Annotated in this window: 54 protein-coding genes (2 of these 54 cut by a window edge); 34 read left to right on the top strand and 20 right to left on the bottom strand. The window is 55.4% G+C overall.

Features of this window, described 5'->3' with window-relative positions:
• The 20 genes from QMG27_RS06945 to QMG27_RS06850 all read left to right on the top strand — a co-directional run.
• A protein-coding gene (locus QMG27_RS06945) for a pseudouridine synthase (protein ID WP_281810341.1) crosses the window boundary here: on the top strand, positions 1–1,101 show its 3' portion. It extends 210 nt beyond the left edge of the window; only the last 1,101 of its 1,311 coding nucleotides appear in the window; its start codon lies beyond the left edge, outside the window; the stop codon is at positions 1,099–1,101.
• A gap of 125 nt (positions 1,102–1,226) precedes the next feature.
• Positions 1,227–1,649, top strand: coding sequence for a nucleoside-diphosphate kinase (gene ndk, locus QMG27_RS06940; RefSeq protein WP_281810340.1), 423 nt, complete (start codon positions 1,227–1,229; stop codon positions 1,647–1,649).
• 44 nt (positions 1,650–1,693) lie between these two features.
• Positions 1,694–2,824, top strand: a complete 1,131-nt coding sequence (rlmN, locus tag QMG27_RS06935; RefSeq protein WP_281810339.1) for a 23S rRNA (adenine(2503)-C(2))-methyltransferase RlmN — start codon at positions 1,694–1,696, stop codon at positions 2,822–2,824.
• Positions 2,821–3,357, top strand: a complete 537-nt coding sequence (locus QMG27_RS06930; protein WP_281810338.1) for a hypothetical protein — start codon at positions 2,821–2,823, stop codon at positions 3,355–3,357. The genes rlmN and QMG27_RS06930 overlap by 4 nt, the downstream gene beginning before the upstream one ends.
• A 21-nt stretch (positions 3,358–3,378) precedes the next feature.
• A complete protein-coding gene (locus QMG27_RS06925) occupies positions 3,379–4,050 on the top strand; it encodes a helix-turn-helix domain-containing protein (RefSeq protein ID WP_281810337.1) in 672 nt (223 codons plus the stop codon).
• Positions 4,040–5,299 (top strand): flavodoxin-dependent (E)-4-hydroxy-3-methylbut-2-enyl-diphosphate synthase, encoded by a 1,260-nt coding sequence (gene ispG, locus QMG27_RS06920; protein WP_281810336.1) that lies wholly within the window; start codon positions 4,040–4,042, stop codon positions 5,297–5,299. Before QMG27_RS06925 ends, ispG begins: the two co-directional genes overlap by 11 nt.
• Positions 5,300–5,380: 81 nt before the next feature.
• On the top strand, positions 5,381–6,652 hold the full coding sequence (gene hisS / locus QMG27_RS06915; RefSeq protein ID WP_281814551.1) for a histidine--tRNA ligase: 1,272 nt from the start codon (positions 5,381–5,383) through the stop codon (positions 6,650–6,652).
• Between the two features lie 60 nt (positions 6,653–6,712).
• Complete coding sequence (locus QMG27_RS06910; protein WP_281810335.1) at positions 6,713–7,384, top strand: tetratricopeptide repeat protein; 672 nt, start codon at positions 6,713–6,715, stop codon at positions 7,382–7,384.
• On the top strand, positions 7,381–8,517 hold the full coding sequence (gene bamB, locus QMG27_RS06905; RefSeq protein ID WP_281810334.1) for an outer membrane protein assembly factor BamB: 1,137 nt from the start codon (positions 7,381–7,383) through the stop codon (positions 8,515–8,517). The genes QMG27_RS06910 and bamB overlap by 4 nt, the downstream gene beginning before the upstream one ends.
• 23 nt (positions 8,518–8,540) lie before the next feature.
• Positions 8,541–9,881, top strand: coding sequence for a ribosome biogenesis GTPase Der (der, locus tag QMG27_RS06900; RefSeq protein ID WP_281810333.1), 1,341 nt, complete (start codon positions 8,541–8,543; stop codon positions 9,879–9,881).
• Between the two features lie 67 nt (positions 9,882–9,948).
• Positions 9,949–10,215 (top strand): RNA chaperone Hfq, encoded by a 267-nt coding sequence (hfq, locus tag QMG27_RS06895; protein ID WP_281810332.1) that lies wholly within the window; start codon positions 9,949–9,951, stop codon positions 10,213–10,215.
• Positions 10,216–10,280: 65 nt separating this feature from the next.
• On the top strand, positions 10,281–11,444 hold the full coding sequence (gene hflX / locus QMG27_RS06890; protein ID WP_281810331.1) for a GTPase HflX: 1,164 nt from the start codon (positions 10,281–10,283) through the stop codon (positions 11,442–11,444).
• A 53-nt stretch (positions 11,445–11,497) separates the two neighbouring features.
• Positions 11,498–12,823, top strand: coding sequence for an FtsH protease activity modulator HflK (gene hflK / locus QMG27_RS06885; protein WP_281810330.1), 1,326 nt, complete (start codon positions 11,498–11,500; stop codon positions 12,821–12,823).
• A 14-nt stretch (positions 12,824–12,837) separates the two neighbouring features.
• Positions 12,838–13,746 (top strand): protease modulator HflC, encoded by a 909-nt coding sequence (gene hflC / locus QMG27_RS06880; protein ID WP_281810329.1) that lies wholly within the window; start codon positions 12,838–12,840, stop codon positions 13,744–13,746.
• Positions 13,747–13,758: 12 nt separating this feature from the next.
• Positions 13,759–13,953, top strand: coding sequence for a DUF2065 domain-containing protein (locus tag QMG27_RS06875; protein ID WP_281810328.1), 195 nt, complete (start codon positions 13,759–13,761; stop codon positions 13,951–13,953).
• Between the two features lie 49 nt (positions 13,954–14,002).
• A complete protein-coding gene (locus tag QMG27_RS06870) occupies positions 14,003–15,151 on the top strand; it encodes an ATP phosphoribosyltransferase regulatory subunit (protein WP_281810326.1) in 1,149 nt (382 codons plus the stop codon).
• A gap of 22 nt (positions 15,152–15,173) precedes the next feature.
• Positions 15,174–16,526: an adenylosuccinate synthase gene (locus QMG27_RS06865; RefSeq protein ID WP_281810325.1), complete on the top strand. Its 1,353-nt coding sequence runs from the start codon at positions 15,174–15,176 to the stop codon at positions 16,524–16,526.
• 18 nt (positions 16,527–16,544) lie between these two features.
• Complete coding sequence (locus tag QMG27_RS06860; RefSeq protein ID WP_281810324.1) at positions 16,545–17,069, top strand: phosphoribosyltransferase; 525 nt, start codon at positions 16,545–16,547, stop codon at positions 17,067–17,069.
• A 190-nt stretch (positions 17,070–17,259) separates the two neighbouring features.
• Positions 17,260–18,477 carry a PLP-dependent transferase gene (locus QMG27_RS06855; protein ID WP_281810323.1) on the top strand — a complete coding sequence of 406 codons (1,218 nt, stop codon included), beginning with the start codon at positions 17,260–17,262 and terminating at the stop codon, positions 18,475–18,477.
• 21 nt (positions 18,478–18,498) lie between these two features.
• Positions 18,499–19,287: a DUF2189 domain-containing protein gene (locus QMG27_RS06850; protein ID WP_281810322.1), complete on the top strand. Its 789-nt coding sequence runs from the start codon at positions 18,499–18,501 to the stop codon at positions 19,285–19,287.
• A 3-nt stretch (positions 19,288–19,290) separates the two neighbouring features.
• Here QMG27_RS06850 and mnmH read toward each other — a convergent pair whose 3' ends face one another.
• Positions 19,291–20,376 (bottom strand): tRNA 2-selenouridine(34) synthase MnmH, encoded by a 1,086-nt coding sequence (mnmH, locus tag QMG27_RS06845; RefSeq protein ID WP_281810321.1) that lies wholly within the window; start codon positions 20,374–20,376, stop codon positions 19,291–19,293.
• A gap of 3 nt (positions 20,377–20,379) precedes the next feature.
• Positions 20,380–21,165: an arylesterase gene (locus QMG27_RS06840; RefSeq protein ID WP_348773614.1), complete on the bottom strand. Its 786-nt coding sequence runs from the start codon at positions 21,163–21,165 to the stop codon at positions 20,380–20,382.
• Between QMG27_RS06840 and QMG27_RS06835 the strand changes: the two genes are divergently transcribed.
• A complete protein-coding gene (locus tag QMG27_RS06835) occupies positions 21,164–21,862 on the top strand; it encodes an ABC transporter ATP-binding protein (RefSeq protein WP_281810320.1) in 699 nt (232 codons plus the stop codon). The genes QMG27_RS06840 and QMG27_RS06835 overlap by 2 nt on opposite strands.
• 20 nt (positions 21,863–21,882) lie before the next feature.
• The gene (gene rlmB, locus QMG27_RS06830) at positions 21,883–22,632 is read left to right on the top strand and encodes a 23S rRNA (guanosine(2251)-2'-O)-methyltransferase RlmB (RefSeq protein ID WP_281810319.1); all 750 of its coding nucleotides are present in this window, start codon (positions 21,883–21,885) and stop codon (positions 22,630–22,632) included.
• Between the two features lie 114 nt (positions 22,633–22,746).
• Here rlmB and QMG27_RS06825 read toward each other — a convergent pair whose 3' ends face one another.
• Genes QMG27_RS06825 through fabG form a run of 3 tightly spaced genes read right to left on the bottom strand, consistent with a single transcriptional unit; the run spans position 22,747 to position 24,691 of the window.
• Complete coding sequence (locus QMG27_RS06825) at positions 22,747–23,340, bottom strand: chromate transporter (protein ID WP_281810318.1); 594 nt, start codon at positions 23,338–23,340, stop codon at positions 22,747–22,749.
• The gene (locus QMG27_RS06820) at positions 23,340–23,927 is read right to left on the bottom strand and encodes a chromate transporter (protein WP_281810317.1); all 588 of its coding nucleotides are present in this window, start codon (positions 23,925–23,927) and stop codon (positions 23,340–23,342) included. Before QMG27_RS06820 ends, QMG27_RS06825 begins: the two co-directional genes overlap by 1 nt.
• Positions 23,924–24,691, bottom strand: a complete 768-nt coding sequence (gene fabG / locus QMG27_RS06815) for a 3-oxoacyl-ACP reductase FabG (protein ID WP_281810316.1) — start codon at positions 24,689–24,691, stop codon at positions 23,924–23,926. Before fabG ends, QMG27_RS06820 begins: the two co-directional genes overlap by 4 nt.
• A 130-nt stretch (positions 24,692–24,821) precedes the next feature.
• Here fabG and QMG27_RS06810 point away from each other — a divergent pair, with 130 nt between their 5' ends.
• The 4 genes from QMG27_RS06810 to QMG27_RS06795 all read left to right on the top strand — a co-directional run bounded on the left by QMG27_RS06810 (position 24,822) and on the right by QMG27_RS06795 (position 28,970).
• Positions 24,822–26,069, top strand: a complete 1,248-nt coding sequence (locus tag QMG27_RS06810; protein ID WP_281810315.1) for an ABC transporter substrate-binding protein — start codon at positions 24,822–24,824, stop codon at positions 26,067–26,069.
• Positions 26,070–26,156: 87 nt separating this feature from the next.
• Positions 26,157–27,038: a sugar ABC transporter permease gene (locus QMG27_RS06805; RefSeq protein ID WP_281810314.1), complete on the top strand. Its 882-nt coding sequence runs from the start codon at positions 26,157–26,159 to the stop codon at positions 27,036–27,038.
• On the top strand, positions 27,028–27,897 hold the full coding sequence (locus QMG27_RS06800) for a carbohydrate ABC transporter permease (protein WP_281810313.1): 870 nt from the start codon (positions 27,028–27,030) through the stop codon (positions 27,895–27,897). The genes QMG27_RS06805 and QMG27_RS06800 overlap by 11 nt, the downstream gene beginning before the upstream one ends.
• 11 nt (positions 27,898–27,908) lie before the next feature.
• Positions 27,909–28,970 (top strand): ABC transporter ATP-binding protein, encoded by a 1,062-nt coding sequence (locus QMG27_RS06795; RefSeq protein WP_281810312.1) that lies wholly within the window; start codon positions 27,909–27,911, stop codon positions 28,968–28,970.
• 3 nt (positions 28,971–28,973) lie between these two features.
• Here QMG27_RS06795 and QMG27_RS06790 read toward each other — a convergent pair whose 3' ends face one another.
• Positions 28,974–29,999 carry a LacI family DNA-binding transcriptional regulator gene (locus QMG27_RS06790; RefSeq protein WP_281810311.1) on the bottom strand — a complete coding sequence of 342 codons (1,026 nt, stop codon included), beginning with the start codon at positions 29,997–29,999 and terminating at the stop codon, positions 28,974–28,976.
• 139 nt (positions 30,000–30,138) lie between these two features.
• On the opposite strand from QMG27_RS06790, the gene QMG27_RS06785 reads away from it, so the two are divergent.
• The 4 genes from QMG27_RS06785 to QMG27_RS06770 are packed head-to-tail and all read left to right on the top strand — an operon-like array spanning position 30,139 to position 33,481.
• On the top strand, positions 30,139–30,642 hold the full coding sequence (locus QMG27_RS06785; RefSeq protein WP_281810310.1) for a gluconokinase: 504 nt from the start codon (positions 30,139–30,141) through the stop codon (positions 30,640–30,642).
• Positions 30,639–31,139, top strand: a complete 501-nt coding sequence (locus tag QMG27_RS06780; RefSeq protein ID WP_281810309.1) for a TRAP transporter small permease subunit — start codon at positions 30,639–30,641, stop codon at positions 31,137–31,139. Before QMG27_RS06785 ends, QMG27_RS06780 begins: the two co-directional genes overlap by 4 nt.
• Positions 31,140–31,144: 5 nt before the next feature.
• Positions 31,145–32,437, top strand: coding sequence for a TRAP transporter large permease subunit (locus QMG27_RS06775; RefSeq protein ID WP_281810308.1), 1,293 nt, complete (start codon positions 31,145–31,147; stop codon positions 32,435–32,437).
• A 24-nt stretch (positions 32,438–32,461) separates the two neighbouring features.
• A complete protein-coding gene (locus QMG27_RS06770) occupies positions 32,462–33,481 on the top strand; it encodes a TRAP transporter substrate-binding protein (protein ID WP_281789978.1) in 1,020 nt (339 codons plus the stop codon).
• Positions 33,482–33,542: 61 nt separating this feature from the next.
• On the opposite strand, the gene ppc is transcribed toward QMG27_RS06770, so the two are convergent.
• The 10 genes from ppc to QMG27_RS06720 all read right to left on the bottom strand — a co-directional run bounded on the left by ppc (position 33,543) and on the right by QMG27_RS06720 (position 46,728).
• Positions 33,543–36,428, bottom strand: coding sequence for a phosphoenolpyruvate carboxylase (ppc, locus tag QMG27_RS06765; RefSeq protein WP_281810307.1), 2,886 nt, complete (start codon positions 36,426–36,428; stop codon positions 33,543–33,545).
• 334 nt (positions 36,429–36,762) lie between these two features.
• Positions 36,763–37,773 (bottom strand): glucokinase, encoded by a 1,011-nt coding sequence (locus tag QMG27_RS06760; protein WP_281810306.1) that lies wholly within the window; start codon positions 37,771–37,773, stop codon positions 36,763–36,765.
• Between the two features lie 3 nt (positions 37,774–37,776).
• Positions 37,777–39,384 carry a glucose-6-phosphate isomerase gene (gene pgi, locus QMG27_RS06755; protein ID WP_281810305.1) on the bottom strand — a complete coding sequence of 536 codons (1,608 nt, stop codon included), beginning with the start codon at positions 39,382–39,384 and terminating at the stop codon, positions 37,777–37,779.
• Positions 39,385–39,459: 75 nt separating this feature from the next.
• Entirely contained in the window at positions 39,460–40,101 is a 642-nt protein-coding gene (eda, locus tag QMG27_RS06750; RefSeq protein ID WP_281810304.1) for a bifunctional 4-hydroxy-2-oxoglutarate aldolase/2-dehydro-3-deoxy-phosphogluconate aldolase, read from the bottom strand.
• 10 nt (positions 40,102–40,111) lie between these two features.
• Positions 40,112–41,950 (bottom strand): phosphogluconate dehydratase, encoded by a 1,839-nt coding sequence (gene edd / locus QMG27_RS06745; RefSeq protein ID WP_281810303.1) that lies wholly within the window; start codon positions 41,948–41,950, stop codon positions 40,112–40,114.
• 6 nt (positions 41,951–41,956) lie between these two features.
• Positions 41,957–42,700: a 6-phosphogluconolactonase gene (pgl, locus tag QMG27_RS06740; protein WP_281810302.1), complete on the bottom strand. Its 744-nt coding sequence runs from the start codon at positions 42,698–42,700 to the stop codon at positions 41,957–41,959.
• The gene (zwf, locus tag QMG27_RS06735; RefSeq protein WP_281810301.1) at positions 42,700–44,166 is read right to left on the bottom strand and encodes a glucose-6-phosphate dehydrogenase; all 1,467 of its coding nucleotides are present in this window, start codon (positions 44,164–44,166) and stop codon (positions 42,700–42,702) included. Before zwf ends, pgl begins: the two co-directional genes overlap by 1 nt.
• Complete coding sequence (locus QMG27_RS06730; RefSeq protein ID WP_281814547.1) at positions 44,163–45,011, bottom strand: SIS domain-containing protein; 849 nt, start codon at positions 45,009–45,011, stop codon at positions 44,163–44,165. The genes zwf and QMG27_RS06730 overlap by 4 nt, the downstream gene beginning before the upstream one ends.
• Positions 45,012–45,076: 65 nt before the next feature.
• On the bottom strand, positions 45,077–46,291 hold the full coding sequence (locus QMG27_RS06725) for an ROK family transcriptional regulator (protein WP_281810300.1): 1,215 nt from the start codon (positions 46,289–46,291) through the stop codon (positions 45,077–45,079).
• Entirely contained in the window at positions 46,288–46,728 is a 441-nt protein-coding gene (locus QMG27_RS06720; protein ID WP_281810299.1) for an RbsD/FucU domain-containing protein, read from the bottom strand. Before QMG27_RS06720 ends, QMG27_RS06725 begins: the two co-directional genes overlap by 4 nt.
• A 177-nt stretch (positions 46,729–46,905) precedes the next feature.
• Here QMG27_RS06720 and QMG27_RS06715 point away from each other — a divergent pair, with 177 nt between their 5' ends.
• The 4 genes from QMG27_RS06715 to QMG27_RS06700 all read left to right on the top strand — a co-directional run bounded on the left by QMG27_RS06715 (position 46,906) and on the right by QMG27_RS06700 (position 50,678).
• A complete protein-coding gene (locus tag QMG27_RS06715; RefSeq protein WP_281810298.1) occupies positions 46,906–47,904 on the top strand; it encodes a sugar ABC transporter substrate-binding protein in 999 nt (332 codons plus the stop codon).
• Positions 47,905–47,971: 67 nt separating this feature from the next.
• Entirely contained in the window at positions 47,972–48,931 is a 960-nt protein-coding gene (locus tag QMG27_RS06710; RefSeq protein WP_281810297.1) for an ABC transporter permease, read from the top strand.
• 2 nt (positions 48,932–48,933) lie between these two features.
• Positions 48,934–49,728 (top strand): ATP-binding cassette domain-containing protein, encoded by a 795-nt coding sequence (locus QMG27_RS06705; protein ID WP_281810296.1) that lies wholly within the window; start codon positions 48,934–48,936, stop codon positions 49,726–49,728.
• On the top strand, positions 49,725–50,678 hold the full coding sequence (locus tag QMG27_RS06700; RefSeq protein WP_281810295.1) for a PfkB family carbohydrate kinase: 954 nt from the start codon (positions 49,725–49,727) through the stop codon (positions 50,676–50,678). Before QMG27_RS06705 ends, QMG27_RS06700 begins: the two co-directional genes overlap by 4 nt.
• Here QMG27_RS06700 and QMG27_RS06695 read toward each other — a convergent pair.
• The 4 genes from QMG27_RS06695 to QMG27_RS06680 all read right to left on the bottom strand — a co-directional run.
• Positions 50,665–51,669 (bottom strand): PfkB family carbohydrate kinase, encoded by a 1,005-nt coding sequence (locus QMG27_RS06695; RefSeq protein WP_281810294.1) that lies wholly within the window; start codon positions 51,667–51,669, stop codon positions 50,665–50,667. The genes QMG27_RS06700 and QMG27_RS06695 overlap by 14 nt on opposite strands.
• Complete coding sequence (locus QMG27_RS06690) at positions 51,662–52,966, bottom strand: MFS transporter (protein WP_281810293.1); 1,305 nt, start codon at positions 52,964–52,966, stop codon at positions 51,662–51,664. Before QMG27_RS06690 ends, QMG27_RS06695 begins: the two co-directional genes overlap by 8 nt.
• On the bottom strand, positions 52,963–54,888 hold the full coding sequence (locus tag QMG27_RS06685) for an alpha-amylase family glycosyl hydrolase (protein ID WP_281810292.1): 1,926 nt from the start codon (positions 54,886–54,888) through the stop codon (positions 52,963–52,965). The genes QMG27_RS06690 and QMG27_RS06685 overlap by 4 nt, the downstream gene beginning before the upstream one ends.
• 97 nt (positions 54,889–54,985) lie before the next feature.
• Positions 54,986–56,657, bottom strand: the 3' portion of a protein-coding gene (locus QMG27_RS06680; RefSeq protein WP_281810291.1) for a TonB-dependent receptor. It continues 575 nt past the right edge of the window; 1,672 of the gene's 2,247 nt are visible here — the last part of the coding sequence; its start codon lies off the right edge, out of view; its stop codon occupies positions 54,986–54,988.

Genomic DNA, 56,657 nt, shown 5'->3' with positions numbered 1-56,657 from the left:
GGCTTGGGCTCACGCATTGAGATGGAGCGCCTGATTGCCGAAGGCCATGTGTCAGTCAACAACGAAGTGGCCCACGTCGGCCAACGCGTGCAGTTTGGTGACCAAATCAAGGTCAATGGCCGCCAGCTCAAGGTGCGCATTGCGCCGCCGCCACCGCGTGTGATCGCGTACCACAAGCCTGCGGGCGAAGTGGTCACCACCGACGATCCGCAAAACCGTCCCACCGTGTTCCGTCGTTTGCCACGCCTGTACCAAGGCAAATGGCAATCGGTGGGCCGTTTGGACTTGAACACCGAAGGCTTGTTGTTGTTCACCAGCTCTGGCGAACTGGCCAACCAACTCATGCACCCCCGCTTTGGCCTGCAACGCGAATACGCCGTTCGCTCGCTGGGCAAACTCAGCAAAGACCAAAAAGAACAACTCATCACCGGCATTCAACTCGACGATGGCCCAGCCCAATTTGGTTCGATCGAAGAGGGTGGTGGTGAAGGGTCTAACTGCTGGTACCGCGTCACGATCTCCGAAGGCCGTAACCGCGAAGTGCGCCGCATGTTCGAGGCTGTCGGTCACGCTGTGAGTCGTTTGATTCGTATCCGTTACGGCGCCATGGTGTTGCCGCGCGGCTTGAAGCGCGGTGCGTTTGTCGAGCTCGGCGAGCGCGACATCCGTGCCTTGATGGAAGCCGCCGGTGCTGAAGCGCCGTTGCAAAGCGGCCCTTCACGTCATGACCGTAATGAACGCGCCAACAGCCGCCGCCGCGGTAACAGCGTGGGCCCACGCCCATCGACCCCGCGTGCCCCCGAAGAGCGCAGCGGACCTGAGCGTTTGGTGCGCACAGAGCGTCGTCGTGGTGGCAAACCGCAAGAGCGCACGCAGCAGCCTGACCCGATGCAAACCTCGGTGGGCTACATCGGTGCCGATAGTTACGCCATCGAACGTCAACGCAAAAAAGACGGCCAAAAAGCCTTCAAAGCTGGCCTCGTCGGTGGTCCACGCCCCTCTAACGGCGCACCACGTCGAGGCGGTTCAGCCGGCGGCAGCTTTGGTGGTGGCCGCTCAGGTGGTGGCAATCGTGGCCAGGGCGGCCGAGGTGGCCGATAAATCGCAGCGAAGATGCACCAAAAACGGTGGGTGTTTCAAGGGAAATCCCTTGAAACGGTTAAAATAGCGGGCTTCGCGCCTCGCGTATAAAAGTTTCAATCACAGTCAATACAGGGAAAAACCAAATGACCGAACGTACTCTCTCCATCATCAAGCCAGACGCAGTTGCCAAGAACGTCATCGGCCAAATCTACGCTCGCTTCGAAGCTGCTGGCTTGAAAGTTGTGGCTGCTCGCATGGCTCACCTGTCACGCGGCGAAGCCGAGCAGTTCTACGCTGTGCACAAAGCACGTCCTTTCTTCAAAGATTTGGTTGACTTCATGGTCTCTGGCCCTGTCATGATCCAAGTGCTCGAAGGCGAAGGCGCTATCTTGAAAAACCGTGACCTGATGGGCGCAACCAACCCCAAAGAAGCCGCTCCTGGCACCATCCGCGCTGACTTCGCTGACAGCATCGATGCCAACGCTGTGCACGGTTCTGATGGCCCAGAGACAGCAGCTGCTGAAATCAGCTTCTTCTTCGCTGGCATGAACGTTTACGGTCACTAATAGCCAATTGACGCGGTGGGTCACCATCGCGTTGGCGAATAAAAATGACGGCCAACCTGCTTGATTTTGATCTCGACGGTTTGGCCGTTTTTTGTGAGCGCTTGGGCGAAAAACGCTTTCGCGCCACACAGCTGTTCCGTTGGATCCACCAAAAAGGCGCACAAGACTTTGATCAGATGTCTGATCTCGCCAAGTCGCTGCGCGAAAAGCTGAAGACCTGCGCGCAGGTTCAGCCACTCACCCCCATTTCCAGACACGACTCCGCCGACGGCACCATCAAGTGGTTGTTTGACGTGGGTGACGGCAATGCCGTCGAAACCGTGTTTATTCCTGAAGACGACCGAGGTACCTTGTGCGTCTCATCACAAGCGGGTTGCGCCGTGGGCTGCCGCTTTTGCTCCACGGGTCATCAAGGTTTTAGCCGCAACCTCACCACCGGCGAAATTTTGTCGCAACTCTGGTTTGCCGAGCACACGCTGCGCAAGCAGTTCAACACGACCGAGCGTGTCATCTCCAACGTGGTGATGATGGGCATGGGCGAGCCGCTGCAAAACTACAGCGCCTTGGTGCCCGCGCTGCGCTCGATGTTGGACGACCATGGCTACGGTTTGTCACGTCGTCGTGTGACGGTGTCCACCTCGGGCGTGGTGCCCATGATGGATCGCTTGGGCGAAGATTGCCCCGTGGCTTTGGCCGTGTCGCTGCATGCGCCCAATGATGCGCTGCGTGACAACTTGGTGCCGCTCAACCGCAAATATCCCCTGCACGAGTTGATGGACGCTTGCCGCCGCTACTTGGCGCACGCGCCGCGTGACTTCATCACGTTTGAATACTGCATGTTGGATGGCGTGAATGACCAACCCGAGCATGCGCAAGCCTTGATTGACTTGGTCAAACCCAAGCGTGGGCTTGGCGAGGGCGTGCCTTGTAAGTTCAATCTGATTCCGTTCAACCCATTTCCTGCTTCGGGCCTCACGCGTTCCAACGCGGCCACGGTCAAAGCCTTTGCGGCTCAACTCAGCGAAGCAGGCATCATCACCACGGTGCGAAAGACGCGCGGTGACGACATTGATGCCGCTTGCGGCCAACTCGCGGGCGACGTCAAAGATCGCACGCGCGTGGACGAGCGCATTGCCAAACAACGCATCATTACGCTCACACAGGTGTCGTCATGAGTAGCAGGCGTTGGCATTTTTCAGTCTGCATCGCCGCTTTGTGTGTTTTAAGCGCATGCGGCTCAGCAACTTTTCAGCTAGACGCGCTCACACACTCTGAGCCCAGTGCCATACGCGAACGCGCCATGCGTCGCTTGAGCTTGGCCACTGCGTATTACGAACACAACCAAACCGATGTGGCGCAGCAAGAAGTGCGTGCCGCGTTGCAAATCGACCCGCAATTTGCCGAAGCTTACGGGTTGCTTGGTTTGATTCACCAGCGCGGCAACGCGCCTAAATTGGCGCAGCAAAGTTTTGAGCAAGCGCTGCAACTCGCGTCGATGCCACCTGTGCGTTCTGCCGAGTTGGCGGCCATTCAACACAACTACGGTTGGTTCTTGTGCGAACAAAACCAATTCACCGAGGCCCAAGCCCAGTTTGCCAACGCCTTGTCGCAGCCAAGCTATCGATACGCTGACAAAACCACAAAAGCTGTGGTGATGTGTCAGCAACGTGCATCGGCACAGGCCGCAGCCCCCAGTCGCAACCATTGACATCTCATCTCCTGACCACGAATGACTGAAGACACAATCCCATCGACCAGCCCTAGCACCACAGCCGGTGCATTGCTGCGCCAATACCGCGAAGATCAAGGCTTCAAGCTCGATGTGTTGGCACAAGCCCTGCGAGTGTCGCCAGCGAAACTTCAAGCATTGGAAGATGATCGACTCGACGATTTGCCAGATGCGATGTTTGCTCGTGCTTTGACTTTGGCGGTTTGTCGTCAACTCAAGAGCGACGCTGCGCCTGTGTTGGCCTTGTTGCCAGGACACGATGTCTCGCGGTTAGCTGCCAAAAATGAACGCGGTTTGGATTTTCCCTTGGACCGTCCTTCTTTCTTGCCGCAATCCAGCTTTGTGGTGGTGGTTCGTTTGTTCACGCCCATGCGCTGGGCAGCCATGATGATCCTGGCTATCGCCTTGGTCATTGGCTTTTGGCCAGAGCTTCACAGTTTGTTGGTGTTCAAAGATGAGCCAAGTTCTGGCGAGGTGGTGATACCCGTGGAATCGTCGGCTGTCGCGTTGCCTTCTACCGAAGCGCCGGCCTCAGCCATTGAAAACGTGTCTGGCAACATGGTGGTCACCACTGTGCAGTCAGCTGCGGTCGCCGCACAAGCAGCACAAGCGACAAATGGCCAAGCACCTGGGCCTGCTGCCAGTGCTTCGGGAGCCCCGGATGGCAAATAACATTCAGTCCCAAGGCATTGCCTTGTCACAGCCTTCGGCGCGTCGCAGCTTGCAAGCGCGCGTGGCGTGGGGTAGTCATGTGGTCACCGTCGGTGGCGATGCCCCAGTGCGTGTGCAGTCCATGACGAATACCGATACGGTGGACGCGATTGGCACGGCGATTCAAATCAAAGAGTTGGCTTTGGCGGGTTCTGAACTCGTGCGCATCACGGTCAACACACCCGAAGCCGCTGCTGCTGTGCCGCATGTGCGCGAACAGCTCGACAAGATGGGCATCAACGTCCCTTTGATTGGTGACTTTCACTACAACGGCCACCGCTTGCTCACTGAGTTTCCCGATTGCGCGCAAGCTTTGTCGAAGTACCGCATCAACCCCGGCAACGTGGGCAAGGGCGACAAGCACGACAAACAATTTGGCCAAATGATTGAAGCCGCGATGCGCTACGACAAAGCCGTGCGCATCGGCGTGAACTGGGGCAGCCTTGACCAAGAGTTGCTCGCCAAGTTGATGGACGAAAACGCCAAGCGTGCGCAGCCCTTCGACGCCAAGCAAGTGATGTACGAAGCACTCATCACCTCGGCCATCGACTCCGCCAAGTTGGCACAAAGCATGGGCATGCCTGCGCATCAGATTTTGCTCAGCTGCAAAGTCAGCGGCGTGCAAGACCTGATCGCGGTGTACCGCGAGCTGGCCCAGCGTTGCAACTACCCGCTGCATTTGGGCCTGACCGAAGCTGGCATGGGCACCAAAGGCACGGTGGCTTCGACCACGGCTTTGTCTATTCTTTTGCAAGAAGGCATTGGCGACACCATTCGCGTTTCGCTCACACCGCAGCCCGGCGAAGCACGCACACAAGAGGTGGTGGTGGCCTCTGAAATTTTGCAAGCCCTGGGCCTGCGCACTTTTGTACCCAGCGTGACCGCATGCCCCGGCTGTGGTCGCACCACCAGCACCACCTTCCAAGAACTCGCCAAAGATATTGACGACTTCTTGCGCGCCCAAATGCCCGTGTGGCGCAACCAATACCCTGGGGTGGAAAACCTCAAGGTCGCGGTGATGGGCTGCATCGTCAACGGCCCCGGCGAGAGCAAGCATGCCGATATCGGCATCAGCCTGCCTGGCAGCGGCGAAGCGCCTGCGGCGCCCGTGTTCATTGACGGCGAAAAAGCCATGACCTTGCGCGGCGACAACATCGCGCAAGAGTTCCACCAAATTGTTGAAAACTACATTGAAAAGCGCTTTGGCTAAAGCCAGCGCAGCCTGACCGTGACGACAGACCACAAAACAACCAAGCCCTCCAAAGCCCAAGCTCTGACCGCCGTCAAAGGCATGAACGACTTGCTGCCGCCTCAGTCGGCGCATTGGGAATGGCTCGAAGACAAAGTGCGCAACTTGATGGCGCGTCACGCCTATCGCAATCTGCGCACGCCCATCGTCGAACCCACTGCCTTGTTTGTGCGTGGCTTGGGCGAGGTGACCGACATTGTGGAAAAGGAGATGTACTCCTTTGAAGACCGCTTGAACGGCGAGCAACTCACGCTGCGCCCCGAAGCCACCGCCGGTGTTGTGCGCGCCGTGGTCGAGCACAACATGCTCTACAACGGTGGGCAGCGTCTGTACTACATGGGGCCCATGTTCCGCCACGAGCGTCCCCAGCGTGGCCGCTACCGTCAGTTCCACCAAATCGGCGCGGAGGCCTTGGGTTTTCCAGGCGCAGAGGTGGATGCCGAGTTGATTTTGTTGGCCCATACCTTGTGGCAAGAGCTGGGCATCCAAGATGTGCGCCTAGAGCTCAACAGCTTGGGTCAGCCCAACGAACGTGCCGCCCACCGTGCCGCACTCATCGCGCACTTGGAAGCGCACATGGATGTGCTGGACGAAGAAGCCAAGCGCCGTTTGCACAGCAACCCTTTACGCATCTTGGACACCAAAAACCCCGTCATGCAAGCCGTGGTCGAAGCTGCGCCGAAGTTGATCGACTTTTTGGGCGAAGCCTCGCTGGCCCACTTCAACGCGGTCAAAGCCATTTTGGATGCGAGTGGCGTTGCCTACCGCATCAACCCACGTTTGGTGCGTGGCATGGACTACTACAACCTCACCGTGTTCGAGTTCGTCACAGAAAGCCTCGGCTCGCAAGGCACGATTTGCGGTGGCGGTCGTTACGACTACCTGATTGAGCAAGTGGGCGGCAAGCCCGCACCCGCCGTGGGCTGGGCCTTAGGCGTGGAGCGTGTGCTCGAATTGCTCAAAGAGCAGGGCACCTTGCCCGAACCCAAGGGGCCTGATGTGTACGCCATCGTGCCCGATGCTGCGGCTTTGCCTGTGGTGTTCAAAACCGTACAGGCTTTGCGTGCGCATGGTGTGTCGGTGCAAATGCACGCAGGGGCAGGCGAGGGCATGGGCAGCATGAAATCGCAGTTTAAAAAAGCCGATGGCAGCGGTGCGCAGCTAGGCCTCATTTTTGGTGGCGACGAATTGGCCCGTGGCGAAGTGACCCTCAAAGCCTTGCGCGATGGCGCGGGTGCGCAAGAGGCTGTGCCTTTGGCGGACGTGACCGCCCGTGTGCAAGCCAAGCTCGATCAGTCGCCTGTTGCGGCTTGAATGCCAAGCAGCAAGCAGCCCCCTACAATCCGCTAAATTTTTAGTCAAAGTATCCAGACCATGGCATCGCACCTCGACCTCGAAGAACAAGAACAACTTGACGAACTCAAGCACTTTTGGAAGCGCTGGGGCGACCTCATCACCTGGGTGTTGATCGTTGTCTTGGGTGGCTACGCCGCGTGGATGGGCTGGCAGTCGTACCAAAGCAAACAAGCGGCACAAGCGGCTGCGTTGTATGACACGGTAGAGCGCGCTGCCCTCAGCAAAGACTCGGCTTTGTTGGATCGTTCGGTCTCTGACATCAAAGATAAATTTGCCTCCACCACCTACGCGCAGCAAGCTGCCTTGTTGGCAGCACGCGTGTATCAAGACACCGATCGCAAAACGGACGCGAAGAGCCAGTTGACATGGGTCATCGACAAAGCCAGCGATGAAGGCTACCAAGCATTGGCTCGGTTGCGTTTGGCGTCAATTTTGGTGGAAGACAAAGCCTACGATGACGCTCGCAAACTGCTCACTGCCAAAACTCCAGACGCCTTCGCACCTTTGATGGCTGACCGCTTGGGTGATTTGGCCATGTTGCAAGCACAGCCAGCAGAAGCAAGTCAACACTACAAAAATGCCTGGAAAAGCTTTGAACCCAACGCGGAGTACCGTCGTTTGGTGGCCGTTAAATTGGCCGCTTTGGGCGCTGATCCAGAAGATGCACCTGCTGTGGAGGGTAAAAAGTGAACATCACCTCGTCTCGTTGGATCACGCTGACGCGCCTCAGTTGGGTGGGCGTGTGCATGGCTCTGGCGGCCTGTTCAGGCCCATCACGCCCCAAGCCTACGGAAATTCAGGGCGTGCCTGTGCTGCAAGATGTTCGCATCAGCTGGCAAGCAAATCTTGGTCAAGTTGACTTTCCTTTGGTGGTCTCGGCTCGAGGTGACCGCGTTGCCTTGGCCAGCGGTCAGGGTGTGGTTGCTGTCTTAGATGCAGCATCCGGCAAAGAGGTGTGGCGCTTGAAACTCGATCAGCCCTTGTCTGCTGGCGTGGGTAGCGATGGTCAACAGTTGGCCGTGGTGACGCGCAACAACGAGTTGGTCACTTTGCAAGATGGCAAAGTGCAATGGCGTAAAAGTTTGCCCGCACAATCCTTCACAGCGCCATTGGTTGCTGGGGCTCGCGTCTTTGTGCTCACAGCGGATCGATCGGTTCTGGCGTTTGATGGCGCGACCGGTCGTCAGCTTTGGACGCAACAGCGTCCTGGTGAGCCTCTGGTTTTGAAGCAAGCAGGTGTCATGCTTGCAGTGAAAAATACCCTAGTGGTGGGTTTGTCTGGGCGTTTGGCTGGTTTAGACCCAAGCACAGGGGTGATTCGTTGGGAGTCGGCTGTTGCCACACCTCGTGGAACGAATGACATTGAGCGCTTGGTCGACTTAACCGCACCGTTTGATCGTGTGGGTGACGTTGTGTGCGTGCGCGCGTTTCAGGCCTCTGTGGGGTGTGTGAATGCAGAGCGTGGGCAGGGCGTCTGGACCCGTCCATCCGTGGGTGAAAATGGGGTCAGCGGTAACGAGACCCTGGTGGTCGCTGCCTTGTCCAACGGCGTGGTGCAAGCCTTTAACCGAAGCAATGGCGAACGTCTATGGGACACAGAACGCTTGAAATACCGTGTCTTGAGTGCGCCTTTGGTCACGCCTCGTGGTGTGCTCTTGGCGGACAACGGCGGTTGGCTGTACTTGCTGTCACTGACCGATGGCGCGTTGCTTAACCGCATCAAGCTTGAAGGTGAAGCGTTGGCGACTGCTCCTGTGTTTGCTGGTGGTCGTTATGTGGTGGTCACACGCGAAGGTCGCGTGACGGGCCTCCAAATCCCGTGATCGGGAAGTTAAAGGATTAAGTTTTGAAACCCGTATTGGCTCTGGTGGGCCGTCCCAACGTTGGCAAGTCCACGTTGTTCAACCGTTTGACCAAATCGCGTGATGCGATCGTGGCCGACTTCGCGGGTCTGACGCGTGACCGTCACTACGGCAACGCCCGTTTTGAAAAGCACGAATTCATCGTCATTGACACGGGCGGTTTCGAGCCCACGGCCGACCACGGCATCTACAAAGAGATGGCCCGTCAAACCCAGCAAGCGGTGGCCGAAGCTGATGTGGTGGTGTTTGTGGTGGACGCCCGTGGTGGCATTTCGGCCCAAGACCACGACATCGCCAACTACTTGCGTCGCTTGGGCAAGCCCACCATTTTGGTGGCCAACAAAGCCGAGGGCATGAAAGAGGGCGCTCAGTTGGTCGAGTTCTACGAACTGGGTCTTGGCGAGGTGTTGCCTGTATCGGCCTCTCATGGTCAAGGCATTCGCACCATGATGGCCAATGCCTTGGCTCCGTTGAACTTGGCAGATCCAGATGACGATGCCGACAAGCAAGACGATGGCACCATCAAGCTCGCCGTGGCGGGCCGTCCCAACGTGGGCAAATCGACCCTCATCAACACCTGGTTGGGTGAAGAACGTTTGGTTGCATTTGACATGCCAGGGACCACGCGTGATGCCATCAGCGTGCCGTTCGAGCGCAACGGCCAGATGTTTGAACTCATTGACACGGCAGGCTTGCGACGCAAAGGCAAGGTGTTTGAAGCCATCGAGAAGTTCTCTGTGGTCAAAACCTTGCAAGCCATCGAGTCGGCCAACGTGGTGTTGCTGTTGCTTGACGCGACCCAAGGTGTGACCGACCAAGACGCACACATTGCTGGCTACATCTTGGAAAGTGGTCGCGCTGTGGTGGTGGCCGTGAACAAATGGGATGCCGTGGATTCGTACCAGCGCGAATTGCTGATGCGCTCTATTGAAACTCGCTTGCCGTTCTTGAAGTTTGCGGCCATGCATTTCATTTCGGCCAAGAAGCGCCAAGGCTTGGGGCCTTTATGGGGTGCCATTGCCCAGGCGCACCGTGCTGCCATGTGCAAAATGCCGACGCCGGTACTCACCCGTTTGTTGCTTGAGGCTGTGCAGTTCCAGTCGCCGCAGCGTGGTGGCATGTACCGCCCCAAGCTGCGCTATGCACACCAAGGCGGCATGAACCCGCCCATCATCGTGATTCACGGCAACTCTTTGGAGCATGTGACCGACGCCTACAAGCGGTTCTTAGAAGGGCGCTTTCGCAAGGCCTTCAATTTGGAGGGGACCCCCTTGCGGATTGAGATGAAGACCTCAAGTAACCCTTACGCCGATAAAGACGACTGATCGCATCAGCTTTATCGCAATGTGGTAACGTGGGTTTTCTTTCAACTACACAGACACGGAGAATATCGTGAACACCGACAACTCAAAGAACAAAGGCCAACTGTTGCAAGACCCATTCCTCAATATCCTGCGCCGCGAGCATGTGCCCGTGTCCATTTATTTGGTCAACGGCATCAAGCTGCAAGGCCAAATCGAATCATTTGACCAATACGTGGTGTTGTTGCGCAACACCGTGACACAAATGGTTTACAAGCACGCTATCTCGACCATCGTGCCGGGCCGCGCTGTGAACTTCAACCCCACCGATGGCACAGGCAGCTCGCCCGAAGCCTGAGCTTGAGGGCTCTGCAAAAAGGGCTGTTTAGCCCTTTTTTTACGCCTTATTTTTAGATTGACCGCTTGAACGAGACCCCTCCAAAAACTGTTGGTGCCACCATTTTGGTGGGCGTCGATTTTGGCTTGCCGCATTTCGATGGTGAGCTAGAAGAACTTGGGCTTTTGGCCGAAACAGCCGGCTTAAAGCCCGTGGCGCGCATCACCTGCAAACGCAAAGCGCCTGATGCCGCTCTGTTTGTGGGCAGCGGTAAAGCTGATGAAATCAAAGAGCTGGCCCTCATGCACGGCGCCACCGAGATTTTGTTTGACCAGTCGCTCAGCCCAGCGCAGCAGCGCAACCTCGAGCGCCACATGGGCGTGGCGGTGAACGATCGCACTTTGTTGATCTTGGAAATTTTTGCCCAACGCGCCCGTAGCCACGAAGGCAAGTTACAAGTCGAGTTGGCCAAGCTGCAATACCTCAGCACGCGCTTGGTGCGCCGCTGGTCGCACTTGGAGCGCCAAAGCGGCGGTATCGGTATGCGCGGTGGCCCCGGCGAGACCCAGATTGAGCTGGACCGCCGCATGATCAACGACGCCATCAAGCGCACCAAAGAGCGGCTGGAGAAAGTCAAAAAGCAGCGCAGTACGCAACGCCGCCAGCGCAACCGCCGTGACGCTTTCACGATTTCGTTGGTGGGCTACACCAACGCAGGCAAATCCACGTTGTTCAACGCCTTGGTCAAAGCTCGCGCTTATGCAGCCGACCAGCTGTTTGCCACGCTAGACACCACCACACGTCAGTTGTATCTGGGCCATGCGGATGGCACAGGTCGATCGGTGTCGCTGTCTGACACGGTGGGTTTCATTCGTGATTTACCGCACGGCTTGATTGATGCCTTCCAAGCCACCTTGCAAGAGGCGGCTGATGCCACGCTGCTCATGCATGTGGTGGATGCCTCAAATCCCAATTACCCTGAGCAAATGGACGAGGTGCAGAAGGTGTTGGCTGAAATTGGCGCGGCCGATGTACCGCAGGTGTTGGTCTTCAACAAGCTCGATGCCATGAGCCCTGAATCACGTCCACACCAACTGCACGACCACTACGAGGTGGATGGGTACAACGTGCCACGCTTTTTTGTGAGCGCTCAAACAGGCGAGGGTTTAGGTGCTTTGCGGGAGTTCTTGGCCAACGAGGCCGTGGTCGATCTGCCCGAAGACCATGCAAATTCGCAGGAATTGGAATGAGGCCTGAATCCTTAGGCACAATCGAAGACTTCAGAGAAAAAACAACGATGCGCATGAACACGTTCAACCTCAACGACAGCCGCTGGGGCCGCGACAAAGACGGCAACCCCACGTTTGACCCGAATGCGGGCCAGCAGCCCCCTGCGTCCAGCGACGAGAAAAAGCCGCAAGAGCCATCACGCCCGCCTGCAGGTGCTGGTGGCCCGCCCGATTTGGATGAGTTGTGGCGTGATTTCAATGCCAAGCTTGGCGGCTTGTTTGGCGGCAAAAACGGAGGTGAACCTCCCAACAACAATGGTGGCTCGAACGGCTCCAAAGGTCCTGATTTCAAAGCGGCACGTTTGGGTGTGGGCGTGATTGGCGCTGTGGTGTTGGCCATTTGGATGAGCACTGGGTTCTTCATCGTGCAAGAAGGCCAGCAGGCGGTCATTACCCAGTTTGGTCGTTACAGCTCCACCGTGGGGGCCGGTTTTAATTGGCGTTTGCCTTATCCGTTCCAGCGCCATGAGTTGGTGCAGGTCACGCAAATTCGCTCGGTCGATGTGGGGCGCGACAACATCGTCAAAGCTACGGGGCTGCGCGAGTCGGCCATGCTGACCGAAGACGAAAACATCCTCGAAATCAAATTTGCTGTGCAATACCGTTTGACCGATGCACGTGCTTATTTGTTTGAGACCAAGAACCCGACCGAAACCGTGGTGCAAGCTGCTGAAACTGCGGTGCGCGAGGTGGTGGGCAAGATGAAGATGGATGCGGCCATGTCCGAAGAGCGTGACCAAATTGGTCCACGCATTCGCACGATCATGCAAGCCATTCTCGACCAATACAAAGTGGGTGTGGAAGTGGTGGGCATCAACTTGCAACAAGGGGGTGTGCGTCCACCCGAGCAAGTGCAAGCTGCGTTTGACGATGTGCTCAAAGCCGGTCAAGAACGCGAGCGCGCCAAAAACGAAGCCGAAGCCTATGCCAACGACGTGGTACCCCGAGCCGTGGGCGCGGCCTCGCGCTTGAAGCAAGAGGCCGATGGCTACAAAGCGCGTATCGTGGCGCAAGCCGAGGGTGATGCCCAACGCTTCAAGTCGCTCGTGGGCGAATACCAGAAAGCGCCGCAAGTCATGCGCGACCGTTTGTACATCGACGCCATGCAGCAGATTTACAGCAACACCACCAAGGTGTTGGTGGACACCAAGCAAGGCTCTAACTTGTTGTATTTGCCCTTGGACAAAATCATTCAGCAAACCCAAGCGACAGGTGCTGCCCCCGTTGCTGCTCCTGCAGACGCGGCACATAACGGTGCCAACGCACCTGTAACCCCAAGCACACCAGCGACTGACGCACGTGCCCGTGATGGCCGCTCACGCGACCGAGACAGCCGTTGAACGGGGAGATGAACATGCAACAAAACAAAATTGGTTTTTACATTTCTTCGGCTTTCGTGGCATTGGCGCTCTTGAGCTCCACGCTGTTTGTGGTAGACCAGCGCCAATTTGGCGTGGTGTATTCGTTTGGGCAAATCAAGAACGTCATCACCGAACCCGGCCTCAATATCAAGTTGCCACCGCCGTTCCAAAACGTGAGCTACATCGACAAGCGTTTGCTCACGCTTGATAACGCTGACACCGAGCCCATGCTCACGGCTGAAAAGCAACGCGTGGTGATCGATTGGTATGCCCGTTGGCGCATCACCGACCCCTCGCAATACATTCGTAACGTGGGTTTGGATGAAAACGCGGGTTCGATTCAACTCGCACGCGTGGTGCGCAACGCGTTCCAAGAAGAAATCAACAAACGCACCGTGAAAGAGTTGCTCTCGCTCAAGCGCGATGAACTGCTGGCAGATGTCAAGCGTGAAGTGCTCGCCGCGGTGAAAGGTGCCAAGCCCTGGGGTGTGGATGTGATTGACGTGCGCATCACCCGTGCCGACTACGTGGACACCATCACCGAATCGGTCTACCGCCGCATGGAAGCCGAGCGCAAGCGCGTGGCCAACGAGTTGCGCTCCATGGGCGCTGCTGAAGGCGAAAAAATCCGTGCCGATGCCGACCGTCAACGTGAAGTGACCGTGGCCAACGCTTACCGCGAAGCGCAAAAAATCAAAGGTGAGGGCGATGCTGAAGCCGCGCGTTTGTATGCCGACTCGTTTGGCCGCGATGCCAACTTTGCCCAGTTCTACCGCAGCTTAGAAGCCTATAAAACCACGTTCAGCAAAAAGAGCGACGTGATGGTGGTTGATCCATCGAGCGACTTCTTCAAAGCCCTGCGTGGCAGCGGTGGCGGCAGCGCCCCAGCGCCTAAGAAGTAAAAGGCCCCTCGTATGAGCTTAGACAGCGACACGCTGTGGGCCGCGTTTGGGCTGATGCTGATTTTTGAAGGCATCATGCCCTTTGCGTCCCCCCAAGGTTGGCGCGACAAAATGGCGCAACTGCTGGTGTTGCAAGACGGTCAGATTCGATTTTTCGGCTTGGTTTGCGTGCTGGCTGGCGTTTTGATGCTGTGGTGGCTCGGTTGAGGCCGAGAACCCCTGTAAAATCACGTTTTTAACAGCCTCCCTTAATTTCATGTCTGCTTGGGTTCTGCCGGATCACATCGCCGATGTTCTGCCTTCTGAGGCCCGGCACATTGAAGAGCTGCGTCGCCTCTACCTCGACACAGCCAGAGGCTACGGCTACGAGCTGGTCATGCCGCCGCTGCTCGAATACCTCGAATCCTTGCTGTCTGGCACAGGCCGCGCACTCGATTTACAAACCTTCAAACTGGTTGACCAACTCTCAGGTCGTACCTTGGGCTTGCGTGCTGATACCACGCCGCAAGTGGCCCGCATCGACGCCCATTTGCTCAACCGCGCAGGCGTGACGCGCCTGTGCTATTGCGGCCCCGTGCTGCATACCCGCCCAGACCGTCCGTTTGCCACCCGCGAACCGTTGCAGTTTGGTGCTGAAATCTACGGCCATGCGGGCATCGAGGCGGACCTCGAAGTACTGCATTTGGCTTTGGACAGCTTGAAAGCTGTGTCCATCCAACAGTTCACGGTGGACTTGAGCGATGCGCGCATCGTGCCGGCCCTGTTGGCAGGTGTGAGCTTGACCTCAGAGGTCCGCGATGCCTTGCACAGCGCCTTGGCCGCCAAAGACACCTCGGGTGTTCAAGCCCTTACGCAAAACCTACCGGCCAATGTGCGAACCGCCTTGGTGGCTTTGGTCGGCATGTATGGTGACGTATCTGTGTTGGCTCAAGCCGAAAAAGCCTTTGCTGCGTGGCCAGTGGTCCTACAAGCCTTGGCTGAATTGCGACAAATTGCGACTGACTTGAGCGGTGTTGCTGTCACGTTTGACTTGGCCGATTTGCGCGGCTATGCCTACTACAGCGGTGTGCGCTTTGCCATCTTTGTGCCAGGTGCCAGCGATGCCTTGGTGCGCGGTGGCCGCTATGACGAAGTGGGCGCGGTGTTTGGACGTAAGCGTCCTGCAGTAGGCTTTAGCTTGGACCTCAAGGAGCTGGTGCAAGTGGTGCCCGAGCGCGCCCTCAAAGCCGCTATTCGTGCGCCTTGGGGCACCGCCAAAGGTTTGCGCGAAGCCATTGCCACCTTGCGTGCCAATGGCGAAACTGTGGTCTGCGTGTTGCCGGGCCATGAGAGCGAAGTGGATGAATTCAATTGCGATCGTGAACTGATCGAAGTCGCCGGCCAGTGGGCTGTGCAAGCCCTTTAATCTTTTAAATCATCGAGTAGATATGAGCACTACCCAAGGACAAACCGTGGCCGCTACCAAAGGCCGTAACGTCGTCGTCGTCGGCACCCAATGGGGTGACGAAGGCAAAGGTAAATTGGTTGACTGGCTGACCGAAACCGCCACGGGTGTGGTGCGTTTTCAAGGTGGCCACAACGCAGGCCATACCCTGGTCATCAACGGCGTGAAAACCGCCTTGCATTTGATCCCCAGCGGCATCATGCGCCCCGGCGTCAAGTGCTACATCGGCAACGGCGTGGTGTTGTCTGCACCGAAGTTGCTCGAAGAAATTGCAGGTCTTGAAAAAGCGGGGGTGGAAGTGCGTTCACGCTTGCGTATCAGCGAAGCTTGCCCACTCATCCTGCCTTACCACGCTGCCATCGACGTGGCCCGTGAAGCCGCCAAAGAGAAGGCCGGTACTGCCAAGATTGGCACCACAGGCCGCGGCATTGGCCCCGCCTACGAAGACAAAATTGCACGCCGTGCTTTGCGCGTGCAAGATTTGAAGCACCCAGAGCGCTTCGCTACCAAACTGCGCGAGAACCTTGAGCTGCACAACCATGTGTTGGTCGATATCTTGCACGCACCCGCTGTGGACTTCGATACTGTGTACAACGAAGCCATGGCTTATGCCAAAGAAATCTTGCCGATGGTGGCTGACGTGTCACGCGAGTTGAACGAAGCCAACAAGGCCGGCGCTAACCTGTTGTTTGAAGGCGCACAAGGCACCTTGCTCGACGTGGACCACGGCACCTATCCCTTCGTGACCTCTAGCAACTGTGTGGCCGGCAACGCCGCTGCAGGCGCTGGCGTTGGCCCTGGCATGCTGCACTACATCTTGGGCATCACCAAGGCCTACTGCACACGCGTAGGCGGTGGCCCATTCCCTACCGAACTCGATTGGGAAAAAGAAGGCACTCCTGGGTATCACATGTCGATCGTCGGGGCAGAGAAGGGCACGACCACTGGCCGCTCACGCCGCTGCGGTTGGTTCGATGCCGCGTTGCTCAAGCGCAGCGCTCAGGTGAACGGCCTCACAGGTTTGTGCATCACCAAGCTCGACGTGCTCGACGGCTTGACCGAATTGCTCTTGTGCGTGGGCTACGAATTGGACGGCGAAAAAATCGACATCTTGCCCATGGGCGCTGACGAGATTGCTCGTTGTAAACCCATCTACGAAACCATCCCTGGCTGGACTGACAGCACTGTGGGCGTGACCGATTACGCCAAGCTGCCCAAGGCCGCTCAGCACTACTTGAACCGCATTGCCGAAACCACTGGCGTGCCTATCCACATGGTGTCGACCAGCCCAGACCGTGACCACACAATTTTGTTGACCCACCCCTACATCGCTTAATTTTTAAAGGATCAAACCATGTTGACTGAAGACGGCAAACACCTGTACGTGTCTTACGACGAGTACCACAACCTGATTGAAAAACTCGCCATCAAGATTCATCAATCAGGCTGGGAATTTGACACCATTCTGTGCTTGGCCCGTGGCGGCATGCGCCCAGGCGACATCTTGTCTCGCATCTTTGACAAGCCTTTGGCCATCATGTCCACCAGCTCGTACCGCGCCGATGCCGGTACCGTGCAAGGTCACTTAGACATCGCCCGTTTCATCACGACACCCAAAGGTGAAATTGCTGGCAAGGTGTTGTTGGTCGATGACTTGGCTGACACAGGCCACACTTTGAAGGCTGTGGTGGACCAACTCAAGAACAACTACAAGCCCATCACCGAGTTGCGTACGGCTGTGATTTGGACCAAAGGCGTGTCGTCTTTCAAGCCTGACTACTCCGTGGACTACTTGCCAACCAACCCTTGGATTCACCAACCCTTTGAGCCCTATGACAGCATGCGTCCTGCGGCTTTGATGGAGAAGTGGAAGGTTTAATAGGTAGAGTTCCGCTTGGGCGAGCTGTGTTCGCTCCGTCAAGCGGTAAAGCCTGTGCGCGCTGTGGCTCATCAGTCGCTGCGCGCCAGAAAATCGCCACATCGCACACAGACTTCACCGCTTGACTGCGGGTTGTCGATCTGAACTCCGCTTCGGCGGAGTTTTTTTTTGCCTGTCGTAATATGCGCTTATGACCCGCAGCACCGACCTCATTCACCACGCCTACCAACCCCCCGCCGAATTTGAAGCGCCGCAAGTCGGTGTGTTCAAAGCCTCGACAGTGATCTTTCCCAATGTGGCCGCCATGCGCACGCGTGAGTGGATGGACAAGTCGGCTTACACCTACGGCTTGCATGGCACGCCCACGACTTTCACGCTCGAAGAACGCTTGGCCACGTTAGAGGGCGGCAAGCATTGCATCCTCACGCCCAGTGGTTTAGCGGCGATCGCGCATGTGGATTTTGCGTTGCTCAAAACGGGTGACGAGGTGCTGATTCCAGACAACGCTTATGCACCCAACAAGTCCTTGGCCGAGGGGGAGTTGGCACGGTTTGGCGTCACGCACCAGGTGTACGACCCACTGGATGTGAAGGATTTGGCCGCACGCATCACACCGCGCACACGCTTGGTGTGGCTCGAAGCAGCGGGTTCGGTGACGATGGAGTTTCCAGATTTGGTGGCCTTGGTGCAGCTGTGCAAAGCACGTGACGTGATGTGCGCGCTCGACAACACCTGGGGGGCAGGCCTCGCGTTCAACGCGTTTGACCTCACACCAGGGCAGGGCGAGCTAGGTGTGGACTTGACCATCCACGCACTCACCAAATACCCCAGTGGCGGTGGTGATGTGTTGATGGGCAGCATCGTCACGCGCAGCGATGAGTTGGCGCGTGTGTTGAAGCTCAGCCACATGCGTTTGGGCACTGGCGTGGGGGCTAACGATGCTGAGATGGTGTTGCGCTCTTTGGCGTCTATGCCCTTGCGTTACAAGGCGCAAGACACTGCTGCACGCAGCTTGGCCACATGGTGCGCATCGCAAGCAGCGTTTAGCCAAGTGCTACATCCGGCGCTCAGTGCTTCACCTGGGCACAACCATTGGCAGCAGCTGTGTGTGACGCCGCAAAACCCACAAGGCCTAGCTGCTGGCATTTTCAGTGTGGTGATGGATGCGCGTTTCCCCGCTCACCAAGTGGATGCGTTTTGCGATAGCCTGCAACTGTTCAAGATCGGTTACAGCTGGGGTGGCCCCATGAGTTTGGTGATGCCTTACAACATGGCCTCAAGCCGACAACGATCGACGGAACATTTGCAGCGTGGACGGGTTGTGCGTTTTTGCATTGGCTTAGAAGACGTGAGCGATTTACAACGAGACATCTTGCAGGCTTTGAACAAGGCGGGCTTGCCAAGCTAAACACCTTCGAGAGGGAGCCTGATGCAGCCACAAGATACCCCGCAACCTCGTGAACGCATCGAGATTCATCCCATAGGTTTGCTCGCCCCCTTGCAATGGCTGTGGCATGGTTTGTGTGACTTGCGCGCCCAACCTTGGATTGCCTTGTTTTACGGTGCATGTTTTTGGGCGATGGCCTTGGTAGTGTCAGCCGTTTTTAAAAGCAGTCCCGAGTACACCTTGTCGGCCATTTCGGGCAGTTTGTTGCTCGGCCCATTTTTAGCGATGGGTTTGTATGACGTGAGCATGCATCTTGAGCGTGGTGAGCGCCCCAGTTTTCGCAGCTCGCTCACATGTTGGAAATCGCACATGGGCAGCATGAGCATGTTGGTGTTGGTTGTGTTGCTGCTTGAGCTGTTGTGGGGCCGTGCGTCGTTGGTCGTGTTTGCGGTGTTCTTCAACACCGGCGGATTGCCCAGTACGGCCACTGCGCTGGACGCTGTTCTCAATCCTCAAAACTGGGAGTTCGTGGCTGCTTATGTGTGCGTGGGTGGCTTCTTCGCAGGCTTGGTGTTTGCCACCATGATGGTGTCAATCCCCATGATTTTGGACCGTGACACCGATGCCATTACAGCAGGCATTACCAGCCTGCGGGTGTTCTTTGATCGCACCGCTGTAGCTATGTGGTGGGGTGCGCTCATCACGCTGCTGGTGGGTTTGGCCATGTGGCCTTCGGCTGCAGGCTTGCTGGTGGTTGGTCCTTGGCTGGGCTTTGCCAGTTGGCATGCCTATCGGGGCTCGGTGATGGTCATTGAAGCCGAACAGGCTTGAGCATCACGCGTTGACACGTTCGCACAGTTGTCGAGCAACTTCACGTAAAGCCTCGGGACTTCGGTTGGCAGCCACGCAAGCTGTGGCTTTGTCGTTTTGGGTGAAGTTGCGCACCATCGACGAAGCGTAGGTAGGGTCGTAGTGCAGGGTTAGCAACTCGCGCACCACTTGGTCAATGTGTCCTGTATGAGCCAGCGATTTCCAAGCTTCAACCACTGCTTTGCCACGAATGGCCACCAGCGCATCAAGTCGATGACAAAACAATTCAACATCGTTCACAAAGAAGGGGTAGTCCTCCATCAGCAGTGCCACCCGCTCATCTAAGCTGAGCTGCAACTCAAAGCAAGGGCTGTCGCGCATGGCCAGCATCAACGACTCGGGAATCGACAAGTTGCCGACCTTGCGGCTTTCAGATTCCACAAACACAGGGCGTGCAGGATCAAAGCCGCGCAAGGCTTGCCAAACCAGCGTGTCAAAGCGTTTTTGGCTGGGCTGTGGTTGGCCAGGAATATGGCCCAACACCGAGCTGCGGTGACTGGCCAAGTCTTCTAGGTCGAGCACTTGCGCGCCTTCTGCAGCCAAAGCATGTAACAACCGAGTTTTGCCCGAGCCCGTGGGGCCAGAGATGACTTTGAATTGCAGCGGGGCCACGCGCTTTGGAATGTCCTCCACCATGGCTGCACGAAACGCTTTGTAGCCGCCTTCGATCAAGTTCACCTTGAAGCCAATTTGCCCTAGCACCAACGACAGCGAACCACTGCGCTTGCCGCCACGCCAACAGTAAATGAGGGGCTGCCAGTTCTTGGGCAGTTCCAACACTTCGCGTTGGATGTGGCGCGCAATGTTGGCGGCCACCATCGCTGCGCCATGCTTTTGCGCCTCGAACGCGCCTACTTGCTTGTACATCGTGCCCACGAAGATACGTTCTTCGTTGTTGAGCGAGGGCCAGTTGACGGCATGGGGCAGGTGGTCGAGTGCGAATTCGCCCTCGCTGCGTGCGTCGATGATGGTGCTGAAGCCGCCGGGTGCACCCAGTGGAATCGCCATGCGGCTAAGCGCATCTTGCGCTGAAATAAAGGTCACGCTCACGGTTTATAAATTCTTTTTGATTTCGGGCCACACATTGGCCAGCATGCGGGGGTGCGCTTCGGCTTTGGGGTGAATGCGGTCGGGTTGGAACTGCGCGGTGGCGTCGGGCGCATCGGCAATGCCTTTGAGGAAAAACGGCACAAGGCCAGTGCGGTATTTCTTGGCGAGGTTGGCAAACATCACTGAAAACTTGGCGCTGTAATCAGGCCCATAGTTGGGTGGGATTTGCATGCCCACCAACACCACGCGTGCGTTCACGGCGCGGCAGGCTTGAATCATGGCTTCGAGGTTGTTTTGGGTGCTGTCGAGGTCGAGGCCGCGCAGCGCGTCATTGCCACCTAACTCAATCACGACTTGTATGGGGCGCACTTGGTCGAGCATGGCGGGCAAGCGAGAGCGGCCACCGGCGGTGGTATCGCCACTGATGCTGGCGTTGACCACGCGTACATCGGGGCGCTCGGCTTGCAGCTTGTCGGCCAATAAGGCCACCCAGCCTTTGCCGCGTGGAATGCCGTATTCGGCGCTGAGTGAGTCGCCCAACACCAAAATCGTAGCGGCAGGTACTGTGCCTGGTGGAGGTGCAGAGCCGGGTGGTGGCACTTGGCTTGGGTAGGGCTGGCCACGACGGCGGTGTGGGCCTGTGGAAGTGATGTCGCCTTCCATGCCTTGGCCGGTGGATGTGATGATGCTTTGTTGCGCCGAAGCTGTGCCGAGGCCAAATGTCCCCAGCAAAGTAGCGCCCAGTGCGCCCAAGTTAAAGTCACGTCTCAACAACCCATTGCGCTTCATGACCCAGCCTTCATTTGAAAATTCATCGACATCGCCTTTGATGGTGGTCTCGCACTTATCGAAATCGGTGCAAGACGCCAGCGGCACACTGCACATTCTCCGCGATATCGACTTTCAGCTTTCGCCGCAACAGTCTTTGGCCATCGTGGGCGCATCGGGTTCGGGCAAAAGCACCTTGCTGTCCATCATGGCGGGCTTGGATACACCCACGCAAGGCACGGTGTATTTGGGCGGCGTGGACATGTTTGCAATGGACGAAGACGCACGCGCCGCCTTGCGTGCGCGCCAAGTCGGCTTTGTGTTTCAAAGCTTTCAGCTCTTGGGTAATATGACCGCACTTGAAAACGTCATGCTTCCGTTGGAACTGGCCGGTGTGCCCAACCCACGCGTCGCGGCTAAAGACATGTTGGCGCGTGTGGGACTTGGCGAACGCTTGGGCCACTACCCCAAAGTCCTCTCGGGTGGCGAGCAACAGCGCGTCGCCTTGGCCCGTGCCTTCGTGGTCAAACCCGCGCTGCTGCTGGCTGACGAGCCCACAGGCAGTTTGGACCACGCCAGCGGCGAACGCATCATGGATTTGATGTTTGAGTTGAACAAAGAACTGGGCACCACGCTCGTGTTGGTAACGCATGATTTGAAACTCGCGGCGAAGTGCGATCAGGCCATCACGATTGAGGCGGGGCAGATCAAACGGTAGGCAAGGGATAATCAAGCCCTATGTCTTCAGCCCCAAAAGTTCTCTTCGGTTTTCATGCCGTTGGCGTGCGCGTCAAAACAGCGCCGCAATCCATCATTGAAATTTACTTTGACCCCACGCGTCGCGATGCGCGCATGCGTCAATTCATCGAGCGCGCGACCGAAGCAGGTGTGCGTTTGATTGAGGCTGACGGCCCACGTTTGGCCAAGCTCTCAGGTGGTCACGGCCACCAAGGTGTGGCGGCGCGTGTGAATGAAATCAAGCAAGTGCATTCGTTGGATGAATTGCTCGAAGGCATTGAAAAAGTCGAAGCCCCGTTGATTTTGGTGCTTGACGGCGTGACCGATCCGCACAACCTTGGCGCGTGTTTGCGTTGCGCCGATGGCGCAGGTGCGCATGCGGTGATCGCGCCCAAAGACCATGCGGTGGGCATCAATGCCACCGTGGCCAAAGTGGCCAGTGGCGCGGCTGAGACAGTGCCGTATTTCATGGTGACCAATTTGGCCCGTACTTTGAATGAGCTGAAAGAACGCAATATCTGGATCATCGGCACCAGCGATGATGCCCCCAAAACGCTGTACCAAGTCGACCTCAAAGGTCCAACGGCTTTGGTGTTGGGTGCTGAAGGTGATGGCATGCGACAGCTCACGCGCAAGACGTGTGACGAGCTCATCAGCATTCCGATGTGTGGCGGTGTGGAGAGCTTGAACGTGTCAGTCGCCAGTGGCGTGTGCTTGTATGAGGCACGTCGTCAACGCACGGTCGGTTGATTTTTTTTGCTGGGCTTGCTTCGGTTATTCGGTATGGGCCGAGACCTCATGCTGGGGTACCAGAAATCTGTCTCGGCCCATACCGAATAGCCGAAGACTACGGCCTGCGTTTTTTTAGATCCAGCCTAGCGCGCCTAGTAATGCGCCAGCACCTAAGAGCCACAACAGGTGCGTTTTTGTTTTCCAAACAACCAAAGTGCTGATGGCTGAGACAGCCCACATCGGCCAGTCTTGTGCGGGGTTTTCGTGTTTGCCTGTGAGCAACCAGCCGGTGGCAATGAGCAGCGCAATGACGAGTGGTGCCATGCCGGCTTTGAAGGCTTTGACAGCTAGCATCTCGCGGTTTTGATGTGCCCAGCGCGTAGCCACAAAGGTGAGGGTGCAAGAAGGAATCAAGATGCCGATCATGGTGACGCACACGCCCCACAGAGCCAGTGCCACAGCAGACCAGCCCGCGCCTAAGCCACCTGCGGCGTTGAGGCCGACGTTCCAGCCCATGAGGGCGATGAACATCACGTTGGGTCCAGGTGCACCTTGTGCGAGTGCGATGGAGGATGTGAACTGCTCATCGCTTAACCAATGCGTTTCATCCACCAAGTAGCGGTGAATATCAGGCGCGGTGGTGATGGCTCCGCCCACGGCCAAGAGCGAGAGTGACATGAAGTGGGTGAAAAGCGAAAGCCAATCGGCCAAAGACAGATCGAGCATCAGGCAGTACCTCGCTGTTTGATGCAATGCGCCGCCCACACGCTGGCCAAAGGTCCAAGGCTGAGTAACACCCAAGCCAAAGGCAATCGCAGCAAGCCAATGGCGATGAAGGTGAGGGCACCAATGGCAATGCAGGTCATCATGCCCATCGGGTTGTTCTTGAGTGCGCCCATCAGCTTGATGCCCACGGCTGCAATCAGCCCCGCCGACACTGCGCCCATGCCACGCAACATGCCTTGTGCTGTGGCGGTGTCTGCAAAACCAGCCACGGCAGCTGCGAGTAACAGCACGACGATGGTGGGAGCTAACAGCAAACCAGCCAACGCAGCCAGCGCGCCCGACAAACCAAAGCAACGTCCTCCAATCATGAGGGAGAGGTTCACCACATTGGGGCCTGGCATGATTTGGGCGACGGCCCAGTCTTCAACAAACTCATCTAAAGTGAGCCACTGTTTTTTGTCTACCAACTCGCGTTGAACGACAGCCAAGACACCACCAAAACCTTGCAGCGCAAGGAAGGTGAACGACCAGAATAAATCTGATTTGCTTTTTGGGGTGTTGGGTGCGGCGCTGTGTGAGGCGGTCATATGGTCAATCCGCCAGCAACTTCAATCACCGTGCCGTTGATGTAAGAAGCTTCATCGCTGGCCAAGAAGGCATACACATTGGCAATGTCTTCGGGTTGACCCAAGCGTTTCAAAGGCACGCGCTCTTGCATCTCATGAATCACTTTCTCTGGGATCGTATTCAGGATGGGTGTTGCAATAAAACCGGGTGCTACCGCATTCACGCGAATGCCTTTAGGGCCGAGTTCGCGGCTCCATGTTTTGGTGAAACCAATCACACCAAACTTGGTGGCTGCGTAGTTGGTTTGACCAAAGTTGCCGTAGATGCCTACAACGGATGAGGCATTCAAAATCACGCCACTGCCTTGCGCCACCATGGCGTCGGTCACGGCTTGTGCGCAATGAAATACGCCGCGCAAGTTGACATCGATCACGCGGTCAAACTGCTCCAGCGTCATTTTTTGCAAACGTGCATCTTGGGTGATGCCTGCGTTATTCACCAATACATCGATGCGACCAAATTTTTCGAGCACGGTTTTGACGGTGGCATCCACCATGTCGCGCTGCGTCACATCCACCACAAAACCCACAGCCTGAGCGCCTGTCGCAAGGCATTGTTTGACAGCTTCATCGACGGCGGCTTGCTTCACGTCACACACGATGACGATGGCGCCTTCTTTCGCGAATTTGAAGGCTGTTGCTAAGCCGATACCTTGTGCTGCGCCTGTGATGAGGCTGACCTTATTTAAAAGTCGGTTGGCGTGTGAGTTATTGCGTGTATTCATGAGATAAGTTTAATCATGATGTTGAAACCTAGGGATAAACCTAATAAATCAATTTAATTGATTAAGTAAGAATTGATCAGCTTGAATGGTCAATTCAAGTATCAACACATTTTTAGAGCGAGACATTCTTATGAAATTGAATCAACTGTTTTTAGCCTGTGCGGCAGCTTTCTCGATGTCCGCTGCAGTTGCGGGTGAGGTAGAAGTTCTGCATTACTGGACATCGGGTGGTGAGGCTAAATCTGCTGCAGAGCTGAAAAAAATCATGTCAACCAAAGGTCATGCTTGGAAGGATTTCGCTGTAGCAGGTGGCGGCGGCGACAACGCGATGACTGTGTTGAAGAGCCGCGTCGTTGCGGGCAATCCGCCTTCTGCGGCACAGATCAAAGGCCCAGCGATTCAAGAGTGGGCACAAGAAGGCGTGTTGGCCAACTTGGATAGCGTTGCTCAAGCTGAGAAGTGGGACAGCTTGTTGCCACAAGTCGTGGCCAATGTCATGAAATACAAAGGCAACTATGTTGCAGCACCTGTCAACGTGCATCGTGTCAACTGGGTATGGGCTAACCCCGATGTGCTTAAAAAAGCTGGTGTTTCTGCCATGCCAAGCAACTATGACGAATTCTTCGTTGCGGCCGACAAGATCAAAAAAGCGGGTTTCATCGCCGTCGCACATGGTGGCCAAAACTGGCAAGACTTCACGACATTTGAATCCGTGGTGTTGGGTGTGGGTGGTGCCAAGTTTTATCAAGATGCCTTGGTAAAGCTTGATCCCAAAGCGCTGAATAGCCCGACCATGAAAAAGTCGCTGGAGACATTCCGCAAGATCAAGGGCTACACAGACGCAGCTGCTCCTGGCCGCGATTGGAACTTGGCCACTGCGATGGTCATGCAAGGCAAAGCAGGCTTTCAGTTCATGGGTGACTGGGCCAAAGGGGAGTTTGTCGCTGCAGGCAAAAAACCAGGCAAGGACTTCTTGTGTGCGGCAGCACCAGGTACTGCCAAGTCTTACACCTTCAACGTTGATTCATTTGCGATGTTCAAGCTCAAAGATGCAGGCGCACAAAAAGCACAGGGCGATTTGGCTGCATCCATCATGAGCACGGACTTCCAAGAAGTGTTCAACCTCAACAAGGGATCCATCCCCGTGCGTTTGAACATGTCGATGGCCAAGTTTGACGACTGCGCAAAGCTCTCAAGCAAAGACTTTGTGGATACCGCTAAGACCGGTGGCTTGGTTCCCTCTGTGGCCCACGGCATGGCCATTTCACCAGCCACGGAAGGTGCGATCAAAGATATGGTCAGCCAGTTCTGGAATGATGACAAGATCAGCGTTGACGAAGGCCAAAAGCGTCTCGTGGCTGCTGCCGCCACCAAGTAAAAATTTTTATCGTTTAGAAGTTTTTATCAGCGGCCGGGAAAGGGGTAACCCTTTCCCTTTTTTGTTGCATAAATAAAGGGCATTCAGATGCAAAAGCATCGCATAGAAGCGTTGATACCCAAATTGGTGGTCGCCCCGGGCTTGGTGCTTGGTTTTGCGTTCATCTATGGATTCATGATTTGGAACGGCGTGTTGTCCGTCACTGCGTCGCGCATGTTGCCCAATTACGAATTGGTGGGCTTGGCGCAATACGCCAAGCTTTGGGAGATGGACCGCTGGTGGGTGGCCCTGAAAAATCTCGCTATTTTTGGCATTGGTTATGTCGGCGGTGCAATGGCCCTTGGTGTCTTACTCGCTGTGCTGTTGGATCAGAAAGTGCGTGCAGAAGGTTTCATTCGCACGGTGTATCTCTACCCAATGGCCTTGTCATTTGTGGTGACGGGTACGGCTTGGAAATGGTTGCTTAACCCCAGCATGGGCCTAGAAAAACTCATGCACGACTGGGGCTGGGAAAGCTTCAGTTTTGGTTGGCTGGTCGATAGCGAAATGGCGATTTACTGCGTGGTTATTGCTGGCATTTGGCAGTCGGCTGGTTTTGCCATGGCTTTGTTTTTGGCGGGCTTGCGCGGGATTGATGACAGCATCATCAAAGCGGCGCAGATCGATGGGGCATCGCTACCGCGTATTTATTGGCGCATTGTGTTGCCTGCGTTGCGACCCGTATTTTTTTCAACCTTGATGGTGCTTTCTCATCTCGCCATCAAGAGCTTTGACTTGATCATGGCCTTGACCTCGGGTGGCCCAGGTTACGCCACAGACGTACCAGCGACCTTCATGTATGCCATGAGCTTTACGCGTGGGCAAATTGGTTTGGGCGCTGCCAGTGCCACCATGATGTTGGCTACGGTGGCTGCTTTGGTGGTGCCTTATCTGTACAGCGAGTTGCGAGGTAAATCACATGAGCACTAAGTTTTTTTCGATGCAGATGATCTCGCGCGCATTGCTGTACGGCACATTGCTGATCGGTGCTGCATTTTTCTTAGCGCCTTTGTATGTGATGGTTGTGACTTCACTCAAAGATGCAGACGAGATTCGCCAAAACAGCTTGGTCAGTTTGCCAGGTGGGATAAATTTTGATGCGTGGCGCTTGGCCTGGGACTCCGCTTGCACCGGTGCGCAATGCTCTGGTCTAGAACCCTTCTTTTGGAACTCGGTGTGGATGACCATTCCTGCGGTGTTGATTTCCACCACTTGGGGGGCGCTGAATGGCTATGTGCTGAGCCTCTGGAAATTTCGCGGCAGCGAAACGCTGTTTGCATTTTTGCTCTTTGGTGTGTTTATGCCATTTCAAGTGGTGTTGCTGCCCATGAGTCAAGTGCTAGGTTGGCTCGGTATGTCTAGCTCGATCGCAGGGTTGATCTTGGTTCACTTACTGGCAGGTTTGCCAAGCACCACCTTGTTCTTTCGCAACTACTACGCCGCTGTGCCCAAAGATTTACTGAATGCAGCGCGTATGGATGGCGCAGGTTTTTGGATGATCTTTTTACGCATCATCGTGCCCATGTCCACGCCCATCGTGATGGTCACTTTGATTTGGCAGTTCACCCAAATTTGGAACGACTTCTTGTTTGGCGTGGCCTTTAGTGGGGCGGATTCCAAACCCATCACCGTGGGGTTGAACAACTTGGCCAACACCACCAGCAGCGTCAAGGCCTACAACGTGGACATGGCCGCTGCATTGATTGCGGGCCTGCCCACCATGTTGGTGTACGTGGTGGCCGGACGATATTTTGTGCGTGGCCTGACCGCCGGCGCTGTGAAAGGTTAAGAGGAATAGACATGTCTTCAGCATTGAAAATCAGTGGCATTCGTAAATGCTTTGGCAAGGGTGACAACGCGGTGGAGGTACTCAAACGCATCGACATCGATGTAGCGCCCGGTGAATTTTTGATTTTGGTCGGGCCTTCGGGCTGCGGTAAATCCACCTTGCTCAACATCATTGCGGGCTTGGAAGAACCGACGGAAGGCAGCATCTCGATTGGAGACCGTAATGTGGTGGGTGTCCCACCCGCGCAGCGCGACATTGCGATGGTGTTTCAAAGCTATGCGCTGTACCCCACGATGAGCGTGGCTGAGAACATTGGCTTTGCTTTGGAGATTCGCAAAGTGCCCAAAGCCGAACGTCAAGCGCGCATTGCCGAAGTGGCTGCCATGCTGCAGATTGAGCATTTACTAGACCGCCGTCCCTCGCAGCTCTCAGGCGGTCAACGCCAGCGCGTGGCGATGGGGCGTGCTTTGGCACGTAACCCGCAGCTGTTTTTGTTTGATGAGCCGTTGTCCAACCTCGATGCCAAGTTGCGTGTGGAGATGCGTGCCGAGATCAAACGCTTGCACCAGCTCAGCGGCATCACCAGCGTGTATGTCACACACGATCAAGTCGAGGCCATGACCCTGGGCAGCCGTATCGCCGTGATGAAAGGTGGTGTGTTGCAGCAACTGGGCACGCCCGATGACATCTACAACCGACCTGCCAACACCTATGTGGCGACGTTCATTGGTTCACCCACGATGAACTTGATCGAGGGGCAGTCTGCCGCTGGAGAGTTCACCATTGCAGGTGCAAAGTTGGCTTTGGCTTCACCCGACAATGCGAGCAAACCAACCCTGCTTGGTTTGCGACCCGAGCACATCCGTTTGAGTGATACCGCTGCATGGCGTGGTGCGGTGAGTTTGGTCGAGCCTACAGGTGCTGATACTTATGTGGTGGTTGATACGCCCGCAGGCAAAGTGACTGTGCGTGCCACGCCACAAACACAGGTGCGTCCAGGTGACACAGTGGGCTTAGAGATTCAAGCTGACCATGTGACTTGGTTTGACCAAAATTCTGGCTTGCGTTTGTAACGCTCAGGTACTTCCACGCACCATCAGTTCGTAGCCCACGTCCACGCTGGACATGGGCACATCCTCTTCGCGCATCAAACTCAGCAGCATCTGGGCCGCTGCTTCACCAATAGCAGCGCGTGGTGTGCGGATGGTGGTCAGACCAGGGCCGATCAAGTCACTGCCCGTGAGGTCGTTGAAGCCTGCAATGGCCAACTGCTGCGGCACTTTGATTTTCAAACGCTGTGCGGCCAGCAGTGCGCCTTGCGCCAAGTCATCGTTGCAGAAAAAGATGGCATCAATGCTGGGGTCGTTCGCAAGGATGTGCTCCAGCATTTCGCCACCCAAGGCCATGGAGGACGCTGACTTGTTGGTGTAGCTCAGCGTCTTGTCATACAGCTTGGCTGTTTTCAAGGCTTTGCGCCATCCGTCTAAGCGCTGCATGGTGCGCGGATCGAGCTGTGCGGCGGCAAAGGCGATGCGTTGGCGGCCACGTTGCAGCAGATGCTCTGTCAAGGCAATCGCGGCTTCTGTTTGTGAAAAACCCACACTGTGCACATTGGGTGTTTGAGAGAGCTCCATCATGTGCACACAGGGAATGCCACTTTTTTCAATCAATGTGCGTGCCGCATCGCTGCGATCTAAACCCGTGACCAAGATGCCAGCAGGGCGGTGCTGTAACTGCTCTCGCAAGAGTTGCTCTTCTTCTTGGGTGTTGTAGTGGGTAATACCAATCAAGCTTTGGTACCCCGCTTGGCGCAGTGTTTTTTGGATCGACTCCAACACGTCCACAAACAAGTTGTTCGACAGCATCGGAATCAACACCGCCACGTGGTCGCTGTGGCGAGAGGCAAGGGCGCGTGCGGCTGGGTCAGGCGTGTAGCCCAGCTTCACAGCAGCGGCTTTGACTCGCTCGGTCAAATCGCTAGCCACGGCACGTTCACCACGTAACGCACGCGATACCGTGATGGGGCTCACTTTTGCCAAAGCCGCGACATCGGCCAGTGTGACGCGGCCTGTGGCACGTGAACGTGGATTTTTCGACTTCATGGTGCTACGGGTTTTTGCTAGGTTGCGCAGGATTTGTTTTGTATATGATAGCGCTATCCAAGAGCGGCTGGTGTGATGGTTATCACTCAGAACGCTCTCCTTTTTAATCTTTTGGGATAGCGCTATCCGGAATTCGAAAATGAATGGTCCTGTTGTCATCATGGGTGTGGCCGGTTGCGGTAAGTCCAGTTTTGCAGCGGCGTTGACGCAAGCATTAGGCTGGGAGTTGATTGAAGGGGATGAGTTCCATCCGCTTGAAAACGTCAACAAAATGCGTGCTGGCATTGCACTGACAGACGAAGACCGCGCGGGTTGGTTGAATGTGTTGGCCGATGAGCTTGTTCAACGAGGCCCACATGCGGTGCTGACCTGTTCCGCACTCAAGAAAGCCTACCGCGATCGCTTGCGCCAAAGTGTGCCAGCCTTGCGTTTTGTGCACTTGGATCTCACGCGTGATCAATCCATCGCCCGTGTCGCGCAACGACCTGGTCACTACTTTCAACCCACGTTGGTGGACAGCCAATTCGCGGCCTTAGAAAAGCCCGTGAACGAAGCAGGCGTGTTGACAGTCGATGCCACGCAAAGCATTGAAACGATCCAAGCGAAGGTATGCGCTTGGTTACAAGAGAAGGAGTTGGTATGAGTTCGAATCAAACCACCTCACGCAGCCAATCATTTGCACACATGCTGATGGCTGCGTGTTTGGGCGTCATGGCGGTCGCCGTGTTTTTCAATGTGGTGCTGCGCTACGGCTTTGGCAGCGGCATTGCGGCGAGTGAAGAACTCTCGCGTTTGTTGTTTGTGTGGATGGTGTTCATTGGTGCTACCGCTGCGTACCCAGCGGGTGAGCACATGGCTTTCACCAGCTTCGTGGCTGGTTTACGCCATCACCCCAAAACGCTACAGGCCTTGACGATGCTCATTCGTGCTTTGGTGATCGTGAGTTGTGTGATGTTGGGCCGTGGTGCATGGCAGCAGGTGGAAGTTGGCCTCAGCAGCAATTCGGTGGTGTTGGGTTACCCCAATTGGTTGCTGCCATTGCCCGTGTTGTTGTCTTCATTGGCGATTGGCTTGATGGCATTCAAAGAATTGATGCAAAACAAAGCTATGGATTTCGACCACGGCGTGGACGTGGAGTAAACAGCATGACAGCAGAAGCACAAGCATTCATTGTTTTTTCGGCGGGCATGTTGTTGCTCATGGGCATTGGCCTGAACATGGCATTTGCCTTGGTTCTCACGGGTGCAGGCATGGCGTGGGTGCTCGACTTTTGGGACACCCAGTTGCTCGCGCAAAACTTGGTCGCGGGCGTGGACAGTTTTCCGTTGTTGGCTGTGCCTTTTTTCATCTTGGCTGGTGAGTTGATGAACTCAGGTGGCATCAGCCGTCGCATCATCGATATGGCGCAAGCTTGGGTGGGGCACATCCGCGGTGGTTTGGGGTTTGTGGCGATTGGTGCTGCGGTGCTCATGGCCAGCATGAGTGGTTCAGCCTTGGCCGACACCGCTGCATTGGCCACCATTTTGTTGCCGATGATGAAGCGTCAGGGCTATCCCATGCACACCTCGGCGGGTTTGATTGCGTCGGGCGGCATCATCGCTCCCATCATTCCGCCATCCATGCCCTTTGTGATTTATGGCGTGACCACCAACACCTCCATCTCTTCTTTGTTTTTGTCTGGCATCGTGCCCGGACTGATCATGGGCATTGGTTTGATCGTGGCGTGGAAGGTTCAACTGCGTGACATGGATTTGCCTCAAGGTGAAAAGCTGCCATTGATCGAGCGTTTGCACGCCACACGCAAAGCCTTCTGGGCCATGCTCATGCCACTCATCATCATTGGTGGCATGAAGACGGGTATCTTCACGCCCACCGAGGCGGCGGTGGTCGCGGCGTTCTACGCCTTGGTCGTCGCGTTGGTGATTCACCGCGAGATGAAGTTGATCGAGATTCACGAGGTTTTGGTGCGTGCAGCCAAAACCACGGCGGTGGTGATGTTCTTGTGCGCAGGCGCACAAGTGGCGAGTTACATGATCACCTTGGCTGATTTGCCCACGGTGCTCACCGGTTGGTTGGGCCCACTGGTGGAAAGCCCCCGTGTGTTGATGGCGGTGATGATGGTCACACTGGTGCTGATTGGCACGGCGTTGGACCTCACACCCACGATTTTGATTTTTGCGCCCGTGATGTTGCCCATCGCTGTGAAGGCTGGCATTGACCCCGTGTATTTCGGTTTGATGTTTGTGCTCAATGGTGCGATTGGTTTGATCACACCGCCTGTGGGCACGGTGCTCAATGTGGTGGCTGGTGTGGGGCGTTTGTCCATGCACCAAGTCATCAAAGGGGTGAACCCGTTTTTGGTGACTTACCTCATCATCTTGACTGCGTTTGTTTTGTTCCCACAAATCGTGACCGCCCCTGTGGCGTGGATGCGATAAGTTTTTAACCCAAGGAGACTTCCCATGACTTTTCTTCGTCGAACCCTGATTGCTGCAGCCACCGTGGCCGTGGCCAGCGCCTCGTTTTCTGCCTTTGCGCAAGACATCAAGCCACGCTTGATTCGCTTTGGCTACGGCTTGAACGAGCAAAGCAACCAAGGCCGTGCAGCCAAGGTGTTTGCTGAGCAAGTGGAAAAAGCCTCTGGCGGCAAAATGAAAGTGCGTGCCATTGGTGCTGCCGCTTTGGGCCCCGACACGCAAATGCAACAAGCCTTGATTGGCGGTGCACAAGAGATGATGGTGGGCTCCACCGCCACTTTGGTGGGCATCACCAAAGAGATGGCGTTGTGGGACACCCCGTTCTTGTTCAACAACGTCAAAGAAGCCGATGCTGTGTTGGACGGCCCTATCGGCCAAAAGGTGATGGACAAGCTGCAAGACAAAGGTTTAGTAGGTTTGGCGTATTGGGAAAACGGTTTTCGTAACTTGACCAACAGCAAGCGTCCTGTGACCAAGCTGGAAGACTTGAACGACGTCAAGCTGCGCGTGATGCAAAACAACGTGTACCTTGATAGCTTCAAGCTCTTGGGCGCCAACGCCGTGCCCATGCCTTTCTCAGAGTTGTTCAGCGCCCTGGAAACCAAAACGGTGGACGGCCAAGAGAACCCCTACAACACCATTTTGTCGAGCAAGTTCTACGAAGTGCAAAAGTACTTGAGCGTGACCAACCACGTTTACAGCCCTTGGATCGTGACGGTGAGCAAAAAGTGGTGGGATGGCTTGAGCAAGACCGAACAAAAAATCTTGCTCGACGCCGCACGCGTGAGCCGCGACTTTGAACGCAAAGACACCCGTGACGAAGCTGCCAAAGCTTTGGGTGATTTGAAAGCCAAAGGCATGCAAATCAACGAGTTGTCGGTGGCTGAAGTTAACCGCATGCGTGACAAGCTGACGCATGTCAACGCAGGCATTGCCACCAACGTGGGCATGGACTTGTGGAATGACACACAGAAAGAACTGACACGTTTGCGCGCCAAGAAGTAATTTCTAACACCGCATGAGAAAAGCCACCCGAGGGTGGCTTTTCTTTTGTCTGTCGCGTGGTTTAGCCGGTATTGCGCAATCCCGCTGCAATGCCGTTGATCGAGATGTGAATGCCGCGTTGGGCTTTCTCATCACGATCTTGCGGACGCTTGCCTTCGCGGTAGCGGCGAATCAACTCGACTTGCAAATGGTGCAGTGGGTCGATGTAGGGGAAGCGATGGCGCATCGAGCGTTCCAGTGCAGCGTTGTTGACCAAACGTTGTTTGTCGCCCGTGACGAGCTTCAAAGCATCTGATGTGCGATGCCATTCGGCTTCAATCAAACCAAAAATCTTTTTGCGCAAACGGCTGTCGCTCACCAACTCGGCGTAGCGCGAGGCCAGGCCTAAATCGCTCTTGGACAACACCATGTCGAGGTTGGACAAGAGCGAGCGGAAGAACGGCCATTGGCGCTGCATTTTTTGTAGCAAGGCCAGCGCATCTTTGGGTTTGAGTGTGGGGTGTTGGTGGATGAACTGGTCCACCGCCGCACCAAAGCCCAACCAACCGGGTAAGGTCAAACGGCATTGGCCCCAGCTGAAACCCCATGGAATCGCACGCAAGTCTTCGATGCGTGGTTGCGCGTTGCCATTTTTAGGACGTGCAGCAGGGCGCGAGCCAATGTTGAGCTCTGCAATTTCACGCAAGGGCGTGGAGGCAAAGAAGTAGTCGGTGAAGCCTGGTGTCTCGTACACCAAACCACGGTACGCGGCCATGCTGGCGTTGGACAACCATTGCGCGGCATCCAAAAACGCTTGCGGCGCAGGTTTGGTGGTTTGCAGCATCGTGGCTTCGAGCGTTGCAGCTACCAATGTTTCCAAATTGCGACGGCCAATTTCGGGGTTGGCGTATTTCGAGCCAATCACTTCGCCTTGTTCGGTGAGGCGAATCTGCCCGCGCACAGTGCCTGGGGGCTGCGCCAAAATCGCTTGGTAGCTCGGGCCGCCGCCACGACCCACGGTGCCGCCACGGCCATGGAACATGCGCAGGGTGATGTCGTGCTGTTTGAACAAGCCATCAAATAAGGTGACCAATGCAATCTCGGCGCGGTACAGCTCCCAGTTGCTGGTGAAGATGCCGCCGTCTTTGTTGCTATCCGAGTAGCCGAGCATGATGTCTTGCTCAGCGCCGCTGCGTTTGACCAGCTGTGCCACACCATCGATGGCATAGAAACCGCCCATGATGTCGGCGGCACGGCGCAGGTCGTCGATGGTTTCAAACAAGGGCACCACGATCAAATCGCAGGTCGATGTTTTGCTGCCCAAGGTGCCGCGCATGAGGCCGGTTTCTTTTTGCAGCAACAACACTTCCAGTAAGTCGCTCACGGTTTCGGTGTGGCTGATGATGTAGTGGCGAATGGCGTCTTTGCCAAAGGTCTCCAGCATCTCGCGAGCAGTTTCAAAAATCGCCAGCTCTTTGAGCGCCAATTCTGAATATTGAGCCCCCATCACACGCAAGGGGCGGGCGTCGTGCAGCAGTTGGGTCAGCACGTCAATACGTTGCTGTTCATTCAGCTTGGCGTAGTGTTTTTCCACACCTGCAGTGGTGAGCAACTCGGCCACCACCAACTCGTGTTGGTCGGAGCTTTGGCGTAAGTCCACGGTGGCGAGGTGAAAACCAAACACCTCGACTGCACGCATGAGCGGGGTGAGGCGTTGAGCCATCAACGCGCTGCCGTGTTGATGTTCTAACGAGCTGGCAATCACGCGCAAATCGGCCAACAATTCTTGGGCTGACAGATAAGGGTTTTGTGGCGCGACCGCATGACGTGCAGCATCACCGCCGGTCAGCTCTTTGAGCGTGGCGGCCAAGCGTGCGTACATGCCGGTGAGGGCTCGGCGATAAGGTTCGTCTTGGCGGTGGGCGTTGGTGTCGGGCGAACGGTCTGCCAAAGCATGCATCTCTGGCGTGACATCGACCAACATGGCCGACATGGACAACTCGCTGCCGAGGTAATGCAGCTCGGTCAGGTAGTGGCGCAAGGCCACATCGCATTGGCGGCGCAGGGCAAAGCGCAGTGTGTCGGCGTTGACGTTGGGGTTGCCATCGCGGTCACCACCAATCCATTGACCCATGCGCAAAAAGCTGTGCACATGGGCGTGGCCCAACTCCGCTTCGAGGTCGGCATAGAGTTTGGGGATTTCGCTCAAGAACGTGGACTCGTAATAGCTCAGCGCGTTTTCAATTTCATCGGACACGGTGAGCTTGGTGAAACGCAGTAAACGTGTTTGCCACAGCTGCAACACGCGTGCGCGAATTTGCATGTCGTTGGCTGCGAGTTCACGTGCCGCTAAGGCGTCTGGCGTTTTGCTGGATGCATGCAGGGCAGAGCGCGATTTGATGTCGTCACGCAAGGCCAAGAGCTGGGCAATGCCACGCTCTGCATCCAAGATGCTTTTGCGTTGCACTTCGGTGGGGTGGGCCGTGAGCACGGGGGACACATGGCTGTGCGCCAGAGTTTGCACAATGCTGCGCGGTGCGATGCCAGCATTTTTCAAGCGACTCAGGGCCATTTGCAAGCTGCCTTCTTGCGTGTCACCCGCACGCTCGTGCACAGCACGGCGGCGAATGTGGTGACGGTCTTCGGCGAGGTTGGCTAAGTGACTGAAGTAGGTGAAGGCGCGAATCACGCTCACGGTGGACTCGGCACTGAGCGAGGCCAGGAGTTTTTTCAGGGCCTTGTCAGCGTTGGCATCGGCATCGCGGCGAAACGCGACGGAGAGTTTGCGCACTTGCTCGACCAACTCATAGGCTTCTTTGCCTTCTTGTTCGCGAATCACGTCGCCCAAGATGCGGCCCAAGAGTCGAATGTCTTCAACCAATGGGCGTTCGTTTTCTTTGGCTTGCTGCGCGGCTTTAGCTGCTGCAGTGGGTTTGGCTTTGGCTTTGGCTGAAGTTTTGTCAGTCATGGGGTGCTCTAGTTTGTGATGTTTGAATTTGGTTCTTGCGTTTGATGGCTGGGCTCGCTTGGCTACAGGGGAATGCGCCGGTTCCTCATGCTGGAGTACCAGAAATCGTCACCTGCGCATTCCCCTGCAGCCAAGCTGCGAAGTCGCGAATACGACCGCAGAAGATTGCAAGTGCGCGAAACTGACTGAATAAGCGGCATAACCACTGCAGTGAAGTTTTTTGATAACCAGAAGTGACGTAGCTGGCGGAGCGGCAGTTGACGATTTCTGGTACTCCAGCATGAGGAAACTGCCGCTCTGCCAGCTGCGTCACCCAAGCCGGAGAAAAAGGAAGTTATTGCCATTGCGTCAACGACAAAGCCTGCGACGCACCTTGCAAAGCCGGTGACACAGGACTGTGAATCACCCACGTCGGCACCTCTTGCAAATATTTTTTAAACCGACCCTTGGCCTCAAAGCGCTCACGAAATGGCGACGCATCAAAGCGCTCACCCAAGCGCGGCACAATGCCGCCGCCGATGTAGATGCCACCGCGTGCACCCAGCGTCAGGGCTAAGTCGCCTGCGACTGAACCTAAAAAGCCGCAGAACATGTCGAGCGCTTCATTGGCTGTGGAGGTAGGCACTTCTTGTGCACGCTCCAACACCTCAGCGGGTGTGGTGATTTCACGGCCTTGACCGTCTTTCAAGTCACACAGGGCGTGGTACAGATCCACCAAACCTGCGCCAGAAATCACGCGCTCGGCAGACACATGGCCGTAGCGTTTTTGCAATTGCTGGATGGCTGCAAATTCGTGTTCAGTGGTCGCCGTCAAACTCACGTGGCCGCCTTCGCCAGCGATGGGAATCCATTTGTTTTGATAGCCCACCGGAAACAGGCCCGACACGCCCAAGCCGGTGCCTGGGCCGATTAAACCAATCGCAGCATTGGGCGCAGCGGTGCCGCCACCAACTTGGCGTTTTTGCGCATCAGGCAAGAGCGTGAGTGACAAGGCGAGTGCCGTGAAATCGTTGAGCAACAAAAAACGCGACACGCCCAAGCCCTCGCGCAAGGCGTTGACCGAGAACTTCCAGTGGTGGTTGGTCATGGCCACTTGGTCGCCTGTGACGGGGTTGGCAATGCCAAAGGCTGCGCAGGGTGGGGCGCTGAGGCCTTGATCTTTTAAATACGTCTGTGCAGCGATCAAGAGCGATTCGTGTTCGGCACAGGGCAGAACTTGCACGCGGGTGACGGGGGCATCTTCAGCCGCTTGCCAACCGAACCGAGCATTGGTGCCACCGATATCGCCTAGCAAGCGCGGGTAGGGTGCGATGTGAGGCACGTTTGTGTCGCGAGACTCAAACATGCATCAGGCTTTCAGGCGTGCAGCTTCGGCTGCTTCGATGTCCTTGGCCATTTTCTTGCCGAGTTCAACACCCCATTGGTCATAGGCGTGGATGCCCCAGATGGCGGCTTGGCAGAACACTTTGTGTTCGTACAAGGCCATGAGTGCGCCCATGCTGCGTGGTGTGAGTGCGTCCACCCAAATGGTGGTGCTGGGTACATTGCCTGGGTAGCTGCGGTGTGGAGCTAAGCGTTGCACTTCTGCTTCGTCCATGCCACTGTCGCGCAGCTCTTTCATGGTTTCTTCGGGTGTACGGCCAATGGCCAAGGCTTGCGCTTGGGCTTGCATATTGAGCAAAACCACGCGGTGGTGCTCTGCTGCAAACGGCAAGGGGCTTCGCTCGGTGCGCAAGCCAATGAAGTCCATCGGCACCAAGTGCTTGCCTTGGTGGATGAGTTGGAAGTAAGCATGCTGGCCGTCGATGCCTAAACCACCCCACAACACGGGTGCGGTAGCCACTTGCACAGGGCTGCCATCAATGTGCGTGCCTTTGCCGTTGGACTCCATGTCCATCTGCTGCAAGAACGAGGCAAACTTACCCAAGGGCGATGCGTAGGGCGCAATGTTGTGGGTGGTGGCACCTAAGAAGTTGCGGTTCCATATGCCGAACAAGGCCATGAGCAAAGGCAGGTTTTGGTCAGACGGCGCGGTCATGAAGTGTTCGTCCATGGCGCGTGCACCCAAGAGCATGTCTTGAAAGGCAAACGCGCCGATGGAGATGGCCAAGGGCAAACCGATGGCTGACCACACCGAGTAGCGTCCACCCACCCAATCCCAAAAACCAAAGGTGTGTTCGGGTGTGAAGCCTTGCGCTGCAGAAATTTGTGGGTTGGCGGTTACAGCAATGAGGTGCTTGCCCAACTGTTCTTCGGGGCAACCGCCATCGCTCAACCAACGTTTGGCCGATGCAGCCAAGGTCATGGTTTCTTGCGTGGTGAAAGTTTTGCTTTGCACCACAAACGCCGTGCGCGCAGGGTTGAGGTAAGCGAGTGCGGTGTACAAGCTCCACGCGTCCACGTTGGATACGTAGTGCACGCGCACTTTGTTTTTGAAGCTGTCGCGCGTCAAGTGGCTGAGCGCTTCGGTGGTCATGCGCGGACCGAGGTCTGAGCCACCAATGCCGAGGTTGACCACGTCGGTGATGGACTCGCCGCCAAAGCCTTTCATTTGACCTTCGCGTACTTTCTCGGCAAAGGTGCACACACGGTGCAACTCGTTGGCGACTTGCTTAGAAATTTCATGGCCCCATGGTGGGTTGGGTACATGGCTGCCGCGTAGGGCGACGTGCAACACCGCGCGTTGTTCGGTGGCGTTGATGGGCTCGCCTTTGAACATGGCTTGCGCCTGTGGCATGACTTGTGACTCTTCGGCCAAGGCCAAGAGCTGTGTCATGACTTCGGGCGTGACACGCTGACGCTCGTAGTCGATGCTGATGCCTGCGCCATTGGCATGCAGCACTGCATTGCGTTCGGTGTTTTTCAGCAACTCACGCAAATGAGGTTGTGGGCCTTGTGCCAAGGCTTGTAGGGCTTGCCATGCTTGACGTTGGTGTGGGGGGACGAATGCAGTCATATTCGGATTTTCGTCAAAATTATTGGGTTTATTGGCTCAAGCGAATGAAACTTTTGATCGGGTGCTTGAATTAACTTAAACAGCAGCAGCGTCTGTGGCTTCACGTGCGAGACGTGTAATCTCTGCCCAATCGCCACGCTCGACCACATCCACCGGTGTGAGCCATGAGCCACCGACCATCGCCACATTGGGCTGCTTCAAGAATTCGCCCATGTTGGCGAGTGACACACCACCTGTGGGGCAAAAGCGCATATCGCCCAATGGGCCGCCCAAGGCTTTGAGCATGGCCAAGCCACCGGCTTGCGCAGCGGGGAACAGCTTGACTAAGCCAAAGCCGTAGTCGCGTGCAGCCATCACTTCGCCGGGCGTCATCACGCCAGGCATGAAAGGCAGCTTGCATTGGACAGCTGCTTGCACGAGTGCATCGGTCATGCCGGGGGAGAGGGCAAAGCTGGCACCTGCGGCTTGCACACGCGCCATTTCTTCGGCACGTGTGACGGTGCCTGCGCCCACATGCATGTGTGGCACATGCTTGGCAACTTGCTCGATGGCAGGCAAACCAGCGGCGTGGCGCAAGGTGATTTCCATCACATCAATACCGCCTTCGTACAAGGCGTTGGCCATGGGCACGGCTTGGTCGGGGTGGGTGATGACGATGACAGGCACCACGCGCGACTTGAACGCGGGGCGGGTGAAGGCAGGGTTGAGTTGTGTCATGTGTGGGTGCTCAGATGTGAGAGAACAAAGGCGACGCGCCTTCTTCGGCCAGCGCGGCATTGGCGCGGAACAAGGCAAAGATGTCACGGCCAGTGCCGTGTTGGTTGCCCGACAAATCAGGGGTGGGGGCGGTGCGTGCGGCAAGCTCTGCATCGCTCACCTCAAGCTGTAAAGTTTGTGTGTTGCAGTCGAGGGTGATGATGTCGCCGTCTTGCACCTTGCCAATCAAGCCACCGTTCACAGACTCTGGGCTGAGGTGAATCGCCGCAGGCACTTTGCCTGATGCACCCGACATGCGGCCATCGGTGACCAGGGCCACTTTGAAGCCTTTGTCTTGCAACACGCCTAACACGGGCGTGAGGCGATGTAGTTCGGGCATGCCGTTGGCTTGTGGGCCTTGGTTGCGCACCACGGCCACAAAGTCGCGTTCGAGCTTGCCCGCCTTGAACAGTTCGTTGAGTTGTTTTTGATCAGTTAACACGATTGCAGGTGCGCGCACTTGTCGGTGTTCGGGTTTAACGGCAGACACTTTGATCACCGCACGCCCCAAGTTGCCTTGCAACAAACGCAAGCCACCATCGGCGCTGAACGGTTGCGTCACGGGGCGCAACACAGCTTCGTCGGCTGACTGTGTGGGCACATCGCGCCAATCGAGTTGGCCGTTGTTGAGCCAAGGCTCGACGGTGTAGCGGTGCAGACCTTGGCCCATGATGGTGTGCACATCGTCGTGCAACAGGCCTGCGCTGAGCAACTGAGCCACCAAGTAGCCCATGCCGCCTGCGGCTTGGAAGTGGTTCACATCAGCGTTGCCGTTGGGGTACACGCGAGCGAGCAGTGGCACGCAAGCTGAGAGCTCGGCGAAGTCATCCCAATTGACGATCAGACCTGCGGCGCGTGCCATCGCCACAATGTGCAGGGTGTGGTTGGTGGAGCCGCCGGTAGCGAGCAAACCCACGATGCCATTGACAATTACTTTGGCGTTGATTTGGTAGCCCACGCCCGCTTCTTTGTCTTGTGACAAAGCCACGGCGCGTTTCACCGCTTCCACCGTCAGCGCTTCGCGCAAGGGCGTGCCGGGATTCACAAACGATGAGCCGGGCAAGTGCAGGCCCATGATTTCCATGAGCATTTGGTTGGAGTTGGCTGTGCCGTAAAACGTGCAGGTGCCTGCGCTGTGGTAGGCCGCTTGCTCGGCTTCGAGCAATACCTCACGACTGACCAAACCTTGTGCGTATTGCTGACGCACTTTGGCTTTTTCGTCGTTCGACAAGCCTGATGTCATAGGGCCAGCCGGCACAAACACCGCAGGCAAATGGCCAAACTGCAACGCACCGATGAACAGGCCAGGCACGATTTTGTCGCACACACCCAAGAAGAGCGCTGCATCAAACACGTTGTGCGACAAGCCCACGGCAGTGGCTAAAGCAATCACATCGCGCGAGAACAGCGACAGCTCCATGCCATCTTCGCCTTGCGTCACGCCATCGCACATGGCGGGTACGCCTCCAGCTACTTGGGCTGTGGCACCTGCGGCTCTTGCTGCTGCACGGATTTTTTCTGGATAGTGCTCATAAGGCTGATGCGCCGAGAGCATGTCGTTGTAGGCGGTGATGACACCCAGGTTGGGCTGACGCTCTTGGCGCAGCACCAGCTTGTCATTGGCGGGCATGGCCGCATACGCGTGTGCAGCATTGGCGCAACCCATGCCGCCGCGATATGGGCCTGGCTTTTTGGCTTTGGCCAAGACATCCAAATAGGCTTGGCGCGTTTTGGCGCTGCGTTGCTCAATGCGTGCGGTGACGGCGGCGAGTGTGGGGTGCAAAGGTGTGGTGTGTGCAGGTGTGGTCATGGTGGTTCAGTTCGCAAGCCAAAGCGCCACAGGCGTTTGGGTTTGTTGCAACACAAAAGAAATCGGTAGAGCAGGTGTGGCTTGCTTCCAAGCTTGCTGCAAGGTGTTGAGCTTGTCAGTGCCCGTGAGAGGCAGCGCGATGTGGCGTGCCGACAGAATTTGTGCCAAGGTTTGGGTGATGCGTGGGTAGGGCGCGTTAGCGGGGGGATGCGTCAATTCGATGGACACACAGGTTTGTGTGTTGCGCAGGTCCAATGCGTCGGCCAAATTAGGTGCTTCTGGAAACAGCGATGCGGTGTGGCCGTCGGCCCCCATTCCCAGCACCAACACATCGGCCACGCCAGCAGCGGATAAAGCCATGCTGGCTGCTTTGGCTTGTGCGGCAGGGCTACCCAAGGGCTCAGCTGCACTGGCCACCATGAATACCAATTGCGCTTTGGCTGCGAGGTCTTGCAACAAATGCGTTTGCACCAGCAATGCGTTGCTGTCGGGGTGAATGCGTGGCACGCAGCGCTCATCCACCAAGGTGACGCGCACACGCGACCAATCGATGTCGATCACACGCAGTGCTTCAAACAAAGCCACGGGCGATTTACCGCCTGACACACTGAGCACCGCAAAACCACGCGCTTGAATGGCGGAGGCTAAACGTTGTGCAATGTCTTGCGCCAAGCGCACATTCAACTCGGCAGCGCTGACCGTGTGTACCGTCAGCGTGCCGCGCGATTCTGGATGCCAAGGGTGGGTCATCAGGCTTCCTCAAACCATGACAGCTCTTCGCGTGCCATCAAAGCCGACGAAGCTGCAGGTCCCCAGCTGCCGGCTGAGTAAGCACGAGGTTTGTCATCCAACTCGGCCCAGCCGTTGATGATGGGCTCGACCCACATCCATGCCGCTTCCAATTCGTCGCGACGCATGAAGTGCGTCAAGCGGCCTTTGATGACGTCCATCAATAAACGTTCATACGCTTCGGCGCGACGTTTGTCGGAAGACTGTTGCAAGTCAAGCCCGAGCTTGACGGGGTGCAGTGACATGCCAGACCCTGGCTCTTTCACCATCATCTCCAGCTGAATGGACTCTTCTGGTTGCAGCGTGATGATGAGGCGGTTGGGCTCGTGCTGCGCGCTTGTCCCGAAGATAGAAAACGGTTGGTCTGCAAACTCGATGATGATTTGCGACTCGCGACGCTGCATGCGTTTGCCGGTGCGCAAGAAGAACGGCACATTGGCCCAGCGTGCGTTGTTGATCTGCGCGCGCAAGGCCACAAAGGTTTCGGTGCGGCTGTTGGCGGGCACGTTGTCTTCTTCCAAATAGCCTTTGACGGCGGCACCTTCAGAAGCGCCTGCGGTGTATTGACCGCGCACCGTGTCGCGTTTGATGTCCGCCAAATCCATCTTGCGCAATGAGCGCAAGACTTTGAGCTTTTCGTCGCGCACATCGTCAGCGCCCAAGGAAATCGGTGGCTCCATGGCCACGATGCACAAGAGCTGCAACAAGTGGTTTTGAATCATGTCGCGCATCGCACCAGCGCCGTCATAGAAGCCTGCACGGCTGCCCACGCCTACGCTTTCTGCCACCGTGATTTGTACGCTCTTGATGTAAGGCGCACGCCACAGGGGTTCAAAAATGGCATTGCCAAAACGCAAGACCATCAGGTTTTGCACGGTTTCTTTGCCGAGGTAGTGGTCGATGCGGTAGATCTGTTGCTCGTCAAAGTAGCGAGCGACATTGGTGTTGATTTCACGGGCAGAGGCAAGGTCAGTGCCCAGTGGTTTTTCGAGAACCACGCGCGACTGTGCATCGACCAAACCTGCGCCTGACAAATTCGCGCAAATTTGAGTGAACAAGCTAGGCGCTGTAGCCAAGTAGTACACGCGCAGTGCGGGGGCGTTGCACATGTCTTTGAGCTTGGCAAAGTCGCTGGCGTTGGTGACGTCCATGCTCACATAAGCCAAGCGGTTTAAAAAGCTTTGCCAATCTTCTTTGGTGAAAGCTTCTTTTTCGATGAAGGCGGGTGAGTTTTTATCGATGAAATCCAAATACTCTTGGCGTGTCCAGTCTTGACGGCCTACAGCAACGATGCGTGCGGACACATCGAGCTTGTCATGCAAATGCGCCATGTACAACGCAGGTAAGAGTTTGCGAAACGACAAGTCGCCAGCGCCGCCAAAAATCACAATGTCCAGCGTACCTGCTGGCGGGGTAGTGTGTGTCATGAGTAACGTTTGTTGAGAAGGTTTTGTTTCATGTTGCGCAGCATGGGTTGCAGTTGCGTGCTACCAATGCGCAGAGCCACTGCGGTGGCCAACACGTCGACGATCATCAGGTGCAGCAAGCGCGACACCATGGGGCTGAACTTTTCATAACTCTCGGGGTGATCAGCCGCAAGGTGAATCTTTCCAGCGTTTGCCAAAGGTGAGCCAGAGGCTGTGATCACCACGGTTGTGGCACCGTTCTTTTTGGCAATCTCACATGAGTCCAGCAAATCTCGCGTCCGGCCCGAGTTTGAGAACACCACCAAACAGTCGCCTGGCCCGAGCAGCGATGCGCTCATGATCTGTAGATGACCATCGCTGTGAGAAATGGTGTGAAAACCGAGTCGGAAAAATTTGTGTTGCGCGTCTTGCGCCACGATGCCTGAATTGCCCACGCCAAAAAACTCAAGGCGTTTGCCTTTTTTGTGGGTGAGGGCGATGGCTTCGGCCGCTTTGTCGATGGCGGCTGATGACGCGTCGTTGCGGTATTTCAAAAACGCGGTGACGGTGTTGTCAATGACTTTGACCAACACATCGTTGCTGCTGTCTTGTGCGCCCACATTGCGATGAATAAAAGGAACGCCTTCGCTCAGGCTACCCGCTAGCTTGAGTTTGAAATCACTCAAACCTTCGTAGCCCATGCTGCGGCAAAAGCGCACGACAGTGGGTTTGCTCACGCAAGCGCGGTCGGCCAGCTCGGTCACGGGCAGCGTCGAGAATGTGCGCGGATCAGTAAGAAGAAGCTTGCCCACACGCTGTTCGGCAGGGGCTAAAGACGACAGGGTCGATTTGATACGTTCCAACATGCGCATGAATGTAACTTAGTTTCACGTTTTTTGTCAACATAGTTACAAACATTTTTTCTAGCTCGTTACACGTGTTCGTCTTGCTTCAAAAAGATGTCTTTGTCGGGGAAGAATTGGGCATGCAATGGCAGCAGCGCCCCGCCCAAAGCACGTGCGTGGCTACCCACTTGGCCGGCCAAGATGCGGGGCTGTTGGATGCCATCAAAATTGAATTGTGCCAAGCTGGCCTCGGTTTGTTGAATGAGGGCTTGCAAGAGCTTGAGGTTGAGGGAGCCATCCATGATGACGGCATCTAAATCGAGTAGTGCAGCAGCGCTGGTGGCACTCATGGCCAAAGCTGTGGCTGCTTGCGACAACCATGGCTGTGTGTAGGCTTTGAACTCTGGATTCATGATGGTGTCATGTTGTACCAGCAATGGTTCATGGCCCGCTGCCATCAAGGCTTGTTCTAGCTGCCAACCTGACGCGAGTTGGAGTAGTTGTGCTGGTGTGTTGGTGTTTGCGCGAGTCCCTGAGGTGGGTCTACCAATGGGCATTGAGCCAATGGCACCTGCATTGCCATGCGGGCCGTTGACGATGTGGCCATCCATGACCAAACCACCCCCTACAAATGTGCCCACATAAACATACAAAAAGTTAGGTACATCGCGCCCCAAACCTTGCACCAATTCAGCCACGCAAGCAGCGGTGGTGTCTTTGGCAAATTCAACGGGCAAGGCAGACATGGCTTGCACCTCTTGCACCAAATCGATGTGCTCCCAATCCACCATGGCTTTTTGGGCTTTTTTACCCATCAAGTCGCCCCATTCGTGCATCGCGAGTGGCGCGCTAAGGCCAATCCCCACCGTGCGCTTCCATGCTTCAGCGCCCAGGCGTTTTTGCATGAGCTTCAAACCTTCTTTGATTTTCGGCAGTACTTCATTGGGGGAAGGATAGGGATAGGTGTGTTGCCACTGGTGGCGCATTTGGCCCAAGAAATCTGTTACCACTACCTCAAGACTGCGACGGCCCACTTGTAAGCCAATGCTGTAAGCGCCATCTGGGTTGATGGCTAATGGCACTGAGGGCTGGCCAATCTTTCCGCGAATGCGGTCTTGTTTGATGAGTAAACCGTCGTCTAGCAAACGGTTGACGATGATGGAGACGGTTTGTGAGGACAGTTGTGTGAGACGTGCTAAGTCTGCTTTGGGTATCGCGCCCTCATGACGGATGGCGCGCAATACGGTGCGCTCATTGAATTGGCGCATGCCGGTGTGGTTGGACCCACGCATTGTTTTCATAAAAGAATCACACCTTTGCAGAACATGGCATTGCCGTAGGCTGTGCCTTCGCCTGTTTGAACGATCAAACTGGCGTCTTTGATTTTCTCGTAGAACGCATAGCGCTCTAAAGCCTCGACTTGATTCGACGCAACCCCGGCTTTGTTGACCAAATCAATCACCGCTTGTTGTGCTGGCGTGCGATGCAGTGCGTCGCTTTGACACACGTGCATGATGGTTGCTGGTTGTGCCACATCGGTAGCGAGCGGAAACACCGACAACACGGCCTTGCTCACGCGCTCAAGGCTAAGGCCGGGTAGGCGAACTACAGGTTTGCCGTGTGACAAATAGTCTGCAGTGAAGTTGGCATCCACAACGCCAACCCATTCGCCGTGGCCCATGGCACATAGGTGCATCAGTAATTGGGGGGTGAGGATGGGGTCTATTCCTTTGAGCACTCTGCGTCCTTGATTTATGAATACTGTCAAGCCTTGGAGGATGCCAAATTTTTGTCAACTTGAGGTTCAGGGTATGTACTAATTAAACTAACTTGATTTAATAAGTGGAGTTATCTTACATTTCATTCACGGCGTAAAAGTGCGTCGGCAAAGATTACCAACAACGTGGAGACCTTGATGAAATTGAACACACCTAAATTGATGTTGACAGCTCTGGCATTGGCTGCCAGCAGCGCTTATGCCGCAGAGCCTGTGATTGGCTTGATCACTAAAACTGAAACAAATCCTTTCTTTGTGAAGATGAAAGAGGGCGCGCAAGCCGAAGCGACCAAGCTTGGCGCAAAGCTGATGTCAGCCGCTGGTAAAACAGACGGCGACAACGCTGGTCAAGTGACAGCGATGGAGAACATGATTGCTGCAGGTGCCAAAACTATTTTGATCACCCCCAGCGACTCCAAAGCCATCGTGCCTGCCATCAAGAAAGCACAAGCACAAGGTGTGATGGTCATCGCTTTAGACAGCCCCACTGAGCCAGCCAATGCAACTGACGCATTGTTTGCGACTGATAACTACAAAGCGGGTGTTTTCATTGGTCAATATGCCAAAGCCGCTTTGAATGGCAAGAAGCCCGTCATCGCCACCCTCGATTTGTTCCCAGGGCACCCTGTAGGCGCACAACGCCACAACGGTTTCTTGCAAGGCTATGGTTTGACATCGTTGGATGCCAAGAGCAATGAATTGGCCAAGCCCGCTGAAGTAGTGTGTATGGCCGACAGCTATGGCGACCGAGCCAAGGGCCAAACCGGCATGGAAAACTGCTTGCAAAAGAACCCCAACATCAATGTGGTCTACACCATCAATGAGCCCGCAGCTGCAGGTGCGTACAACGCACTCAAGGCCGCAGGCAAAGAGAAGGACGTGTTGATCGTGTCGGTGGACGGTGGCTGCGCTGGCATCAAAGACGTGGGCGCTGGCGTGATTGCCGCCACCTCACAGCAGTACCCACTACGCATGGCAGCCATGGGTGTGGCAGCGGGTGTGGAATACGCCAAGACAGGTAAGAAGGTCAGCGGCTACACCGACACTGGGGTGACACTGATTGCTGCGAAGCCCATGAAGGGCGTGGACAGCAAAGACGTGAAAACTGGCACAGATTTGTGCTGGGGTAACAAGTAAAGCGTCGCGTACCTATGAACGAGGGGGCCTTTCGGCCCCCTCTGATTTGAAAGAATAAAGTCACCGTATGAATACCTTCAAAGACAAGCTTCCGCCCTTGGGCACGCTTGGCCCACTGATCGCACTGCTGCTGGCTTGCGTGTTTTTTGCCAGCCAAAGCGACCGGTTTTTGAGCGCTCAAAATTTTTCGCTCATCCTGGCGCAAGTCATGGTGGTGGGTGTGATTGCGATTGGTCAAACCCTCATCATCTTGACAGCAGGCATTGACTTGTCGTGTGGCATGGTGATGGCTCTAGGTGGCATTGTGATGACCAAATTTGCTGTGGACTATGGGTTGTCAGCGCCAGCGGCCATGGCTTGCGGGTTGGCTGTCACGACTTTGTTTGGCTATGTCAACGGTTGGTTGGTCACACGCATCAAACTGCCTCCCTTTATTGTGACTTTAGGCACTTTGAATATTGCATTTGCGATCACACAGTTGTATTCGGGATCGCAAACTGTGACGGATATCCCCGCTGGCATGAACTGGTTGGGGAGCACTTTCACACTCGGCAATGCCACCGTCAGTTATGGCGTGGTGATGATGCTGGCGTTGTATTTTTTTGCTTGGTTTGCGTTGCGCGAAACTGCCGCAGGCCGACACGTCTACGCCGTGGGTAACAACCCTGAGGCCACACGTTTGACAGGCATCCCCACAGAAAAAGTGTTGTTGTGGGTGTATGTGTTAGCAGGGCTTTGCTATGGCGTTGCTGCTATGTTGGGCGTGGCACGCACGGGCGCGGGCGACCCCAACGCTGGACAAACCGAAAACTTAGACGCCATCACCGCGGTGGTATTGGGTGGCACCAGTTTGTTTGGCGGCCGTGGCGTGGTGTTGGGCACCTTGGTAGGCGCGTTGATTGTGGGCGTGTTTCGCAACGGCCTCACGCTCATGGGGGTGTCGTCGGTGTATCAAATTTTGGTGACAGGTATTTTGGTGATCTTGGCCGTGGCCACAGATCAACTCTCACGCAAGGGAGCGCGCTGATCATGAGCGACACACAACACAACATCGTCATGTCGGCCAAAGGCCTCGTGAAACGCTACGGCCAAGTGACCGCGTTGGACGGCGCAGACTTTGAGCTGCGCGCTGGCGAAATTTTGGCGGTCATTGGCGACAACGGTGCAGGTAAATCGTCGCTCATCAAATGTTTGTCGGGTGCCACGGTGCCAGACGAAGGCGTCATATCACTGGATGGCAAACCCATCCATTTCAAATCGCCTATCGATGCACGACGCGCTGGCATTGAAACGGTGTACCAAGATTTGGCAGTCGCACCTGCGATGAGCATTGCAGAGAATTTGTTTCTAGGCCGCGAAATTCGCCGTCCTGGCTTTGCAGGCAACGTGCTGCGCATGCTGGATAAAAAACGCATGCTGCAAGAGAGCATTGAGCGTATGAGTGACTTGAAGGTTGGCATTCGTTCCATGACGCAAGCGGTAGAAACTTTGTCAGGCGGTCAACGCCAATGCGTGGCCGTGTCACGCGCTGCAGCGTTTGCACAGCATGTGGTCATCATGGATGAACCCACGGCAGCGCTTGGCGTGAAAGAGGGAAACATGGTGCTGGAGCTGATTCGCCGCGTGCGAGATAAAGGCCTGCCCGTGGTGCTGATTTCTCACAACATGCCCCATGTGTTTGAAATTGCAGACCGCATTCATGTAGCCCGATTAGGCAAACGCGCTGCAGTGTTGAACCCAAAAAAAATTAGCATGAGTGACACTGTGGCCGTGATGACGGGTGCGATGAAGCCAGAGGACATTCCAGCGGAGTGTTTGGCTTGAGCGGTACATCACACACGCCAGTTTGGGTGTTAGGCGAAGCCTTGATGGACTGCATCGCGCAGCCTGATGGTTCGTTGGTGCCTCACCTTGGCGGCAGTCCATACAACTTGGCATTGGCGGCAGCCCTGCAGGGCGCCTCTGTTGGTTTTGTTGCTCCCTTTTCGACTGACACATTTGGCCAAGCATTGATAGACCATTTACAGGCCAACCATGCACGCAGCTTGCTGCCTCGCTCTGTCTTACCCACATCCCTGGCTGTGGTGCAAGTGACAAATGGGCAGCCCAGCTATGGGTTTTACCGTGATGGTGTGGCCGACCGCGACTACCAAGTCGCTGATGTAGTGGCTTTGTTAGAAGCATCGCCGCTAGGTGTGTTGCACACGGGTTCGCTCATGGCCATGCCGCCCGAGCAGCACAAGGTTTTGCAGATCGTTACTGCGGCCAAGCGTTTGGGATGGACCATCAGCGTAGACGTGAACTTGCGTCCGCGTGTTTCCCGTGATGTGCCTGCGTATTTGCAAGCCGTCCGAGAGGTGGCAGCACTTGCAGATTGGCTCAAAGCCAGTGATGAAGATTTAGAACTGTTGGGCTTTGCAGATGTGTCGTTAGCCAATGCTTCAAGTTTGGCAGCGCATTGGATGGCACAAGGTTGCTCGCGTGTGGCGTTGACCTTTGGTGCGCAAGGCGCTTATTTGCAAGTGGGGGATGCGCATGCACAAGGCGCAGCTCCCGTGGTGGATGTGAAAGACACCGTGGGTGCAGGCGATACGTTTTGGGGCAGCTGCTTGGCAGACTGGGTTGGGCATGACACCTTGAACAACAACAGCCTTGCGATTCAACGTGTGCCTCAAACCTTGCAACGCGCCTTGGTGGCTGCTGCCATCAACTGCAGCAGAGTTGGTTGCTCACCGCCTGATGGTGCAGCGGTGGACGCTTTTATGGCGTCTTGATCAGCGGATGAGCGGTAGCCCACTCAGCAGCTTGTTGCCATGTCGGTGGCACGCAACCACGTGCTTGCACACACAAGCTTGCACTTGAAATCGCATGGCGCAGACATGCGTACGCTTGCTCATCGTTGATTGAGTTGAGTAGATCGTTCAAAGGTAAATCAGGGGTGTTCAGGTTTCCTAGCGCCGCTAGTAATCCAGCTAAAAAGCTGTCGCCTGCACCCACGGTATCAACGATGTTGAGCATTGCACTTTCTTTTCCAAAGTATGTATGCCCCGTGTGACTCAACAACCATGCCCCATCAGCCCCCAAGGTCAATGCCATCAGTTTGACGTGGGTGTTTTTGAGTAAATGTTGTGCCTTTTCTAAAGGTGATTTACCAAGGACCGCGAGTGCTACCAAATCTTCATCGCTCACTTTGATGATGTCGGCGACCTTCAGATATTGATAAACACAATCTCGATAGGTTTGCAGGTCAGGCATGACGGATGGTCGCAAATTGGCATCTACTACGATGCATTTACCGGTTTGCTTTTGAGTCATGAGCCATGGCAAATAGACAGACTGATCGCGTGCATCTAATGCCAATGCGCCTGTGCAAATCAGATCAAGTGTCTGTGTATGCGATGAACAATCAGCGTTCATTTGTGCTGTGCTGACATGGCGGTCAGCAACACCGTCACGATAAAACGCGTAACTGGGGTGCCCGTTGGTGTTGAGATGAACAACAGCGAGTGATGTGACAGCTTGAATGGGCTTAGGTTGTGACAGGATCACGCCATCGTCCACCATCTGTTGCATCAGTGCTTGTCCAAGCTTGTCGGACGAGAATGGATTGAGGTACAGCGTACCCATACCTTGTCGTGCCAAGGCTCGGGCTAAGTTGTAAACCGCGCCACCCAAGCATGGATTAAAGCGACCATCAGCTTCTGAGATGAGATCGAGCAGCGCTTCACCCGCAATGGCGACGCGAATAGGCGAAGCATTAGTCATTGGTTTTGACACGAAGAGTGAGTGCTGCCGCGATACACAAGAAACAGCCTGCTAACTGAATGACGTGACGTGGGTCGCTGCCCAATAAACTGTCGTAATACAAAGGCAGCGTGAGCATCTGCACGATCATGGGCAACACGATGAACATGTTGAAGATGCCCATGTACACGCCTGCACGCTCTGGTGGAATGCTGCGAGCCAACATGATGTAGGGGTTGCCCATGATGCTGGCCCAGGCCAAGCCAATGCCCACCATCGGAATAAACAACAAGGCTTTGTCTTGCAACGTAGGCAAGAACCACATGCCAACACCTGCTAATGTCAAACAGACGGTATGAACAATCTTTGGGCCGAAGCGTTTGGTCAGCGGAATCAACGAGAACGCAGCGATGAATGCCACAAAGTTGTAGAAGCCACCAATTTGCCCGTTGAGCAAACCCGCATCACGAAAGCCTTGTGATGATGCATCCGATGTGTCAAACACTGCACGCGCCAATGAGGGCACGATGTAAATCCAGTAGCACATCATGCCGTACCACTGAAACAACTTCATCCACCAGAGTTGGCGCATGGCTTGCGGCATCTCGCGCACAGCTTCCACAATTTCAGCCAACGTGGCTCTGATGCCCGTAGGTTTGGCCAAGATGGCCTCACGCTCTTGGTTTGTTAACGGTAGCTCTGGCGTCGAATGCACAGACCACCACACGGTCGTGAACGACAACACCGAGCCAATCAAAAATGCGATCACCGTGATGTGCGGAATATTGCTGTCATTCACCGCGTCTTTGTTCAGACCAAACCAAAACAGCAGTGATGGTGTGAGGTAAGCCAGCGTTTGCGCCAAGCCTGTGAACGCACTTTGCGTCAAGAACCCCAATGAGTGCTGGTTGGTGTTGAGACGGTCGCTCACATAAGCACGGTAGGGCTCCATGGTCACGTTGTTGGCGGCATCCAAAATCCACAACAAACTCGCAGCAAACCACAAGGTGGGGCTGTAAGGCATGAATAGCAAACAGATGCTGCACAAAATCGCGCCCACCATGAAGTAGGGCGTGCGACGGCCCCACTTGCTGATGGTGCGATCACTCATCGCACCAATGATGGGTTGCACCAACAGTCCAGTCATCGGACCAGCTAACCAGAGCAAAGGCAAGCTAGCTTCATCAGCACCCAAGTATTTATAAATGGGGCTCATATTGGCTTGTTGCAGACCAAAGCTGTATTGGATTCCGAAGAATCCAAAGTTCATGCTGAGGATTTGCCAAAACGACAGATGCGGTTTGAGGTGTGTGCTCATTTTTTTAGCCAAACGGCTGAGTAGGGGGCGAGCTGCAAACCTTGCAGATCGAGGGCCTTGCCTGAAATTAAATCAGTGCCATGCGTCATGCAATTTTGCGTGATCGCTGGTGCGGGCGACAAGGTTTGTGTTTGGCCTGAGAAATTGAACAAGCCCAAAGCATGGTGGCCGCGTTTCAACCCCAAGACAGCACTTGTGCCGGTGTTCCAAGTGCTCAAAGGGTGTGAGGCGTTCAAGCTGCTGTGCTGTTTTTTGGCTTGAATAAACGCACGCAACGCTGCGTATATTTGGCCTTGCACCGTTGATACATCATGCCGATTGGCAAAACCCTGTTCATCAAACATGGGGCGATGCAACTCACGGCCATCGGGGCCTTGACGTTGTGCAATTTCATCTGCGGAAGTGTTGCCTTGGCCCCATTCATCGCCCATGTAAATCAACGGCAAACCGCCAACAAACAGCGACAAGGCTTGCATCATCACCAAGCGTGATTTGGCAGCTTCTTGTTCTGCAGATGTTTGTGCGGATGTCAGGCCTACCAAAGCAGCGGCCATGCCATTGGTGCCGTGCACCACTGTGGGGTCGCTCGCTTGGAAGGCTGCACCTTGCGCGTAGCTGCCAGCCACTTCGCCTGCAAAGAATTGCGACGCGTGCAACAGGCGTGCACGTTGCTCGGCGCCGCGTGCATCCATCTCGGGGCGCAACACATTCCAGCCAATGTCGTCATGGCAGCGCACGTAGGTCATCCAAGCGCAACCATCAGGCAGAGCAGGGGTGTGAGACAGAACGTCTTGAATGATTTGTGTGTTCTCTTCAGCCAATGCCACCCAGCTTGCAGACATGAGGCTGGAGTGGTAGGCCACATGGCACTCTGGACCTTGGGTTTTACCAAGGCCAAAGTAGGGCGGTAAATCTTGCGTGGGCATGATGGCCTCGGCCTTGAGCAACACGCCGGGTGCGGCAATGTTGGTCAGGCTGCGCATGGCTTGCAAAATCCAATGCACTTCGGGCTGGTTCATGCAATTGGTGCCAGGGCGCTTCCACAAGAAACCTGTGGAATCCAAACGGAAAGCCTCCACACCCAAGTTGGCCAAACGCAAGAGCGATTGCACCATTTCTGCGAACACGTCGGGCTGGGTGTAGTTCAAATCCCATTGATAGGGGTAGAACGTGGTCCATGCCCAAGCCTTCACTTCAGGAATGAAGGTGAAGTTGCCAGGGGCTGTGTTGGGGAAAATTTGAATCAGATTTTTTTCATGCGCAGCCACTTCCTCGGGTGTCTGTGCCCAATGGAAATAAGACTGGTAGTGCGCATCACCTGCACGTGCTTTCAACGCCCATTCGTGTTCGTGTGACACGTGGTTCAGCACAAAGTCACTGCACAGGCTGATGCCGGCAGCACGCAGCTCTTTGGTGAGTGTTTGTAAATCTTGGTTGGTGCCCAGCGCTGGGTCAACTTCGTCATAGCTTGCTACAGCAAATCCACCATCATTCGGTGGTGTGCCGGGCTTTAAGAAAGGTAACAAGTGCAAGTAGGTCACGCCCAACTCTTGCAGATGCGCAATGCGCTGACGCACGCCAGACAAGTTACCGGCAAACTTGTCGGTGTAGGCGCAGTAGCCCAACGAGCCATTCAAATGCCAGTTGGGCTGTTTGGCGCGCTGTATGTCTAAGGCCCACAAATCGTCGGGGCGCGACAGCGCGAGCTGGACCGACTGAGCCACAACTTGGTTCAGCCAATCGGAAAAGTTTTCATTGCAGCCATACAGACGTGCGAGCCTGTCCTGCAGTACTGGAAATTCGGTATTCAAGCGTTCGCGCAACACAGCAGCGCGCGCGGTAGGGGCTTCGTCAAGCAGCTCATGGATGAGAGCTGGAAGGGCTTGCCCAAGTTTTTCTTGGTGCTCTTCGATAAGTTTCATGAATGACTCAATAAATGACTCTCACGCGGAGTACGCGTGAGGAAATTTCTAACAGAAGAAATCACAAGAGCCTTGTGAGCTCTTGTGATTAGCTTGTTTAGAAGTTGTAGCGTAAAGACGCGAGAGCCGTACGGCCGTTAATTGAACGTGCACCAGAGCGGCTACCCTCTGCTTCGGTGTAACCAATCACGTTAGTCAAGTTGTTGATGCCAAGTGACACAACGGTTGACTTGCTCAGATCATGAGTTACAAATGCATTGACGTACTGGTAGGCTGGTAATTCAACCTGACCAGTTTGTGATGCCCCTTGACGTTCTTTAGCAGCTGTTGTGCCTATCAATGACAAACCAGCAGTGGTTTGTCCGAATCGATAGCTTGGAGACAACGAATAGATCACCTTTGCTTGTCGGTTTGGAGCTTTGCCAACATAAGTGGAGTCATTGCTACCTACAACCTTCGCATCTGTGTAAGTCATGCCAGCGTTCAAGCGAAAACCACCTGATTTGTAGCCCATTTCTAGCTCAACACCGTTTGCTTCGTATTTGTTTTGTGAAGAAACCCCTGACAAAACATCAAAGTTGCTTTCTTGGGTCTTGGCCTGGAAGGCTGTAATAAATGTGCTCAAGTTGCCTTGACGTAACTTCACACCAGTCTCGTATTGCTGTACCTTGTTGGGATCGATTTTTCCAGTCATGCAATTCTTGCCGCAGCTTGCGTCGTAACTTAAAACTCGGTCGCCGGGCAAGGAGCCACCCTCACTGATACGAGCAAAAACAGCTGTGTTTTTATCAATGCTGTAGTTGGTGCCGAATGAATATGAATTCAGGTTGGACTTGAAATCAATGTTTCCAACAGGAGTGGCCTTTGCTTGCCATTCGCCTGTTGACTTCATGCGATCGTTTCGAACGCTTGCATCAAAAATCCATTTGTCCTTCTCCCAACTCGCTGCTGCATAGGGTGCAAAGACTTGGAATGTTTGATTAACGGTGCGTTGGTAATCTTCACCCGCTCGGTAAGCGCCGTATGATGTATTTGAATTTACTGGCAATGTGGATGTGAATCTACCAATCTCCCAGTCAGCGTTGTAACGCTGAGTACCCATGAATACACCAGCTGTGGTTGTTAGCTTTGCTCCATCTGCTAACGCATGAGCTTTTGTTGCTTTGAAGTCATTAACTGCAATGCCTGCGTCCTTGACTTGTGTGTCTAGCAGCAATGCAGTGTATTGGTTAGATGTAGGGCTTGCAATTCTGAAATTGGACCCATTGGCAACTGTGCCGGCTTGATAAGAGTCTGGCAAGATTCCGTCGAATTTCACAGAGTTTTGTGAAACGCGAATTTTGTCGTTGATGATCCAGCCATTCCCTAAATTCAAATTGACTTCGGCACCAACTGCAGTTGACTTTGTTCTCAAACCATCATTCATGCTGGCTCCTAAGCGGCCATTTAAGCCTGCAGGGCCAATTGATGGAAGTTTTGATGAGTAGGGTGAGAATGTACGAGGATCAACGCCTGGTAGTTCTACGATTTTTCCGTTGACGTAAGACACCGGTGCAGCCATGTTTAATGGCTGTTTGTCGTCCAGGAATTTTGCATACAGTTTGACGCTATTTCCGCCACCGAGGTCTTTGCTCAGTGCAGCACGGAATTGACCACCCTGTTCCATTTTGACGCCGTCAGTCTTACGCGGACCTTCTCCATCGCGAATAAAACCGCTGATTTGGAATGTAGATGTATCTGATGTACGTTTGCCATAGCCATAGTCGTAG

Source organism: Limnohabitans sp. MORI2 (assembly GCF_027925025.1).
Taxonomy (GTDB): Bacteria; Pseudomonadota; Gammaproteobacteria; order Burkholderiales; family Burkholderiaceae_C; genus Limnohabitans.
This window is presented reverse-complemented; position numbering and strand designations above follow the sequence as displayed.

What these genes read in the sequence shown, in the direction of transcription:
- QMG27_RS06725 (WP_281810300.1), bottom strand. Translation starts at nt 46,291, where the DNA reads ATGAAAACAATGCGTGGGTCCAACCACACCGGCATGCGCCAATTCAAT.
- QMG27_RS06850 (WP_281810322.1), top strand. Translation starts at nt 18,499, where the DNA reads ATGCAGCCACAAGATACCCCGCAACCTCGTGAACGCATCGAGATTCAT.
- hisS (WP_281814551.1), top strand. Translation starts at nt 5,381, where the DNA reads ATGAACGACTTGCTGCCGCCTCAGTCGGCGCATTGGGAATGGCTCGAA.
- QMG27_RS06795 (WP_281810312.1), top strand. Translation starts at nt 27,909, where the DNA reads ATGTCTTCAGCATTGAAAATCAGTGGCATTCGTAAATGCTTTGGCAAG.
- pgi (WP_281810305.1), bottom strand. Translation starts at nt 39,384, where the DNA reads ATGACTGCATTCGTCCCCCCACACCAACGTCAAGCATGGCAAGCCCTA.
- ndk (WP_281810340.1), top strand. Translation starts at nt 1,227, where the DNA reads ATGACCGAACGTACTCTCTCCATCATCAAGCCAGACGCAGTTGCCAAG.
- QMG27_RS06705 (WP_281810296.1), top strand. Translation starts at nt 48,934, where the DNA reads ATGAGCGACACACAACACAACATCGTCATGTCGGCCAAAGGCCTCGTG.
- QMG27_RS06855 (WP_281810323.1), top strand. Translation starts at nt 17,260, where the DNA reads ATGACCCGCAGCACCGACCTCATTCACCACGCCTACCAACCCCCCGCC.
- QMG27_RS06825 (WP_281810318.1), bottom strand. Translation starts at nt 23,340, where the DNA reads ATGCTCGATCTGTCTTTGGCCGATTGGCTTTCGCTTTTCACCCACTTC.
- QMG27_RS06695 (WP_281810294.1), bottom strand. Translation starts at nt 51,669, where the DNA reads ATGACTAATGCTTCGCCTATTCGCGTCGCCATTGCGGGTGAAGCGCTG.
- hflK (WP_281810330.1), top strand. Translation starts at nt 11,498, where the DNA reads ATGAACACGTTCAACCTCAACGACAGCCGCTGGGGCCGCGACAAAGAC.
- QMG27_RS06730 (WP_281814547.1), bottom strand. Translation starts at nt 45,011, where the DNA reads ATGTTGGAACGTATCAAATCGACCCTGTCGTCTTTAGCCCCTGCCGAA.
- zwf (WP_281810301.1), bottom strand. Translation starts at nt 44,166, where the DNA reads ATGACACACACTACCCCGCCAGCAGGTACGCTGGACATTGTGATTTTT.
- QMG27_RS06780 (WP_281810309.1), top strand. Translation starts at nt 30,639, where the DNA reads ATGAGTTCGAATCAAACCACCTCACGCAGCCAATCATTTGCACACATG.
- ppc (WP_281810307.1), bottom strand. Translation starts at nt 36,428, where the DNA reads ATGACTGACAAAACTTCAGCCAAAGCCAAAGCCAAACCCACTGCAGCA.
- QMG27_RS06775 (WP_281810308.1), top strand. Translation starts at nt 31,145, where the DNA reads ATGACAGCAGAAGCACAAGCATTCATTGTTTTTTCGGCGGGCATGTTG.
- QMG27_RS06810 (WP_281810315.1), top strand. Translation starts at nt 24,822, where the DNA reads ATGAAATTGAATCAACTGTTTTTAGCCTGTGCGGCAGCTTTCTCGATG.
- QMG27_RS06925 (WP_281810337.1), top strand. Translation starts at nt 3,379, where the DNA reads ATGACTGAAGACACAATCCCATCGACCAGCCCTAGCACCACAGCCGGT.
- QMG27_RS06785 (WP_281810310.1), top strand. Translation starts at nt 30,139, where the DNA reads ATGAATGGTCCTGTTGTCATCATGGGTGTGGCCGGTTGCGGTAAGTCC.
- QMG27_RS06835 (WP_281810320.1), top strand. Translation starts at nt 21,164, where the DNA reads ATGACCCAGCCTTCATTTGAAAATTCATCGACATCGCCTTTGATGGTG.
- QMG27_RS06870 (WP_281810326.1), top strand. Translation starts at nt 14,003, where the DNA reads ATGTCTGCTTGGGTTCTGCCGGATCACATCGCCGATGTTCTGCCTTCT.
- pgl (WP_281810302.1), bottom strand. Translation starts at nt 42,700, where the DNA reads ATGACCCACCCTTGGCATCCAGAATCGCGCGGCACGCTGACGGTACAC.
- QMG27_RS06715 (WP_281810298.1), top strand. Translation starts at nt 46,906, where the DNA reads ATGAAATTGAACACACCTAAATTGATGTTGACAGCTCTGGCATTGGCT.
- fabG (WP_281810316.1), bottom strand. Translation starts at nt 24,691, where the DNA reads ATGAATACACGCAATAACTCACACGCCAACCGACTTTTAAATAAGGTC.
- ispG (WP_281810336.1), top strand. Translation starts at nt 4,040, where the DNA reads ATGGCAAATAACATTCAGTCCCAAGGCATTGCCTTGTCACAGCCTTCG.
- QMG27_RS06865 (WP_281810325.1), top strand. Translation starts at nt 15,174, where the DNA reads ATGAGCACTACCCAAGGACAAACCGTGGCCGCTACCAAAGGCCGTAAC.
- hflC (WP_281810329.1), top strand. Translation starts at nt 12,838, where the DNA reads ATGCAACAAAACAAAATTGGTTTTTACATTTCTTCGGCTTTCGTGGCA.
- QMG27_RS06875 (WP_281810328.1), top strand. Translation starts at nt 13,759, where the DNA reads ATGAGCTTAGACAGCGACACGCTGTGGGCCGCGTTTGGGCTGATGCTG.
- QMG27_RS06910 (WP_281810335.1), top strand. Translation starts at nt 6,713, where the DNA reads ATGGCATCGCACCTCGACCTCGAAGAACAAGAACAACTTGACGAACTC.
- QMG27_RS06790 (WP_281810311.1), bottom strand. Translation starts at nt 29,999, where the DNA reads ATGAAGTCGAAAAATCCACGTTCACGTGCCACAGGCCGCGTCACACTG.
- QMG27_RS06760 (WP_281810306.1), bottom strand. Translation starts at nt 37,773, where the DNA reads ATGTTTGAGTCTCGCGACACAAACGTGCCTCACATCGCACCCTACCCG.
- rlmB (WP_281810319.1), top strand. Translation starts at nt 21,883, where the DNA reads ATGTCTTCAGCCCCAAAAGTTCTCTTCGGTTTTCATGCCGTTGGCGTG.
- QMG27_RS06805 (WP_281810314.1), top strand. Translation starts at nt 26,157, where the DNA reads ATGCAAAAGCATCGCATAGAAGCGTTGATACCCAAATTGGTGGTCGCC.
- QMG27_RS06930 (WP_281810338.1), top strand. Translation starts at nt 2,821, where the DNA reads ATGAGTAGCAGGCGTTGGCATTTTTCAGTCTGCATCGCCGCTTTGTGT.
- QMG27_RS06800 (WP_281810313.1), top strand. Translation starts at nt 27,028, where the DNA reads ATGAGCACTAAGTTTTTTTCGATGCAGATGATCTCGCGCGCATTGCTG.
- edd (WP_281810303.1), bottom strand. Translation starts at nt 41,950, where the DNA reads ATGACCACACCTGCACACACCACACCTTTGCACCCCACACTCGCCGCC.
- QMG27_RS06840 (WP_348773614.1), bottom strand. Translation starts at nt 21,165, where the DNA reads ATGAAGCGCAATGGGTTGTTGAGACGTGACTTTAACTTGGGCGCACTG.
- QMG27_RS06685 (WP_281810292.1), bottom strand. Translation starts at nt 54,888, where the DNA reads ATGAAACTTATCGAAGAGCACCAAGAAAAACTTGGGCAAGCCCTTCCA.
- eda (WP_281810304.1), bottom strand. Translation starts at nt 40,101, where the DNA reads ATGACACAACTCAACCCTGCCTTCACCCGCCCCGCGTTCAAGTCGCGC.
- QMG27_RS06770 (WP_281789978.1), top strand. Translation starts at nt 32,462, where the DNA reads ATGACTTTTCTTCGTCGAACCCTGATTGCTGCAGCCACCGTGGCCGTG.
- QMG27_RS06710 (WP_281810297.1), top strand. Translation starts at nt 47,972, where the DNA reads ATGAATACCTTCAAAGACAAGCTTCCGCCCTTGGGCACGCTTGGCCCA.
- rlmN (WP_281810339.1), top strand. Translation starts at nt 1,694, where the DNA reads ATGACGGCCAACCTGCTTGATTTTGATCTCGACGGTTTGGCCGTTTTT.
- QMG27_RS06820 (WP_281810317.1), bottom strand. Translation starts at nt 23,927, where the DNA reads ATGACCGCCTCACACAGCGCCGCACCCAACACCCCAAAAAGCAAATCA.
- QMG27_RS06860 (WP_281810324.1), top strand. Translation starts at nt 16,545, where the DNA reads ATGTTGACTGAAGACGGCAAACACCTGTACGTGTCTTACGACGAGTAC.
- QMG27_RS06690 (WP_281810293.1), bottom strand. Translation starts at nt 52,966, where the DNA reads ATGAGCACACACCTCAAACCGCATCTGTCGTTTTGGCAAATCCTCAGC.